Below are 57,480 nucleotides of genomic sequence, written 5' to 3' on the forward strand. Positions count from 1 at the left end.
CGAGCGCCGCCTGATACAGCCGCATGGAATCGACGCGTTCGGGCAACTCCACCCAGAGCACGTAGCCGCCTTGCGGCGTCGACATGCGCGTGCCCTCGGGGAAAAACCGCTGCACCATCGCCATCATGATGCTCGCCTGCTGCCGGTAGACCTTGCGCACGTGCCGCAGATGCCGGTCGTAGCCGTCCTGGCGCAAGTAGTCGGCGACCGCGACCTGCGGCACCGACGGCGTGGTCAGCGTATTGAGAAACTTCAGCTTCTCGACCTGCGCGCGATAGCGCCCCGGCAGCGCCCAGCCGATCCGGTACGACGCGGTCAGGCTCTTCGAAAACGACGCGCAATGCAGCACCAGCCCTTTGGTGTCGAAACTCTTCAAGGTCGAAGGCCGCGTTTCGCCGAAGTACAGCTCCTGATACACGTCGTTCTCGATCACGGGAATCTCGTGCGCGGCGAGCAGTTCCACCAGTTGCTGCTTGCGCGCGTCGGGCATGCAGAAGCCGAGCGGATTCTGGAAGTTCGGCATCACCATGCAGGCCGCGATCTTCTGTTCGGCGATCACCCGCGCGAGCGCCTCGACATCGATACCGTCGGCCGGATGCGTCGCCACCTCGATCGCGCGCATGCCCAGACGCTCGATGGCGTGCAGCATCGCGTAATAGGTGGGCGATTCGACGGCCACCGTGTCGCCGGGTTTGGCCACCGCCTGCAGGCTCAGGTTGATCGCCTCGGTCGCGCCGAGCGTGATGATGATTTCGCCGGGATCGACCGGCACGCCGTTCTCCGCGTAGCGCCGGGCGATCTGCCGGATCAGCTCGGGGTTGCCGGGCGGCAGGTCGTCGATCAGGTTCCAGCTTGCGTGGCGCCGCGCGATCGCGTTCGCGTACTGGTTGATGCGCCGCCACGGAAACAGCGAGGGATCCGGATACGGCGAGCCGAACGGCACGGCGTCGTGCGCGCGGATGCTGCGCAAGGTGGACAGCACGAGGCGGCTCACATCCACCGCGGCGGCCACCGGCTGCGTCGCGGGCGCGGGCAGGCGGCCCGGCCGCGGCTCTTCGAGCGCCACCGACCTCGCCGCGGCATCGCGCACGAAATAGCCCGACTGCGGGCGGGTTTCGACGATCCCACGGCTTTCCAGCAACGCATACGCGTGCAGCACCGTCTTGATACTGACGCCGTGCTGCTGGCTCGCCTGCCGCACGGACGGAATCCGCTCGCCGGCCGCGAACACGCCGCGCCGCACGGCTTGCGTTATTTCGTCGGCGAGTTTTTCGTACAGGTTCAAGGGCCTGGATCAAACAAAGGCGTGGGCTGGAACGCCAGTCTATGACAAAAATCAGGCAACTGTATCCCTCCCCTTTCCAATTTTCTGTATGCTGCGCTCTTTTTGGAACACAGTAGGCTTGCACCTGTCGGCTCAACAGCCTCGTCAAGCCCGATCGGCGGCAACATCATGAAGAAACCCGAAGCTCGCATCGAACCGTATACGCACCCCGCCGCCGGCTGGGGCGCGCTCAAGTACGTCGCCATCAACCTCATCAAGGAAAAGGTGACGGGCGGCGACTACCGCATGCTGCTCAAACAGAACCAGCCGGACGGCTTCGACTGCCCCGGCTGTGCATGGCCGGACCGCGAGCACGCGTCCACCTTCGAGTTCTGCGAGAACGGCGTAAAAGCCGTGGCCGCCGAGGCGACCAGCAAGCGCGTGACGCCGGCGTTCTTCGAGCAACACACGGTTGCCGAACTGATGACGCAATCGGACTTCGAACTGGAACAGCACGGCCGCCTGACCGATCCGCTCGTCTACGACACCTTGCGCGACCGTTACGTGCCGATCGGCTGGGACCAGGCATTCGACCTGATCGCCGCTCACCTGAAGCGTCTCGACGATCCGGACCGCGCCGCCTTCTACACCTCGGGGCGCGCGAGCAACGAAGCCGCGTTCCTGTACCAGCTGTTCGTGCGCATGTACGGCACCAACAATTTCCCCGACTGCTCGAACATGTGTCACGAGGCGACCAGCCGCGGCTTGCCGCATACGGTCGGCATCGGTAAAGGCACGGTCACGCTCGACGACTTCGAACACGCCGACACGCTGCTGATCTTCGGCCAGAACCCGGCCACCAACCATCCGCGGATGCTCGGTGAACTACGCGAGTGCGCGAAGCGCGGCGCGACCATCGTGTCGATCAATCCGCTGAAGGAGCGCGGCCTGGAGCGCTTTGCGAGCCCGCAGCACCCGGTGGAAATGCTGACGATGGGCAGCACGAAGATCAGCTCCGTGTTCATTCGCCCGAAGGTCGGCGGCGATTTCGCGCTGATCAAGGGCGTCGCCAAGCGCGTGATCGAACTCGACGACGAAGCATTGGCCTCGGGTCTCGAACGGGTGCTCGACGTCGCGTTCATCGCCGAACATACCGTGGGCTTCGACGCCTTCGCCGACGATCTGCGCGCCGAAAGCTGGGACACCATCGTCGCCGAAGCGGGCGTGCCGTTCGAAGACGTGCTGAAGCTCGCCGACATCTACGTGAAGGGACGCGCCGTGATTTCGACGTGGGGCATGGGCCTCACGCAGCACAAGAATTCGGTGCCGACGGTGCAGATCCTGTCGAACCTCATGATGATGCGCGGCAATATCGGCCGGCGCGGCGCGGGCCTCTGCCCGGTGCGTGGGCACTCGAACGTGCAGGGCGACCGCACGGTCGGCATCGAGGAAAGACCGACTCAGGCGTTTCTCGACAGGCTCGGCGAAGTCTACGATTTCGAGCCGCCGCGCGAGCATGGACTCGACGTCGTCAATACGATTCAGGCGATGCTCGACGGCAAGGTGAAGGTGTTCATCGGCCTGGGCGGCAATTTTTCGATTGCGACGCCGGACACGCCGCGCACGTGGGACGCGATGCGTTCGTGCGATCTCACTGTGCACATCACCACCAAGCTGAACCGCAGCCACCTCGTGCATGGCCGCGACGCGCTGATCCTGCCGACGCTCGGCCGCACCGAGATCGACTTGCAGAACGGCGTCGCGCAAGGCGTGAGCGTCGAGGACTCGATGAGCATGGTGCATATCTCGTACGGCATGAACAAGCCGGCTTCGGAGAATCTGCTCTCGGAGATCGCGATCGTCGCGCGCATGGCGCATGCCACGCTCGGCAGCGGGAAAGTGGATTGGCTCGCCCACGCGGCGGACTATTCGCTGATCCGCGACGGCATCGCCAGGGTGATCGAGGGGTTCACGGACTACAACGAGCGCCTGAAGAACCCTGGCGGCTTCCATCTGGGTGTGGCGTCGCGCGAACGGATCTGGAAAACGCCCAGCGGCAAGGCCCAGTTCCTCGTGCATGCGATCGATGTGGCCACACCGATTCACCAGGCGCGCAAAGCGCATGGCGAACGGCTGCTGACCTTGATGACGACGCGCTCGCACGATCAGTACAACACGACTATTTACGGCCTCGACGACCGCTATCGCGGCGTGTATGGGCAGCGTCGCGTGCTGTTCGCCAACAAGGACGATCTCGCGATGCTCGGCTTCGTCGCGGGGCAGCGCGTGGATATCACAAGCGTGTGGGCCGATGGCATCGAGCGTCACGCGGAAGGTTTTCTGCTCGTGGAGTACGACATTCCGCGCGGTTGTCTCGGTGCGTATTATCCGGAGACGAACCCGCTCGTGCCGCTCTCGTCGGTCGCCGACGGCGCGGGAACGCCGACCTCGAAGTCGATCCCGGTGTTGTTGACGGCTTCCGCGGTCGAGGCGGTTGCCGCCTGAGGCCCGAGACCTGACGCTGGATCGTCAGGTCTGTTTCTTCTCCAATTCGCGCTGCGTCAGGTAAAGACGCAGATCGAATTCGATCTGGTGGTAACCCGGTTGCATGAACTCACAGAGGCGATAGAAAGCCTTGTTGTGGTCGCTTTCCTTCAAATGAGCGAGTTCGTGCACCACGATCATTTTCAGAAATTCCGGCGCGGCCGATTTGAACAGCGACGCGATGCGGATTTCTTTCTTCGCCTTCAGCCTGCCGCCCTGCACGCGGGAAATGCTCGTGTGCAGGCCTAGCGCATGGCGCACCACGTCCAGTTTGCTGTCGTAGGTGACCTTGTCGATCTGCTCCGCGCTGCGCAAATGTTCGCGTTTAAGGTCGGCGCAATAGGCGTAAAGCGCCCGATCTGTCTGTACGTCATGCGTATTCGGATAGCGCGCGGCGAGATACGCGTCGAGCTGGTCTTCGGCGATCAGTTTCCTGACCTTCTCCTGTAGCGCGGCTGGGTAGCCGGTGAGGTATTTCAGATGGGACATGATCCGGGTCCACGCTCCGTCAAACGGCGCGGCGATTTTCTTCGCAATCGTCCCAATAGCGCAGCGGATCGCGATGGTCGGGATATTGCGCGTCCAGCCAGTCAGACAGGATCTTCCACTGCGGATGATTCGGACCGCTCCTCGTGTCCCAGAACGACTCCTTCAGAACGGCGTTGTTTCGGCCGCGATCCCGCACCACGATCCGGCAGTGATCGTTCGACTCGTGGAATTCCGCCTTCAGGTAGTAGCGCGGAAGGATCTGCAATGTCGCGCCCTCCACGATCCGGCCCTGCGCGCGAACCACGCCCGCGCATTCGATTCGCAGAACACCGTCCACCGACTTGTCCGCGCGCCACCCGACCGGCAGCCTGACCACACATTCGTCTTTGCCGACCTTGATCCAGTCCATACGCCAGGTGCGGGCGAGCGCATCGCGCATGGCCGCCGCATCTTCGTAGCCGGGCGGCAGTTCGAACTGCGCCGGGAGAATGACGAGTTCGTCTCCGGTCTGCACCGCGCCGGCCGGATGGTGGAACGGATCATTCTCGAAAGGGTTGGAAGGGCGGCTGGCCGCGGTGTTGCTGGTATTCGGCAAATCCCCGAAGAGGCTTTCAGCGGCACGGCGTGCGCGCTTCGATTTTTCACTGCCCATCGATTTCTCCGTTGGGGTTGGTTGGCGTAGGCCTGGTGGGGAATGCGGGTGGATTACGTCATGGCATCGCACGTTGTCGAGCGAGCAGGCGAGCGCAGTGCACCGGCTACAAGACAGGATTGTAGTCGCAGGATGCACAAGAGGGCTGACGCTCGTGGGGGGGAACCCGGCGGTGCCTCACACCGGGGTTGATGAATCGGTCCCGCTCGGGACTCACGAGGCGAGCGCTACCCGTGCCGGCGCGCCCGCGTTCTCGAACAGCCTCACTCCTTGTCCGTCCAGACGAGCGGGAAATGCTCGCACGCAAACGGCTCGCCGTCAGCCGGTGCGTCGTCGGGAAGAGGCGGAGACATTTTCCCGCTGCGGCGCCGGATACGCGCATCATCGCCCAGCCAGCGCGTCGACAGAACCCGCCGGGGCGTGTCGCGCAAGTTGCCTGGTGCGCCGTGAAGGGTCAGCCCGTGAAAGACCAGCACGTCACCCGGTTGAACGTCCCATCCCAGAATGGGCCATGCCGGGCGGTCCGCTTCAATGTCCGGAAGCAACGCCCAGCGCGGATCGTCGTCCACGCGCAGCGATCCGTCAATGAAGCGCTGCGGCCGATACCAGGTGCCGGATCGCTGCGAGCCTCCCACGAACTCCAGCACCGCCTCGCGCGGCACGGGATCGACCGGCATCCACATCGTGCAGAACTGCGATCCCTCGACCGGGCTATACGGTTGATCCTGATGCCACGGTGTCGGCTTCGTCGCACCCGCGTACTTCACCAATACATGGTCATGCAGAAAAGTCACCGTTCGGCTGGAAAACAGTTGAGCCGCAATCAGCCGCGCCGGCGATAAGCGCACGAAGGCTTCAAACTCTTCGATCCGTTGCCAGTTGTTGGAGTCCTGAAAGAAGCGCTTCTCGCTTCCATCGGCAAAGCTCGCTGCGGGTCCCGGCGCGGCCAGATTTCTTTCGATCCCTCGCCGCACGATATCCACCCACTCCGTTGAAAAGACACCGCGTAAGCAGACCGCTCCGTTGCATGCGAAATCTTCTATAACTGCCGCGTCAAGCGCCAATGCGTTCGCCTCCGCCGAAGGAGCGATATGGCCTTCATTCGCGTTCGATCGAGCATCGTTCATTTTCTCTCCCCGATGGAAGCTGTCGGTCAGATATCGAATAGCGTGTTGACAATGCCCGGCCTGGAACTCTCCAATGCCCAGTTTTTCATTGTCTCGATGTCGTCGGCGAGGTAGCGGTCTTTCGTATAAAAGGAAACGCGCGCGCGAATCTGCACATGCTGTTCCTCCAGCAGTTCGCTCGAACGCAGCGGACGATGAAAGTCCATGCCCTGCGCCGCGGCCATCCCTTCTATGCCCACGATAACGGCCGTGTTGTCGGCCATATCCTTGAGCCGTCTCGCAGCAAACGTGGCCATTGAAACGTGATCCTCCTGATTCGCCGACGTCGGCAAACTGTCCACGCTCGCGGGATGTGCAAGCGACTTGTTCTCCGAAGCCAGCGCGGCGCTCGTTACCTGCGCAATCATGAAGCCGGAATTGATTCCGCTTTCTTTCACGAGAAACGCCGGCAGGCCCGACATATGGCTATCAAGCAACAATGCCGTACGTCGTTCGGAAATAGCGCCAATCTCAGAGATAGCCACTGCTAGCGCGTCTGCTGCCAGCGCAACCGGTTCCGCATGGAAATTACCGCCAGACAGCACATCGCCATTGTCGAAAACGAGCGGATTGTCCGACGCAGCATTGGCCTCGATGGTCAGAATGCCCGCAACGTAGCGGATGTGGTCGAGGCACGCCCCCATGACCTGCGGCTGACAGCGAATCGAATACGGGTCCTGCACGCGAGTCCCGTTTCCATGCGACGCGATGATGCCGCTGCCATCGAGCAGTGCCGCGAGACGCCCCGCCACGTCGATTTGCCCGCGCTGGCCGCGCGCAACATGAATACGCGGATCGAAAGGCACGGTCGAGCCTTTCACCGCTTCGAGCGACAACGCACCGGTAACCATCGCCGAAGCGAACACGCGTTCCGCGGCGAAAAGCCCTGAGAGCGCGAGCGCAGTCGACGCCTGCGTTCCGTTGAGCAGCGCGAGCCCTTCCTTCGGACCTAGTTTAAGTGCTTCGAGTCCGGCGACGCTCAAGCCTTCAGCGGCCGGCACGCGCTTGCCGTCGATGCGCACGTGGCCCACGCCCAACATCGCGGCCGCCAGATGCGCGAGCGGCGCGAGATCGCCCGACGCGCCGACCGACCCCTTGCTGGGAATGCACGGATAGACGCCGGCATTGAGCATCGAGATGATGGCGAGCACAACTTGCGGACGCACGCCCGAGTGACCGCGCGCGAGACTGATCGCCTTGAGCGCCATGATCAGGCCGACGACCCGGTCTTCCATCAGTTCGCCCGTGCCCACGCTGTGCGAGAGCACGAGATTCTTTTGCAACTCCGCGATCCGCCCAGCGGGGATCGTCGTGTTTGCCAGCCGGCCGAAGCCCGTGTTCACGCCATAGACGATCTTGCCGTCCGCGACGATCCGGCTCACGATGTCCTTCGATTTTTCGACCCGCTCGAGCGACGCGCGCTCGATCTGCACCATCGGCCGCGCTTCAATGATGCGGCGCAACTGACCGAGCGTTACCTGGCCCGGCACGAGAGTCAGAACTTCATCTGGTTTGTTCATAGAGATACCATTTCACCTTGCTTGCGACGCGCGCCGCTCGAATATCGTTCAAACAGCCGTCAGGCCAGTTCGACCGTCATCCAGATCAACTGCTTGTTGTCAAAAGTCGAGTCCCAAACGGCGCGGCCGACCTGCTCCAGCTTGCCGGCATCCGCGGCATCGATTTCGCCGAGCACGGGCTGCGACAGGTCTTCCGTAGTCGGACCGTATTGCACGATAAATTTCTGCCCGGTCGACTGCGAGTAGCGCAGACGACCCACCGGTGCGTCGCAAATGCGCTCGCGCAAATGGATCGGCGCGGTGCTCAGTACCGGCGTCCATGCATACATCGACTCACCCGTCACGACCGCATGATCCTGAATGACCGTGAATGGCAGCGCCGCAACGACGTCCGCGCACAACTCGGGATTCTCTTCGCTTGCGAGCGTTGCATTGACCGTAATGCCAAGCGGTTCCCAACTGATGCGAATCCGCTGGCCGCACGTGATGCATGCGCGCGTCGCGCCGAGGTCGGCGACGGGCAACGGCGCATCCTGCAGGCGGGCCTCGTCATAGCGAAAGTGCTTGCCCAGTCCCCACGGGAAATAGTGAAACGACCACGCCTGCAAACGGTTCGTGTAGGCCGTGAACGCACGCAGCGCCGCGACGATGTCGGAACGCGACGTGCTGGCGCGAATCAGACCACGCAGTTCGACCGCAAGCTTGCCCATCCTGGGAAAGCCGCTGTATCGCAGGTAGTTGCTGTACGCCGGATCGAGCGCATCGACTGTTTTGGACAGGCTGGTCAGATCCATCTCCGCGTCTTCGGCCAACGCGGTGATGGGGTACAGCGTGTACATCGAGTAATCGCGCAGCATGCCGTGTGCGATATCCCACGTGCCGAAGTACTGGCCATAGCTTCCGGCCGTGTTCTCCATTTCCCCGCAACGCATGCTTGCGATTTCCTGCGGCTCTTCGGTCATCATCGCAGCGGTCATCGCTTCGACTTCCGCCGTGAATTCGCTCAGACTGCGTACTTGCTCCGACATCTTTCTCTCCATGAATTGATACCGGATCCCGACTTCCTTTCGGGATCCTTAATTTATCGATTGAAGCTACCCTTAGTATTCAAGGACGCTTACTCGGCGTCCGGCTTCCAGCGGCCCGGACGCTCCTGGCCGTCCTTGCTGCGGTTGTAGAACATGCCGAGATACCAGGGGAACATCTGATACGACCAGGCGCACAGGCGATTGCCATACTTGAGAAAGGCACGCAGAACCTGCTGGATCTCTTCTTTCGTTTCCGCCGTCGCCACGTATTCGCGCAGCTCACCCGCAAGCGCCTCGAGCTTCTTGAATCCAACGACCGACAGATAGCTGGAATAAGGCACGTCGAGTTCGTTCAGCACCTGACTCAGCGCCTTCGGCTCCAGCTTGCCGGCAAGCGTCAGGATCGGGTAGATCGTGTACATGATGTAGTCGCGCAGCATGCCGTTTGCGAAGTCCCAGGCACTGAAATACTGGCCATACGTACCCGCGTCTTCCACTTCGCCGAGCCGCAGCGCACGAATTTCTTCCGGCTCGACGAGCTGGATGCGCTCCGCTTCGTCGTACAGCTTTTGCGCAAGCGGCGCCAGGTTCATCGGCTTCGCCGGCTTGCCTGAATGGCCCTGGCCTTCGTGTGCCGACACTTCCAGGAAGATCACGTCCTTCTCGTAGAACAGGTTGTTCCACACGGCCTTGCCGACGCCCGGCAGCAGATGGCAATACTCCGGCAGCACCTGGCCCAGCACCGGCTGTGCGAGCGGCTCCTGACCCTTGCCGTATTGCACCGACATCTTGTTGCCGGTCGATTGCGAATAACGCAGACGGCCAATCGGGCATTCCGTGATCAGCTCGCGGTGATGCACAGGCGCGCTGCTGACCACCGGCGTCCATGCATACATCGACGCGCCGGAGACAACCGGATGCGCCTGCGTCACCTTGAACGGCAACTGTTGCCAGAACTCTTCGCACAGTTCCGGATTGCGCTCGTCATTCAGTTCGGCCACGACTTTCACGTTCAGTTGCGGCCATGCGATATCGATCAAACGTCCCATCAGAAATACCTCTTTAAAAAGACCACCTGGTTATACAGTGCACCGCCACGTGTCGTGGCGTTCACTTCGTCAATCGCGACGCTCGCGGCTTGCACCGCGCGTCACGAGTTGCCACTCGCCGCCCGGGCTCGCGGCGCCTTGGTTGCTTTCGCGGATTGCCGCTTGCCGTTGCGGCCGCCGCGCGAAAGCCACGACTCGAGCCCGTGCTGTATGAAAGTCCAGACGCCGGTCAGCATCAGGTAATAGACCGACACGCCCAGATACACCTCGAAGGTCATGAAGGTCGCGGCCTGCATCTGCTCGGCCACGCGAAACATCTCCGACACGCCGATCACGCTCAGCAGCGCCGTCGTCTTCAGCATGTTGTTGAACTGGTTGCCGAGCGCCGGCACGATGAGCGGCACCGCCTGCGGCAGCACGATGCGACGCATCGCCATTGCGGGCGTCATGCCGACGGCAAGCGCCGCTTCCATCTGGCCGGGATCGATCGAGCCAACGCTTGCACGCGTGATCTCGCTCATGTACGCGGCTTCATGCAACCCGAACGCGATCACACCGGCTACCAACGCGCCGCTGAGATGCAGCGGCCCGAGCGACATCACGGCGGGAAACAGATCGAAACCCACCAGATACGGCAGTCCGAAATAGATCAGCACCAGTTGAACCAGTACCGGCGTGCCGCGAAAGAACCAGATGTAGCCCTGATTCAGCACGCGCAGCGGGAGCGCGCGGTGCATGCCCGACAGCCCCAGCACAACGCCGATCACGGTGCCGAGCAGTTGCGCTATGGCCGCCCCAAGTACCGTGACGACCAGTCCCTGCAGTAGAGCCGGACGCGGATCGAACACGAAGTGCAGGAAAAACGGCATATCGAAGACAAGATGCGGAGCGTGTGGCACAGTAGGCCTCCATGCGTTGAGTCAGCGGTGAGCGGCGCGAATCAGCGAGGGGCGCGCCTTTATTCGCACGGGTGCGCCGTGCTGCACAAGGTCACACCGTCGTCGATGCCCCACGTCTTCACGACCTTCTGCATGTCGCCGTCTGCGTTCATCCGATCGATAGCGGCTTGCACGGCCTGTTTCAGTTCGACATTGCCCTTTGGAATCGCGATCGTCCAGGTCTTGGGCGGCACGGGCACACCGCCTACTTCGAAGCGGCCGTGGCTGCGTGAACGGTAATAGTTGATATTGACCGTGTCGCTCACGAACGCGTCGACCCGCCCCAGCGCCAGATCCTGATAGGCGGCGGCGTTCGTGTTCAGTTCCACTGTTTCGATGGGTGGCTTGCCTGCCACCTTGAGTTGATCGTTGATCTGATGAAGCACCGAAGCGTTGCGGCTGCCGAGCAGCACCGCGACGCGCGTGCCGCCGAGATCCTCGAACTTCGTCAGATGACGGGGATTACCGGCCGGCACCAGCAGTCCGGATGCGACACGCCAGTAATCGACGAGCTCATAGCGCTGCGCACGTTCCGGCGTCTTGCCGAGGCTTGCCATGACCATGTCGCATTTGCCGGTGTCGAGCGCCGCGAAGATGCCGGAGAACTGATAGTTATCGATGCGCGTCGGCACGCCCATCGCCTTGCCCACCTCTTTCATGATGTCGACTTCCGCGCCTTGTGGCGTCGATCCGTCGTCGGCCGTGCCGTCGGCGGGCGGATTCGACAGATCCGAACAGAACGCGAGGCCATGCTTCGCCACGATCGACGCGGGCGGCGCCACGGCTGCCGCGTTCGCGCTACAAGGCACGATGCCGGAATACACGACGGCACAGACAGCCGCGGACGGCAGCCAGTTTGCGATGCGAGAGATCATCTTCATTCCCCATTTACTTAGTACGCCGAATTGACAGGTAGCCGCAAGCCTGCCGTGACGACGTTGGCTTTGCGGGTCTGGCTAAAAAAATGCGTAATACGTTTTTCCGACTATTCGCGCCCTCGCCTGCGCGCAGACAACAGGATCAGGAAGGCGCGCCCATCACCAGATCAGGCAGCCACGTCGATAGCGAAGGAATCAGCGCCACGACGATCAGGACGACGAGCAGCGGAATCAGCAGAGGCAGCACTGCCATCGTGACGCGTTCCAGCGACACATTGGACACGCGCGTCACGACAAAGAGGCCTACACCCATTGGCGGATGCGCGATGCCGAGTGCGAGAGCGAGCGTCATCACCACGCCGAACTGCACGCGGTCGATGCCGAACTGGTCGATTACCGGCAGCAGCACCGGCACGAGAATCAGCTTGGCCGGCGCGCTTTCGATAAAGCAGCCGATGAAGAGCAGGAATGCGACGAGCAGCAGCATCAGGACCGTCGGCGATTGCGTGAGCGTCAGCACGAGCGCTGCCAGATGCTGCGGCGCCTGCTGGATGGCCAGCACCCAGCTCATGAAATGCGAGAACCCGATGATCACCATGATCAGGGCCGTGACAGAAACCGTGTCGTTGATCGCTTGCCAGACTTTCTTCAGGTTGATGGAGCGGTACGCGAAACCGAGCAGCATCGAATAGACCGAAGCGAGAATGCCCGCTTCGCCAACCGTCGTATAGCCGCCCATCGTGCCGATCAGAATGATCGCCGGTGCGCCGAGCGCGGGCAGGCCGGCGATGACGGTACGCACCGCGAGGTCGAACGGCATGGCTTCCTCTCGCGGATAACCCCGCCTGCCGGCAATGATGCGATTGCACACCATCAGTGAAATCGCCAGCAACGTGGCGGGCACGATGCCCGCCATGAACATGCGGGCCACCGACGCATTGGCCATTGACGCGTACACAATGAACGCAATCGACGGCGGCATGATCGGCGCCATGACCGACGACGCGACGGATACGGCAGCGGCGAATTCAGCAGGGTAGCCGCGCTCGCGCATGGCTTTCACTTCGATCGCCCCGAGTCCCGCGATGTCGGCGAGCGCCGAGCCCGAAATGCCGGAGAAGATGGCGGCCGCAATCACGCTGACCTGCGCAAGGCCGCCCCGAAAACGCCCCACGAGCACGAGAGCCAGCGAGAAGATCCGGTCGGTCACGCCCACCGCGTTCATCAGGTTGCCCGCGAGAATGAAAAACGGAATCGACATCATCGACGGGCTGTCGATGCCTTCGAGCATCTGTTGCGGCAACACATAAAGCGCATCGGTGAAGCCGCTCATCGCGAATACGGAGAGCGCCGACGCGCCGATCGCCATCGTCACCGGCACGCCGAGGGCCATCAGGCCGATGAAAAGCACGAACAGGAAGGCGGGCATTGCGTTCACTCCTGCCAGGCGATTGCCGCGCCCGGCGACAGGCGCCGCGCAGCGAGATGATAGAGATCGAGCGACGCATCGAGCGCGATCAGCCCGACGACAAGGAACAGCAGCAGCGCTTCGTCGTACTTTGGAATGCCGACCAGATCGATCACGCCCTGTTGCAACTCGACGATCTTCGGCGCCTGCCAGAGGATCGTCCCCGCCACGAGCAGCACCACGACATCCCTTATCAGGCGAACGAACATGCGCCCCGCACCACCGAGTTTGTTCACGAAGTACTCGATGCAGATATCGCGCCGCGTGCGATGAATGACATAGAAGCCCGCAAAGCACATCCACACGAAGAGCACTTCCGACCACCCCGTGAACGACGCGATTTCCTGATGATGGGTAATACGCAGTCCGAGATTGCACAGGCTCAGTGCAACGATGCCGAGCATCAGCAGGCCGGCGACCACCCGCAAGACACTGCAGAAAAAATCCAGCAGCCGGTCGATGTAACCCGTGAGCCTGTGCATATCATCCTTCTCCCACTAATCTTGACCGTGCTACTGACCTGACGCCGATGCCGTCGTCACGTTCGACTGCACCGACTGCACCGCAGCGAGAAAGCCCTTCGGCAAGGTGCCGGCTGTCGAGCGCGCGTCGTACAGCGTGCGCGCCTGCTGCACGATCGGCTTCGTGTCGAGCACGGTGAACTGCACGCCGCTCTTCTTCATCTTGTCGATGGCCGTTTCGGTGAAGCTCTTTTCCAGTTCCGCCGCGTACGCGCTGCTCTCGGCATAGGCGCGGTCCACAGCGCTCTTCTCGGCCGGCGAGAGCGCCGCATACGCCTTGTGGTTGACGAAGAACGCAACGCTCTGCCAGTACTCGTCGGTGCGTGCAACATACTTGGCCACCTCGGTCACCTTGATGCTTTCGAGCTGGGAAATCGGACTCGTCATCGCGTCGATCATGTGACGGTCGAGGCCGTCGTACACTGCGGACCAGTCCAGCACCTGCACACTCGCGCCGAGTCTCGTCCACACGTCGACGCTCAGCTTGTCCTTCGCAAGGCGCAGCTTCAGACCGCCGATGTCGGCGAGGCTGTGCACCGGCTTCGTCGACACGAGCACGCGATACGGGCCGCGCATGAATTGCGACGGATCGCCGAGAATATCCACGCCTGCCTTGTCATGAATCTGGCCCACCCATCCCTTCACGACGTCGGAGTGCATGAAGTTGACCCACTGTGCGCGGCTCTGGAACAGAAACGGCGAGCTGACGTACTGCACGTCGGGTACCCATTTCGACGCATCCGCAAGCGCGTCCGGAAACACCTGGATCAATCCGCCGCTGATCTGTTCGAGCATGGCACTCGCGCTGCCGAGTTGCGAGGCCGGAAAGATCGTTATCTTCAGCTGATCGTTCGAGTACTTCGCCACGAGATCGGCGAAACGCTGATACGCCTTGCCTTCGGGGCTATCGGCCTGCTGATCGGTAGCCATGCGCCACGTGTCCTGCGCGGACGCCGGCAACGCGGCAAGGGAGGACAGCACGAAAGCGATCGCTGCAACGCCGGTACGACAGGTTTTCTTCAGCATTTCTCTCTCACCCAAAACAGGTTGTCTCGCGGACCTGATGCAACTCTCGCGTCGCACGCAGCCCATCCCTTGGTTCAATGCAATACGTTCGGGCCCGACAGCTTCACGGCCTCCTCGTCGAGCACGCGTTCGAGCGTCCCGGGCGTCACGGTCCCGCCCGCAGTGGTCAGGCGCTGGCGCACGGCATCCACCAGCAGTTGCCGATGCGCCTGCGGACGATTCAATGCGGACGTGGCGAATTGCGCGCGTACGTGGTCAGGCCAGATGCCGTCGTACGCGTCGCGCTCCGGGCCCATCGTGAAGACAGGCGGCGACGTCGAAGAACGGCGCGCGGCGCGCAGCGTCTCGGTGCCGCTGCGATCGATCGAACCGTCCAGCGCGAAGGCCACGCCATAGTCGCGCGTCGCCGCTTCGGCCGACAGCATCTCGCGCCGCAGATCGCTTTCGATCGCCGCGAGGTCGCGCTCGAGCGGGTCGCCAAATCCGCCGCCCGCCGGTGTCACGAGCCGGATCACGTCGTCACGCTTGAGTTTGAGTACGGTCACGCGTTCAAGCACCTGTTCGCCCGGCGTGCCTGGATTGATCGTGACCTCGGCGAGCCGTCCCGGATGGCCGCCGGCAACGCCCCACGGCCGGAACGCAAAGCGGTTCATGCCGCGAATCGTCATCGTTGCTTCGGCGTCGGTGTTTTCCATTTCCATCACGAGCGCCGCGCCGCTGCGATAGCGGCCCGCCGAATAGCTGTCTTTCAGCAGACGATTGGCGCGCACGAACAGCATCGTTTCCACTTCGATGATTTCGGTCGGCACGCTGCGTAGATAACCGGAGCGCGAGTCGATTGCATCGACGCCATCGCATACCGAGCGTCCACCCCCGCCTCCGCAAAGCGGGTTGATCACGCTCACCTGCCGCTTGCCGGTACGCGGATCGCGCGCACTGAGCACGATCACCGCCGACATGCCGGGCCCCGCCGCCGAGAGACCGCCGGCGACCGCCTGTTGCAGGCAGCCAAGCATCGTGTCGTAGACGCGCGTGCTGGCCGCGACGCGCGAGCCGCCCGCCGCCGGAAACTCCGCATTGATGACGGTGCCGCGCGGCGCGTGCATGGCGATGGGCCGCAGCAGGCCCGCATTGCGCGGCGCGTCGGGTTCCACCGTCAACAGGTAATAAAGAAACGCCTGCACCGTGTAAGGATGCGTGCGCGCGCCGCTCACGTAGTTGTACGCGGCCGGAATCTGCGGATCGGTGCCGGTGAAATCGAAGCCGAGGCTATCGCCCTTCACCTTCATCGACGTACGGATATAGGTGTGCTGGCCGGGTTCGAGTCCCTCCAGATAGTCGCCGAACTCGTATACGCCGTCCGGTATCGACGCGATCACGCCGCGCGCCTTGGCCTCCGCGAAGTCCAGCACGTCCTGCATGCCCTCTTCGACGACGTCCGCGCCGTAGGCATCGCACAACTGCCTGAATCTGCGGTCCATACTTTGTAATGCGGACAGCATCGCTTTCAGGTCACCCCATAGATCATCCGGAATCCGGCTGTTGTCGAGAAAGAGAGTGCGCACGTCTTCATTGAGCACGCCCGCCTTGTAGAGCTTCACGGGGCGGATGCGCAGCCCTTCCTGAAACACTTCGGTGAAGGCCGGCGAAATACTGCCCGGCACGGCGCCGCCAATGTCGGATGCGTGAACGAAGCCCCACGCAAACGCCATTAGGCGCCCACCAAAAAAAATCGGGCGGAGCATCGTCACATCCATCATGTGGGTGACGAGTCCGTCAGTGGAGAACGGGTCGTTGGTGAGGAAACAGTCGCCCTCCTCGATCCCGATCTCCAGCAGCCGTTCGACGGTTGCCTGCAGCGGCAGGCCGATGAAAGAATTCACCCCGCTCTGACCCGGATACGCGAAGATCTCGCCGGCCGCCGTCGCGATCGCGCACTGGTAGTCCTGCACGAGTTTGACGAAGGTCGTGTGCGCCGTCCGGTACATGATCGCCGAAGCTTCCTCGACGATTGCCGTGAAACGGTTGTTCATTACTGCGGTACGGACCGCGTCCATCTCAAGACTCCTTCTCAAGCAGGATGTTGCCGTGGGCATCGACGGTCGCCCGGTAGTGTGGTGGCACCAGAATCGTCGTGTCGTGCTGTTCGATGATCGCGACGCCCACGAGCGTGTCGCCGGTGCGCAGTCGCTCGCGGGCATAGACGCCGCACGCGGCCTGCGTGGCGCCCGCTATATGCAACGTCCGTGCGCCGCTGCGGGCTCCGTCGGCGGCGCCTGCGACCGGTGCGCTTTGCTGCGTGCCGGATACGCCGGCAGACGGCATCGGCAGCTTGCCGCGAATACGCAGGCGCAATTCGGTCAATTCCACCGGCGCCGCCGGATCGGCGTGCGCATAGAGACGCTCGTGCTGGCGGTGGAATTCGTCTTCGATCGCCGCGACGTCGCCACGGGCGATGGCCACCGGCGGTACGTTCACTATCAGCTGGAATGACTGGCCGCGATATCGCGCTTCCGCGCGCTGCTCGATCTCGACCTCGCGCAGACTCACGCCGACGTCCTGGCTCGCGAGCCATTCACGCGCACTCTGTTCGAGGCCGGCGAATTCGCGCTGGATCAGGGCGCCGTCCACTGTCACGCCCTGCACGCTCTTCACGGCGTCGTGCGTGAGGCCGGCGACCAGGCCGCCATATGCGCAGAACACCGAAGGCATGCCCGGCACCAGCACGCGCCCGATGCCCAGTTCCGTCGCCAGCAGCGGGCCGTGCAGCGAGCCCGCGCCGCCGTAGACCACCAGCGTCACGTCGGCGGGATCGAGGCCATAGCGCGCCAGATACGGCAGCACGCTCGCCACCATGTTCGACGTCGCCACCGTGAGGCAGGCCTGCGCCGCGGACACGACGTCCATCTTCAATGCGTCGGCCACGGGCTGCATTGCGGCATGTGCGGCGTCGACGTCGAGCGTCATGCGTCCGCCGAGAAAATGCAGCGGATCGATGAAACCGCACAGCAGGTATGCGTCGGTCACCGTCGGCAGCGTGCCGCCGTGGCCGAAGCATGCCGGACCCGGACGCGCACCCGCGCTTTTCGGGCCGACCCGCAGCACTCCGCCGTCGATCCAGCAGACCGAGCCGCCGCCCGCGCCGATCGCTTCGATGCCGGTGACCGGCATCATCAGCGGGAAGTCGCCTACTTCGGCGTCGCCGGTGATCGACGGCTCGTTGTCCTGAATCAGCGAGAGATCGGTGCTCGTACCGCCCATGTCCATCGTCAACATGCAGCGCTCGTTCAGCGCGGCACCAAGGCTTTGCGCCGCCGTCACGCCGGAGGCCGGGCCCGACAGCAGCGTATGGACGGGCAATTCGCGCGCCTCGTCGGCAGAGAGTGCGCCGCCGTTCGACTGCATGATGAAGAGCTTCGCATTCGGCAGACGCGCGGCCAGCCAACGTTCGATCTCGCCGATGTAAGCGCTCATACGCGGCTTCACGTATGTGTTGAGCACCGCGACGATCGCCCGTTCGTACTCGCCGATCTTTGGCCAGATCTCGCTGGAGATCGACACGTTGCGCAAGCCCGTCGCTTCGATCACGGCCTTGCGTGCCGCGATTTCATGCGACGGATTGCGAAAGCTATGCAGGAAGGCAATCGCGATGCCTTCCACTCCCGCCTCTTTCGCTGCGTGCGCCGCATGCTTGACCGCGTCCAGGTCGAGCCGCGTGCGCATACGTCCATCCGATCCGCTCCGCTCCGGAATTTCAAACACGAGTTCGCGCGGAATCAGCGGGTCCACCCGGTTGCCGAACAGATCGATCGCGCGGCGCAAACGCAGTCGCTGCAATTCGAGGATGTCGCGAAAGCCCTCCGTCGTGAACAGTGCAATAGAGGGACCATTGCGCTCGATCACGGTGTTGGTGGCCACTGTCGTGCCGTGCACGACCACGATTTCCTCGTGCGTGTGCGGCTCCATCCGTTTCAGTATTTCATTGCAGCCCGACTTGAAGGCTTCGGCGAAATCCGGAGGTGTGGACGGCACTTTCAACGTTTCCACGCGCCCCTCGCCGCCTTCTCGCCAGGCCGCGAAATCGGTGAACGTACCGCCAATATCAACGCCAATCTTAAGCATTGCGACTCCGCCTCTCACCACCGCCTGGCTGCTGTTGCATGACAACTCCGAACGTGCATTGCATGTGGTATTTGCAAATGTGATGAACCCCGGCTCGTTCGCCGGTTAACCTGTTCGATAGCGACGGCGCGCACGTTGTCCGCTTTACGTCGGCAACGCGTGTCTACGCGTTGCCTTGCGCGGTACGTACACTCCGATTGTTAGCTGTCTTGTTCTTACGGCCCGCAAGCCTCAGGTCGCGCAGCGGGCACCCGACACAGCGGTAGCTGACAATCGAAGCGAAGCGTTATCGAATGAAAAACAGCTTATGTACATCAAAAAAAATGTACAATCGTTTTTTTGTTATTGAACATAAAGAAAATGATGACCCTCGAGACTCTTGTTGAACTCGTCACCGCCCGGACAATGCGAGGCATCGCGCTCGAAGTCGCGAACCTGATCCGCAACGGCACGATTCCAATCGGCTCGCAACTTCCGCCGGTCCGCGATCTGGCCGACGCGATGGGGGTGAGCCCCGCAACCATCTCCGGCGCATGGAAACAGTTGCGCACGTACCGGATGGTGAGCGGCAGCGGCCGCACGGGAACGTGGGTGCGCGGCGACCAGACCTCGCTACGTCCGGCGCGGTACGAGGACTTTGCGAACTACGGCGAGAACATCGTCGCGGACCTGCGTTTCGCGTCGCCCGATCCGCAGTTGCTGCCGGATATTCGCGAGGCCTTGTCGAAGGCACATCGTGTGAGTCATCTGAACAGCTATGTGCGCGACACCATTGCGCCGGAACTGGAAGAAGTGATAACGCAGGACTGGTCGTACGAAGGCTGCACGTTCACGGCCGTGAACGGCGGATACGACGGCCTGCACACCACGCTGCAAACCATCGTCGTGCCCGGCGCGACCGTCGCGATCGAGGATCCCACCGCGTTGCGGGTATTCGATATTCTGGAAAAGCTCGGCGCGCGCGTCGTGGGCGTAACGTGCGACGCAGAGGGACCGTTGCCTGAATCCCTCGCGGCCGCGCTGAATGAAAAACCGGCCGTGTTTCTTTTTCAGCCCGGCTCCCATGCACTCACCGGCGAACGCCTGAGCGCAAAGCGCCTCAAACAGCTCGGCGCATTGTTCAAGGACAACGACACGCTCATCATTGAACTGGACGGCCTTGCCGGTCTCGCGAGCCAACGGCCTCTGAGCCTCGGCAGTATGTACCCCGATCGCGTCGTGCATATCCGCACCATGTCGAAATCGCTGGGCACCGACTTCCGGCTTGCGGTGCTTTCGAGTTCAGGCAAATTCGCTGATCAGATTCAGGCATACCGCAACTTTCGCGAAGGCTGGACGAGCCGGATTCTGCAGGGCGCCGCTGCCCATCTGCTCACCACGCCCAAATCGTTGAAGGAGATCGAGCACGCGCGCAGCGTTTATGCACAACGCCGCGAAACGCTCGGGGCCGCGATGACCGAGCGTGGCCTGCCCGTTTCGGGCCGCGACGCGTTGTGCATCTGGCTGCCGGTGCCTGACGAGCAATTCGCCCTTATCACGCTCGCCGCGCGCGGGATCGCGGTGCAGCCGGGTTCCAGTTTTCAGGTCACACCGCGCCCCTTCATACGCGTGGCCACGAGCGCGAATATCACCGCGGACAACGCCGACGCGATCGCCGACGCGCTGGCTCACGCATCCCGCCGGGGCGAAGGCATGCTTTCGAGAGAATAGCCATGTCTGCATTGGACGGCTGCTTCTTCTCCAACGAAAACGCCGAGCCGTTGCGCGCGGCTCGGGGCTTTGTGGCGTGGGAATACCGAAGTTAGCCGCTTCAGAACTTGTGAGTGATGCCGAGGCGTGCGTCCATCTGCTTGTTGGTGAGCGACGGGTTCACGAACCATCCGAGTTCCGGATTGACCCCGGCAGATGCCTTGATATAGTCGCCGGACACATACACCGTGGTGCGTTTCGACAGATAGTACTGCACACCAGCCGACACCTGATTCCACGCATGACCCTGAAGTGCATCATGCTGGGCGCTTGCAATCAGCCCCCAGGCCGGCGTGGGGTTGTAGATCGCGCCCCCCTCGAATACATGCATGTATGAGGTCATGCCGTGGTAGCCCAACTCCGTGTTCGTGAAGTTGGCCATCACCGTCACCTTGCCGAACTTGTAACTTCCGCCGACTGCGAAGATGTTGTACTTGTTGAGCACGAAGGCGGTGTTCAGATCGGTTGCTTTCGTACTGGTGACCGTGGCGACTGCCTGCCCGAAGAATACCGGCGTGCCAAGCTGCCCATACGGATCGATCGATTTGCCCGGCAGCGAGGCCCAGGCCACCCCCAGGTGAAGCGGGCCGAAAATGTAGCTGCCACCCACTTCCCACGCACTGCCCGTGTGGAAGCTTCCAGGAACGTTGCTGAACGAGTACATGATGCCGCCCTTGAAGCCGCCAATTCTGGGCGATGTGTACTTGACGGCGTTAGGCAGGCGGTCGCACTCCATCCGGTCGATGTCGCCTTCGTGAATACCATATCCGCTCGCGTAGAAGCCGACGTTGTAATCGCACATGTAGTCCGAAATGATGTCGTACTGATCACCCGCAGTCACGGCGCCCCACTTCTGACTTTGCAGGCCAACCCACGCCTGGCGGCCGAAGATCGCGCCGCCGTTGCCTGTCGCACCCGTGTTGAGATTGAAGCCGCCTTCAAGGTCGAAGATCGCGGAAAGACCGCCGCCCAGGTCTTCCGTTCCCCTGAGCCCCCAGCGGTCTCCGTGCGCGATCCCGCTAGCCAAAGCGTTCGAGCTGTGCCCGCCAATGTTGGAAACGTACGTGTAGCCTTCGTCGATCAATCCATACAAAGCCACACTGCTCTGCGCGTGGGCGAGATCGGTTGCTGAAGCCAACCAGCCAAATGCGACGACTGCGCCAACCCAATTCTTCATTTCACGTTCCCCTGTAAATGTAGTATTCCTAACATATGAGTTTTGAGAAAAAACGCTTGTCACGTGCCTCGTCGCTACGGGAATCGACTCGTCGCCGCGCGGGAGCCGTGTATCGATTGAACGCAGCTTATGTTTTACAAAAAAAATGTACAATAATTTTTATGTTATTGAACATTAATCATGATTTGTGGCGCGGAACGCCTCTGCGAGGGTCCGCGCTTATCTGCGCAGCGGGTGTTGGCGCATGTCGCCAATCGTGGGAAGAAAGAGCGTGGTGCGCAGCCGCGGTGATGGATTGAGCAGGTCGGTTGCGGCGGCAAGCGTACGCACGCGGCAGTGCGTGGAGCCGACTGCCGCCTTTGTTCGTGGAATTTGTGGCAACCCCTAAACCTTACTGCCAGGAAAGGCGAGGAAAGGCGAGGAAAGGCGTGCGCCTCGTGCCGCGATCAGCCGGAAAAAACCTTACTGCGCAAGAAAGGGAGGGAGGGAGAAGAAGGAAATAAGCGGAAAGCTGGAGTGGTGCCGGGGACCGGACTTGAACCGGCAAGCTGTGAAGCGGCGGATTTTAAGTCCGCTATGTTTACCAATTTCATCACCCCGGCAGGGTCGGAACGCAGGTGGACGCGAATTCTACCATTTCACCGCGAGCGCTCCAACCCGGCGCGGCGCCGCCACGACATCCCGATCCCAGGCGCCGCACCGGCAAAAACCGAAGTCATCCGGGAGTCACAAACCTTCCTGATAATCCGCTCACGAAAACGTTTACGAGCCGAGCGGAAACTCATGACTCCGACGATCAAAGATGTCGCCGCCCACGCCGGATTCTCCATCGCCACGGTATCGCGCGCGATCAACGCGCCGCACACCGTCAACCCGGTCACGCTCGACAAAGTGCGTCAGTCCATCGACGCCCTGCACTTTCGCCCCAGCCCGCTCGGCCGCCAATTGCGCGGCGAACGCACGCGGCTGATCGGCGTCATCCTGCCGACGCTCGCCAATCCCGTATTCGCCGAATGCCTGCAAGGCATCGACGAACTCGCTTCGGCGCAAGGCTACCGGCTCATGCTGATGACCACGCAGTACGACGCCGAGCGCGAACGCCACGCTATCGAAACGCTGCGCGAACAGCGCGTGGAAGGCCTGATCCTGACGGTCGCCGACGCCGACACACATCCGCTGCTCGACGAACTCGACCGCGCAGGACTGCTGTACGTGCTGATGCATAACGACACGGTGCGCCGTCCATCGGTCGCGGTCGACAACCGTCTCGCCGCCTATGACGGCGTGCGCATGCTGATCGCCCACGGCCATCGCCACATTCTCATGCTCGCGGGCACGCTGGCCGCCTCCGACCGCGCGCGTCAGCGGCATCTCGGCTATTCGCAGGCAATGCAGCAAGCGGGCCTCATGCCGGCGCCCGCGCTCGAAGTCGATTTCAATGCGGAGGAACTCTCGCCCGCGGTGCTCGCCCATCTGACGAGCGGCCCGAATCGCCCCAGCGCGCTCTTCTGCAGCAACGACCTGCTGGCGATGGTGGTGATGCGCGGCCTGCGCCGCGCGCGTCTGCAGATTCCAAACGACATGTCGATTCTCGGTTTCGACGGCCTCGCAATGGGCGAACTGCTGTCGCCGCCGCTTGCCAGCATCTGCGCGCCGAATCGGGAAATCGGCTGCGCGGCCTGGCAGCGTTTGCTCGCGCGCGTGACCGGCAGTTACGAAGCGTTGAACGAAACGTCGCTCACGCTGACCTTGCCGCACAGCTTGCGCAAGGGCGCCACCATCGCGGCGATTTCGAACCGCAATGAGCCCTCGCGCGTGCTCGCCTGAACACGTTAGCTGCGCAATACGAATGACGCGCAAAATCAGGCAAAAAACCCGACGTTAAATAAAACGCCCTGATGACTGGCGCCCTGGCGTCCCGGCCGGACTATCGACCTTCAAATCTGCAGCATCCCGGGATTCCCTCGAAAAACATTCCACGACTGTTTAGCAGGACCGCAAACAGATAAGAGCAGCGCAGTCTTTGGAAGACCACGTCTTTTAGCGTTTCGATGCTCGACCCGAAGCACCCGTCCGTCTTCTTCATGACACTCTTTACACCCACGCCGTAACGGCAACGCACACGTCATAGCGTCGTCACATACGTTCCCGATAATCCGCTCGACGAAAACGTTTACATCCCGGACAGCACGGCATGCCCGCGCGGTCCGGAAGCCGCAAAACGTGACGTGCATTCCGTCCGTTCATTCGTACCCGACACAACCGCTGAAGCCACCTTGTCCATCTCTGGGAGATTGCAGTGACCCGTCGTTCCTCCACCGCTTTTGTTCGGGTGCGTCAGTTGGCGCGCGCCGCGTTTGCCGCATCGGCACTCGTATTGACTCTGGCCGCGCCGTCGCTCGCGCACGCCGACGAAACCGCGATCTGCTACAACTGCCCGCCCGAATGGGCCGACTGGGCAAGCCAGATCAAGGCGATCCAGCAGAAGACCGGCATTCGCGTGCCGTTCGACAACAAGAACTCCGGCCAGTCGATCGCCCAACTCATGGCCGAGCAGAAAAGCCCGGTCGCCGACGTGGTGTATCTCGGCGTTTCGTCGGCATTCCAGGCGAAGGACAAGGGCGTGATCCAGCCGTACAAGCCCGCGCATTGGGATGACATTCCCGCCAACATGAAAGACCCGCAGGGCTACTGGTTCTCGATTCATTCGGGCACGCTGGGCTTTTTCGTCAACAAGGACGCGCTCGAAGGCAAGCCCGTGCCGCGCTCGTGGGCCGACCTGCTTAGGCCCGAGTACAAAGGCATGATCGGCTACCTCGATCCGTCGAGCGCGTTCGCCGGCTATGCGGGCGCGGTCGCGGTGAATCAGGCGCTCGGCGGCACGCTCGACAACTTCGAGCCGGGCCTCGACTGGTTCCGCAAGCTCAAGGCCAATGCGCCGATCGTGCCGAAGCAGACCGCGTATGCCCGCGTGATGTCCGGTGAAATTCCGATCCTGCTCGACTACGATTTCGACGCCTATCGCGCGAAGTACAAGGATCACGCGAACGTCGAATTCGTGATTCCCAAGGAAGGCACGATCTCGGTGCCGTACGTAATGAGCCTCGTGAAGGGCGCGCCGCATGAAGCGAACGGCAAGAAGGTGCTAGATTTCGTGCTCTCCGACGAAGGCCAGAAGCTGTGGGCCGACGCCTATCTGCGTCCGGTCCGCGCGAATGCGATGACGCCGGAAACCGCCGCGAAATTCCTGCCCGCGAGCGACTACGCGCGTGCCAAACCGGTGGACTTCGGCAAGATGGCGGAGAAGCAGTCGAGCTTCGGCGAGCGTTATCTGCAGGTGATGCATTGACCGACGTCACGTTCCCGCTGCGCTGGCGCATCGCATTGATCGCGCCCGCGCTGGCGGTGTTCATCGCCTTCTGGCTGTTGCCGATGGGCGTGCTCGCGCAACTGAGTGGCGACGGCCACCCATTCGCCACCTATCGCGCGATGCTGACCAATCCGCGCTACATGTCGAGCCTCGGCGCGACGGTTCTGCTGTCCGCGGCAGTCACGGCGGCGACGCTGGTGCTCTCGGTGATCGCGGGTCTGCTGCTGGCGCGCCGCGAGTTTGCGTTGAAACGCACGCTGCTCGCCCTGCTCACGTTTCCGCTGGCATTTCCCGGCGTGGTGGTCGGTTTCATGGTCATCATGCTGGCGGGACGCCAGGGACTGATCGGCGCGCTCTCGCTGAAACTCACGGGCGACCGCTGGGTGTTCGCGTATTCGATGAGCGGGCTCTTTCTCGGCTATCTGTACTTCTCGATTCCGCGCGTGATCGTCACCGTGATGGCGTCGGCGACCAAGCTCGACGCGTCGCTCGAAGAAGCCGCGCGCTCGCTCGGCGCGTCGCCGTGGCGGATCATGCGCGACGTCGTGCTGCCCGCGCTCTCGCCGGGTCTGATCGCAGCGGGCGCCGTGTGCTTCGCCACCGCGATGGGCGCATTCGGCACCGCCTTCACACTTGCCACGGACATCGACGTGCTGCCGATGACCATCTACACCGAGTTCACCCTCAACGCGAACATGGTGACGGCCGCCGGGCTCTCGATCGTGCTCGGCCTGGTGACGTGGGCGGTCCTGGCGTTGGCGCGCAGCGTGAGCGGCTCGGCCGTGGCGGCAAGCGCATGAACCGCATGCCCGGAACCGGCGCTGACAGACCTGCTGAGAAGCCCGCTGGCAGCCCCGCTCCCGGCACTTCTGCCAAACCTGCGGCCAGCCCGGAAAACAGGACCTCAATGAACTCCATCGCCACGCCTTTACAGGCCGCCACGAAGCCGCGCTCGTGGCCGCGCCTGCCTTCCGCCAGAACGTGGCTCGCCACCGGCCAATGGCTCGTCACGCTGCTGCTGTGCGCGTTCCTGATCGTGCCTGTCGTCATGTCGATCATGGCGGGGCTGACGGTCAACTACTTCAAGGGCGTGTCGAGCGGACTCACGCTGCGCTGGCTCGCGGAAGTGTGGACGCAATATCACGGCTCGGTGTTTCTCTCGCTCGAAGTGGCGGCGGCGACCCTGGTCGTCACGCTGCTGACCGGCGTGCCCGCGGGTTACGTGCTCGCGCGCAGCAAGACGCGTCTTTCGCGCATCGTCGAAGAGTTTCTGGTGCTGCCGATCGCGCTGCCCGGTCTCGCGTCAGCGCTCGCGCTGCTGGTGGTCTACGGCGGCTTCACGATGTTCCGCATGAGCGCGGCGTTTATCGTGGTCGGCCATGTGGTGTTCACGCTGCCCTTCATGGTGCGCGCGGTCGCCGCCGTGTGCGCGAGCAGCGATCTGCGCACGCTCGAAGAAGGCGCGGCGAGTCTCGGCGCGAGCTTCCCGCAGCGCTTCCTGACGATCGTGCTGCCGAACGCGCGGCCCGGCATCGTGGCCGGCGCGCTGGCGGTGCTGACGCTCTCGATCGGCGAATTCAACCTCACGTGGATGCTGCACACGCCCGATACCAAAACGCTGCCGGTAGGTCTCGCCGACACCTACGCGTCGCTGCGCATCGAGATCGGCAGCGCCTACACGATTCTGTTTTTCATCATGACGATGCCCCTGCTCGTCGCGATGCAGTGGCTCGGCGTCGATGCGACCGGCCAGCGCAGCGCGGCGAAAAAGCGTGCTGCCGCCTCCCCTTCGAAGTCCACCCAGCCATGAAACTCGCTTCCGTTCCCGCTGCTGTACCCATTGCGCTGACGCAATGCGCGAAAACGTTTCGCGGCACGCGCGTGCTCGAACCGCTCGACCTGCATATCGGCGCCGGTGAAACGCTGGTGCTGCTCGGGCCGTCCGGCTGCGGCAAGACCACGACACTGCGCATGATCGCCGGGCTCGAAACACCGGACGCGGGCGGCCGCATCGCGTTCGGCGACGACGACGTCACCGCCCTGCCGATCGAAAAGCGCCAGGTCGGCATGGTGTTCCAGAGCTACGCGCTGTTTCCGAACCTGACGGTGCGCGGCAACATCGGCTATGGCCTGAAAATCAAACGTGTGCCGGCCGAAACCGTGCGCCAGCGCGTCGACGAATTGCTCGGCATGATGCGTCTGACCGCTCACGCGGACAAACCGATCGATCAGCTCTCGGGCGGCCAGCGCCAGCGTGTCGCGCTCGCTCGCGCGCTCGCGGTGCAGCCGCGCGTGCTGCTGCTGGACGAACCGCTCACGGCGCTCGACGCGCGTTTGCGCGACGCTTTGCGCAGCGAGATGAACACGCTGCTGCGCGAGCTGGGCATCACGACCGTGTACGTCACGCACGATCAGGCCGAAGCGATGGAACTGGGCGACCGCATCGTCGTGATGAGCGCGGGGCGCATCGAGCAGATCGGTTCGCCGCGCGAGATCTATTACCGCCCCGCCAACCGCACGGTCGCGCAGTTCGTCGGCACGATCAACCGGCTCGCGGGCGAGCGGCGCGACGGCATGCTGACGACCACCGGCGGCGCCGTGCCGCTGCCCGCAGGCTCTACCCACGCGAGCCAGGCACACGAAATTTTCTTCCGTCCCGAAGACGCTTATCTTGCCGACCCGGCTCATGCGCAATTGCGTGGCCATATCGAAAGCACCGCGTTTCTCGGCGAACGGACACGGCTGACGGTCGGCGGCGCCGCACCGGACGCGCTGCTGATCGACGTAGCCGGCCGGGTGGAATTGGCGCGCGGCACGCCGGTCGGCATTTCAATCGCGCAGGACGCGTTGATTGCGCTATCGTAATGAAGCCGCGCTGTTGTCATGGCGCGCTATAAAAAGGACATCCCCATGCTGCTGGCTCAAATTAGCGACCTGCATATCAAACGGCCCGGCGCGCTCGCTTACCGCCGCGTCGATACCGGCGCCTATCTCGCACGCTGCGTCGCCGCCCTGAATGCGCTCGAACCGCGTCCTGACGCGGTGATCATGACCGGCGACCTCGTCGATCAGGGCGATCCCGAACAGTACGAGCACCTGAAGACACTGCTTGCGCCGCTGGAAATTCCCTACTTCATGCTGGTCGGCAATCACGACGAACGCGCTGCGTTGCGCGCCGCGTTTCCCGATCGCAAGGAACTGGCGAGCGGTGGTGAGTTCGTGCAATACGCGGTCGATCTCGGAGCGCTGCGACTCATCGCGCTCGATTCAATGGTGCCGGGCCAAAGCGCGGGCGATCTATGCGACGCGCGGCTCGCCTGGCTCGCCGCTCAGCTCGATGCGGCCCAAGGCAAGCCGACCATCGTCGCGCTGCATCATCCGCCGTTCGTGTGCGGCATTGGGCATATGGACGAACTGCGGCTCGATCCCGCCGCCGCCGGCAGACTCGCGGCGTTGATCGCGCGCTATCCGAACGTGGAGCGGGTGATCTGCGGGCACGTGCACCGGCCCATGTTCGTGCGCTTTGGCGGCACGATCGCCTCCGCGGTGCCGGCGCCCGCGCATCAGGTCGCGCTCGATCTGCGCGAAGATGCGCCGTCCGCGTTCATGATGGAGCCGCCCGCCTATGCGCTGCATCACTACGATCCGGCAACCGGTATCGTCACGCATCATGCGTATGTGGATGCCGCCGATGGGCCGTATCCTTTTTACGAGCCCGAGGGCGATCTGATCGATTGACGCTCGCAGCTCACGCGCCGATGAAAGTCTCATGCACGCGCCGGGACGACCTGAAATACGGAATCCCGAGCGCGGCCGCAACGACCGCCTGCATGACGCCGTCGTACGGAACGGCAATGTCGATGCCAATGGCGTGCGTCATGTAATCGCCGAGCAGATATGCGCCGGTACGCATCACGACAATGGCGACGAGCCATGCTTGCACCTGCGCCACAAAGCGCGCCGATCTGCGCCACGCGAGCAGCGCCAGCCAACCCGCGCCAGCAACGATGAACGCGCCCGTCACCACGTCGCAGCCGACCATCGCGATCACGGCGCGATACCAGCCGTGCGTTTCGCGTCGTACGAATACGGCCAGCAGTTCCCATTCGAGCATCAGCTTGAGCGGATCGCGCATCGTAAGCGCCGTATGGAGCACCCAGGCGGCAAGGCAGGTCAAGGCGAGCAGCAGCCAGCCGCGGATGCGCAGAGATTCATGGCGAGTGGTCGAGGGCATGGAGTCGTTCTGATAGTCGTGTGGGTCGGATAGCCGGATAACCGGATAACGCGCGCCGATTCTACGAACGAAAACCGAACGACCATCTCATTTTGTTCGCGCGGCGTTTTCAAGCGGCGCTTTTGCAGTGACCCTGTTCATGCGAGCCGTATGCGGCGCTTTCTCGGCGCTCGCGGCCGTCAGCACGATCCGCCTCGCTCCGGTATGATCGGCACGCTTGAGGACCGCGCATGGGCCGGTCCGTCGACCGCCCTCTCTCATGTCCACTTCCAACGCGTCCACCCCCGCTTCCGCCGACCGGTCGCTGCGCGGCCTGCTGCTTCTGCTCGCCACCATCGCCGGCGTCGCGGTCGCGAACATCTATTACAACCAGCCGCTGCTCGACGACTTCCGCCAGTCGTTTCCGCATAGCGCGTCGTGGGTCGGCGCGGTGCCGGCCGTCACGCAACTCGGCTACGCGGCCGGCATGCTGCTGCTGGCGCCGCTCGGCGACCGCTTCGACCGGCGCCGTCTGATCCTGCTGCAGATCGTGGGAATCTGCGTCGCGCTGGTGGTGGCGACCGCGGCGCCGACGCTGTCCGTGCTGATCGTCGCGAGTCTCGCGATCGGGGTGCTGGCCACCATCGCGCAGCAAGCCGTGCCGTTCGCGGCGGAACTCGCGCCGCCGGCGGAACGCGGTCACGCGGTCGGCACGGTGATGAGCGGTTTGCTGCTGGGAATCCTGCTGGCGCGAACGGCCTCGGGTGTGATCGCCGAATATTTCGGCTGGCGCGCGGTATTCGGCGCGTCCGTGGTCGCGTTGCTGGTGCTGGCGGTCGTCATCATTCTGCGTCTGCCGAAGAGCCAGCCCACTTCGACGCTGCCCTACGGCAAGCTGCTGGTGTCGATGTGGCATCTGCTGGTCGAGCATCGCGCGCTGCGCGAAGCGTCGCTCACCGGCGCGGCCCTGTTCGCGGCGTTCAGCATTTTCTGGTCGGTGCTGGCTTTGCTGCTGGCCGGCGCGCCGTTTCATCTCGGGCCGCAGGCGGCCGGGTTGTTCGGTATCGTCGGCGCAGCAGGCGCGATGGCCGCGCCGCTCGCCGGCAAGTTCGCCGACAGGCGCGGACCGCGCGCCATCATCACCGTGTCGATCGTGCTGGTGGCGATTTCGTTTGTCGTATTCGGCGCATCGGCGAAAAGCATTGCGGGCCTGGTGGTCGGCGTGATCATTCTCGATATCGGCGTGCAGGCCGCGCAGATCTCCAATCAGTCGCGCATTTACGCACTCAAGCCGGACGCGCGCAGCCGCGTGAATACGGTGTACATGGTGGCGTATTTCATTGGCGGAGCGATCGGCTCCGGCGTGGGCGCGGCCGTGTGGCCGGCTTTCGGATGGCTCGGCGTGAGCGCTGCCGGGCTCGTGTTCGCCGGGCTGGCGGCGTGGAATCATCTGGCGCTTCCCGCTCGCGCCGCGAAGGTTTAGTCAGTCGTCCCTTGACTGCGCAGGGCGCTCATTTGCCGTTCCGCGCGTGCGCATAGTCGTGCAGCGCGTCGATCACCCGGTCGAACTCGAACGACTTGTCGTAAAAGTGGCGCACGCCATACTGCTCGCAGCGCTCGCGGTAGGCAGGCAGCGCATGATTGGTCAGGACCGCGGCGAACACCGTGTCGATCAACCCTTCCCGTTGCAGGTAGGCCAGTACCGGCACACCCGAACCCTGCTTCAACTGCAGGTCGACGATCACTGCGTCGAACGACTCGTCGCTCAACAGGGCGATCGCCTCGTCCGCCGAATCCGCATAGGCCGCCACCTTGAGCAGACCGGAGGCGTCGATCGCTTCCACCAGGCTTCGGCGAATCAGCGGCGAATCCTCGATCAGCAACACGCGCAATGGCGTGCGGCTGGCCGGCTCGGCAACAGGGTTGGATTCGCTGTTCATCGGCATATCTCGATCGTCCATTATTCGATCAGGCCGTTCTTGATCGCGTAATAAGTCAGATCGGCATTATTCGCCAACCGCATTTTCTCCAGCACACGGGCCCGATAGGTACTGACCGTCTTCACGGACAAATGCAGTTCCTCCGCAATCTCCGTGGGAATCTGCCCCGCCGCGAGCTTGCAGAAGATCTGGAACTCGCGCTCGGAGAGCGCTTCATGCGGCCGCCCGACAGCCGGTTTGTCGAGGTTGTCGGCGAGCGTATCGGCGACCGCCTCGGAGAGATAACGGTGCCCGCGCGCTACCGCGCGAATTGCCCGCACGATCTCGTCGGGCTCGCAATCCTTGTTCAGATAACCGTTGGCACCCGCGCGCAGCAGGTTGATCGCGTACTGGCTCTCCGGGTAGCCCGATAAAATCAGCACGCCCTGCTCCGGGCGCACCTGCTTGATCACGCGCAAGGTGTCGATGCCGTTCTTGTCCGGCATCGCGATGTCGAGCAGCACCACGTCGAACGCCTGCTCGCGCACGAGGCTGATGGTTTCGTCGCCGGTGGCCGCTTCAGCCGCGACGCACATATCCGGCTCGTCAGCGACGAACTGCCTGAAGCCACCTCGGACGATCGCATGGTCGTCAGCTATCAACACTCGAATCATCGGTTTGGGTGTCCGTGCAATGGAGTCGCTCCAAAGCAGACATTGTAATGACCTCCGGTCTGGCTTCTGCCGGAATCGCAAAACCCGGCGGCGCATGGCGGCGCGGGAAACCCGCCCGATCCACCCGCGCCCGTTGCGCCGCCCCCGCTTACTCGCGGCCTTCGAGCAGATCCGCCATGTCGTCTGCGTGCTCTTCTTCGACTGCCAGAATGTCTTCGAACATACGGCGGGTCGTCACGTCCTTATCGCCGAGATAGCGGATGATCTCGCGATACGTGTCGATCGCAATGCGCTCGGCGATCAGGTTCTCCTTGATCATGTCCGTGAGGTTGCTGCCCTCCTTGTATTCCGAATGCGAACGCGTTTTCAAACCGTCCGGCGCGAAATCCGGCTCGCCGCCCAGTTGCACGATGCGCTCGGCAATGCTGTCGGCATGTTCCTGCTCTTCCGCTGCATGTTCGGCGAACTCCGCGGCCACCGCCTCGGAGTTGATGCCCTTGGCCATGAAGTGATGCCGCTTGTAACGCAGCACACAGACGATTTCGGTGGCGAGTGCGTCGTTGCACAGCTTCAGCACCGTCTCGCGATCCGCGCCGTAGCTTTGCGTGACCGAGCCGTCCGACATGTGCTTGCGCGCGTCTTCGCGGATCTTTTTCAGGTCTATCACGAACGGATCACTGGATTGAGTGGCCGCGCCCTGGGCGCCAGGTAGCTTCGACATTGAATTTCTCCTTTATCCGGTATGGGGGAATTGCGCATCACGCACGAATCGCGCCTGATGCGCCGGCGCAAGGAATACAAGGAATGGCTGCTGGCAATGCCCGTCTACGTTCGGAATACGCCGAGCAGCAGCGTGACCACGAACACGACGAGGAAAATGTAGAACAGGATCTTTGCAATTTCGGCTGCTCCTGCCGCGATTCCGGTAAAACCGAACACGGCGGCAATGATCGCGATCACGAAAAAGACAATGGCATAGTGAAGCATGGCGACTCTCCTTCCTGTTGGTATCTGTGTGGCAGCGGCACAGGCCGTTGACCGGTGAACCGTCCGCCGCGCTCAAAAGCATGGTTTGCGAAGGCTTCGTTGAGCAGCGCTAATCGACGATCTTTTTCGTCACCACGAAGCCCAGCACGAGGAACACCACGCACAGAATCACGAATACGATAAACAGGAACTTGGCAATCGCGGCCGCGCCTGCCGCTACGCCGGTAAAGCCAAGAACCCCGGCGATCACCGCGACGACGGCGAAGAACAACGCCCATTTCAGCATGATGGCTTCCTCCCGAAACATTGATTGAACGATCAGGTCCATCCTAACGATCAGTGACGCCGGGCGCATTCCGACGCACGCCGGTTTTCGTGTGAGAATCCGCTGACATTGGATTACGGCCGCGTTACGGCGTGCTGCATTGCAGGAGCGGTCGCGCGGGCGCCGCAAGCGGCGGACGTTACACTGATGCCCCATCAGAGGAGCCGAATGTGCCAAATGTGCAGAACGTGTCGAACCCGGTCGATGCTGGAACCGCTGCCCGGTTGAGCGACTGGATGCGCAACCGCAGCTGGGCGATCGCCATGACGGTGGCGATCGTCATTACCGTGGGCGGCCTCGTGATTCTCGAAACCGCGCGCGAGCGCATTGCCGCCGAGTACGAGACCGCGCTCGAAGCACGCGACGTCACCGTACAGCTGAGCACGCTCGCGAGCCAGCTATCGCATCTGAGCGCGCAGCAAAGCGATTTTCTTCTGACAAGACAGGACGCCTCCGCGCGCGAATTCTGCGCTACCGCTGTGCGCATCCGTCAGAGCGAGCAGCAGTTGAACCGCTTCTACCGCAGCGGCAAGGCGGACAGCGCCGAACTCGCGAGCTTCACGCAGATTCTCGCGCTGATCGAGGCGCGTATCGGCGCGGGCGCGTCCGCGCTGCAGCGCGCGGCGCCGCATCCGCTCGACCTGGCCGCGTGCGGCGGCGCGAGCGAGGCCAATCCGGCCGACGCATCTCTCGTGGACAGCACGCTCACGCTGCTGCGCGACAACGAGGAGCGCCGCGCGCAACACGCGCTCGCCGCGAGCCGCGGCGATCAGCGCATTTCCACACTATGCGCAGCCGGTCTGTCGGCGCTGAATATCGTGCTGTTCATCCTGCTGTTTCGCAATCTCGGCATTCAGATCGATCGTCAGGCGCGCGTGCAGCGTCAATTGATCACACAACAGGAAGGACTCGACCAGCTCGTCAATGAACGCACCCGTCAGCTGGAGGCGCTCGGCTGGCACCTGCAGGCCGTCAGCGAAAACGAAAAAACCCAGCTCGCGCGCGAACTGCACGACGAGCTCGGCGCGATTCTGACCGCGAGCAAGATGGACGTGGCATGGGCCAACCGCAAGCTGAAGGACAGCGAGCCGGACATCTCGGAGAAACTCAGGCGGGCGCTCGCGAATCTCGACCAGGGCATCGCGCTCAAGCGGCGCATCATCGAAGACATGCGGCCCACCGTGCTGGCGAACTTCGGGCTCGTCACCGCGTTGCGCACGCTCGCCGACGAAGCCGCGCAGCGCAACAACTGGACGCTCGACCTGCACCTGCCCGCCGACGACATCCAGCTCGACGAGCAGACCGAAATCGCACTGTTCCGCGTCGCGCAGGAGTCGCTCACCAATGCGGCCAAATACGCGCGCGCGTCGAAGGTCTCGATCGCCTTGCAGGTCGGCGACGGCCAGGTGGCCCTGCATATCGCCGACAACGGCGTCGGCATCATGCCGGCCGATCTGAAGCGCACCCACACTCACGGGCTGCTCGGCATGCGCCAGCGCGTCGCGGCGCACGGCGGGCGCTTCGAGATCCGGCGCGGCGTGCCCAACGGCACCGACATCCACGTGGAGATGCCGAGCGTCAGCACCGCGACGCCTTCGGTCGATCTGCCGCCGGCCACGCCCACGCGAACGCCCGTCTAGCAAAGGCTCACGCAGCGCGCCGGGGAGGCTTGTAGGAGTGCGCCGACGCAAACACCGGAGCACGCCTACATGAAAATCGCAGCGCAGCCGACAGCGCCGGCTTCGCCCTTTTTTTACCATGCAATCAGACCGGATCGACTGGCGTAAGCCCCGGTCGGACGACAGCTAGCTCAGCTAGCACGTGCCGTACAACATGGGCACGTCAACCGATGCATTCTCGACAAGGAGAACTTTCATGAATCGACTGATCGCTTTGCTTCTCATTGCAGGGACAGCTGCGCTCGCCGGTTGCAACACGATGGCGGGGGCCGGGCAGGATATTTCGAAGGGTGGCAACGCTATCACCAACTCGGCCGATCAGGCCAAGTGAACGGCTCATAAGAAGCACACGGCCGGCGCTTTGCAGCGCCTGGCATGAGGGATAGGGAGAGCCCGCCGCGGGGAAGAACCGCGGCGGGTTTTTTTGCGGCTGGACGGTGGTACGCGTCGTACTTCGCTGGACGGGTGGTACGCGTCGTACTTCATGAACGCCTCATGACACGCGTACTTATACGTCACGCGCGCTTCATGCTCGCATCGGTCCCCGCTGTCGCTGCCGCGCGTGATCGACGCCGCAAACAAAACGGCGGTCCACTCGCGTGGACCGCCGCTCCGTCCTCCCCAGGACTTGTCGTTCTTGCCTGCGCCTGCCTCGTTCGGGCTTCGATACAGGCGGATTGCAGACGTTTGCAGCGTGCTTATTGGCCCGTCAGCGTGTTCGTCAATTCGACGCTCGGCGTCTGCGTATTGCCGTTCTGTGCCACCAGCAAATGAATCTGGCCCGGCACGAGCTGGCTCAGCGCACCGGCGATCGGCACCGACGTCACCAGCCAGTCGGCATTGTTCGACAGCGTGAACGCCGTCGACTGGAAGATCGGCGTCTTGCTGCCGGCCGCGGTCGCGATCAGCACGTACGTGCCGCCGGACACATAGATCGAATCCTGGCCGCTCGCCGGCACCGCGTTCTTGAAGGCCACACCGGCCATGGTCGGCGCGACGTTGGTAATGTCCGTGGAGGTGGACTGGACCAGATACAGGTCGAGATTGGTCGCGTTCGCCGACGCATTGAAGCCGCGCAAACGCGCGCTATTCGAGAGCAGGCCCTTGTCGAACGGATCGTCGATCAGGCCGATGTCCGGCGTGGCGAGACCCGGCAAGGCGAGCACAGTGTATTCGTGGCCCTTCGCGACATCCGGAAAGCTGCCGCTCGCGAGCGCGGTCGTCGTGCCGGTCGCCGAGTAAGCGACGGTGGTCGCACCCGTGTTGATATTGGTGAAGTTCGTCACGCCTTTATAGTTGATGTTCGTCTGTCCCGAAGGCGCAGTGCCGTTCACGAGAAAGTCGACTGCCGGGCCACTGGGAATGGCATGGATGAAATGGATCTCCGGATTGGTCAGGCCGAGTTCCTTGCCCGCGTCGTCGGAACCGCCGCCGCACGCGCTCAGAGTGGATGCCACCGCCGCCATTGCCACCACGCTTCGGATCAGTTTCATTATGTTCACCTATCGATGTTATCGGGCTCTCTGCCCATTGATTTGTGGACGTCCCGCTTCGGACAACATGCCGGCTGAAACCTCGTTCGCTGGTCGTTGGAACGGTGTCAGTCCGGCTCTCCGAAACGGAGCACCCCCTCCTATCCCTGCCGCACATCGCGCCTTTTCCGAACGGCGCGGTCCGTGTCGATGGACGCTCGCTTCGAGCAATGCGCGTGCCGCGGGCTCCGATATGGCTGGTGGCGGCTGAAGAATGTCTTACGGAGCAACGGGTTGCGAGGATTAGAATTTTTCCTCGGAGGGTTGGCACGCAACGCGGTGTATTGTTCGTGCGCATCCAATACTTACACGGTCCTCCGCATGCCTTACCCACACTTACTCGCCGAACTCGACCTGGGCTTCACCCGTTTGCGCAACCGCGTGGTGATGGGTTCGATGCATACGGGCATGGAAGACCGCTTCTGGAATTACCCGAAGCTGGCCGCGTATTTCCGCGAGCGCGCGAAAGGCGGCGTCGGTCTGATCGTCACGGGCGGCATCTCGCCGAATCGCCAGGGTTGGCTGCTGCCGTTCGGCGGCACGCTGAATTCCGTGTTCGATCTGCGCAATCACCGGCAGTTGACGGAGTCCGTCCATGCCGAAGGCAGCAAGATCGCGCTGCAGATCCTGCATGCGGGCCGCTATGGCTATCAACCGTTCGTCGTTTCCGCGTCGGCGCTCAAATCGCCGATCTCGAAGTTCAAGCCGCGCGCGCTGAGCATCGCCGGCATTGCGAAGACCGTGCGCGACTATGCGCGCTGCGCGCGTCTTGCTCAACGCGCGGGTTACGACGGCGTCGAGATCATGGGCAGCGAAGGCTATCTGCTCAACCAGTTCCTGTGTCCACGCACCAATCGGCGCACCGACGCCTATGGCGGCAGCATCGAGAACCGTATGCGGCTTGCGCGCGAGATCGTCGAGCGGGTGCGCGCGGAGTGCGGCGAGCGCTTTATCGTCATGTACCGGATCTCGCTGATCGATCTGGTGGAAGGCGGCAACACGTGGGACGAAACCGTGCAGGTCGCCCGCGCGCTCGAAGCCGCCGGCGTGACGATGTTCAACACTGGTATCGGCTGGCACGAAGCGCGCGTGCCGACCATCGTGACCTCGGTGCCGCGCGCCGCTTTCGCCGCGCTGAGCGCGCGCCTGAGGGCCGCCGTCAAGGTGCCGGTGATCGTGTCGAACCGCATCAATACGCCCGACGTCGCCGAAGAACTGCTCGCACAGGGAGCGGGCGATCTGGTTTCGATGGCGCGGCCGCTATTGGCCGATCCCGAATTCGTGGTGAAGACCGCCGAAGGACGCACACACGAAATCAACACCTGTATCGCCTGCAATCAGGCCTGCCTCGATCACACCTTCAGGAACCAGCGCGCGACGTGCCTCGTCAATCCGCGCGCGGGACGCGAAACCGAGTTGATCTACCGGCCCGTCGCCGGTCCGCAGGCCGCGCGGTCGGTCGCGGTGGTCGGCGCGGGTCCGGCGGGATTGTCGGCGGCGACGGTGGCGGCCTCGCGCGGGCATCGCGTGACGCTGTTCGATGCGAGCGCAACGATCGGCGGCCAGTTCAATCTGGCCATGCGCGTGCCCGGCAAGGAAGAGTTCAGCGAAACGATCCGCTATTTTCAGAGCCAGTTGCAGCGCCACCGCGTCGACGTGCGACTCGACACGCGCGTCGATCCGGCGCTGCTCGCCGCGGGCGCGTATGACGACGTGATCGTCGCCACCGGCATCGTGCCGCGGCGGCCGGCGATTGCCGGCATCGATGGCGCGAACGTGCTGTCATATGTGGACGTGCTGCGAGGTGCGCCGGTCGGACAGCGCGTCGCCGTGATCGGCGCGGGCGGCATCGGCTTCGACGTCAGCGAATTTCTGCTGCATCGCGCGGGCGACCCGCTGCCCATGCCGCGCGACGCGTGGCTCGACGAATGGGGTGTGGATCTTGCCGTGCAGGAGCGCGGCGGCCTGAAACCGCCCGCGCCGGCGCAGCCACCGCGGCAGATATGGCTATTGCAGCGCAAGGCCGGCAAGCTCGGCATGGGGCTCGGCAAGACCTCCGGCTGGGTGCATCGAGCGACGCTGGCGAGGAACGGCGTGAAAATGCTTGGCGGCGTGTCGTATCTGGAGATCAGCGCGCGCGGGTTGAAGATCGCGCGCGAAGACGTCGAGGAATGGCTCGAAGTGGATACGATCGTGGTATGCGCGGGGCAGGAATCGCTGCGCGATCTGCATTCGCAGCCGGAGGCAGGACAAGCGCATCGGGCCGGGGGGCCGCGCTATCACCTGATCGGCGGGGCGAAGGTCGCGACCGAACTGGACGCGAAACGCGCGATTCGCGAAGGCGCGGAAGTGGCGGCGGCGCTGTGAAGGCAGCGGTCCGCCGACCGGGTCAAGGCCATATTCAAGGCAAATTCAAGGCAAATTCATCGCCGAGCCAAAACCAAACCAGCCCCCACGTGAACCTCAGGCGAGCCCCTTCTTCCGGTAGTCGAACCAGAAAGACAGCCCCACGCTCGCCAGAATCACAATAGTCGCGACCACCGTGGAGCGCGTTACCGGCTCGCCGAGCAGCAGCGCACCGAGCGCCACGGCCACCACCGGGTTCACGTACATGCAGCTGCTGGCAATGATCGGGCTGGTGTGCCGGATCAGAAAACCGTACGCGACATAGGCGGCCATCGTACCGATCAGCATCAGGTAGATGAACGCCAGCAGCGGCAGCCAATGCAGCTCGAGCATCCGTTCGCCCGAGACCCATGCGACCAGCGTGGACATCGCGCCGCCCAGACCGATTTGCAGCGACGTCGAAAGAAACAGGTCCGAAGGCAGCTTCAGCCGACCGGCCAGATGCGCGCCGCCCGCCCAGAAAAGCGCGCCGCACAGAATCGCCAGGCTGCCGCCCGCCGAGCCCGGCGCGCTGTCGCCGTGGCTGAGAATCGCAATGCCGGCCAGACCGAGGCCGACCGCGAACCACTCGCCCCGGCCGATCTTGCGCCCCGCCACCGCCGCGATCACGGTCGCGAACAGCGGCACGGTGGCGACCATCACCGCCGCCGTGCCGGTGCCGACCGTGCGCATCCCATAGGCAAGCATGCCGCTCGACAGACCGACCAGCATGGTGCCGACCAGCCCGGCATTGCGGATTTCGGCCGCGCCCGGCCAGACCGGGTTGCGCCGCGCCGCGAAAACGAAGAGCCCTACGCCGGCGAACAGATTGCGCAGCCCCGAGAGCAGCAGCGGCGGAAACGACCCCAGCGCGACGTGCACGGCAAGATAGGTCGACCCCCACACGAGATAGACGACGGCGAGCGCGAGCACGAGCTGGCCGTTGCGCGACTGCGGCAAACGGAGCGGGAAACCACGCGGAAAACGGCTTGGGGTTTGCAGCGACATGCGTTCAACCCGCCCATGCCGCTCGAGGTGCTGCGCCCCCGCTGAAGACCCTGAGGCGGGACGGCGGACACCGCATCGGCGATACGGTCTGACGGGCGAGGCTGACGGACATGTTGGTGGAACGGAAGGACGATAGATGGCCAAGGGAGCCACAACGCCGCGGCGGCCGAAACGGAGCGGGCCACGGCGAACACGCGCCGAATGGTCGGCGCGCATCGCATTATGCAGTAAGCGCCCACCGCGTCGCTTGAAAGAATCGTAACTATTTGGCTTACTGCAACAAAGTTGGCCTTGGGGTAGATCGCCGGCCGGGCTGTTCATGATTCGGCATCCGTAATGTTCGGGCGGATGGGTTCGGGCGGATGGGTTCGGGCGGATGGGTTCGGGCGGATGGGTTCGGGCGGATGGGTTCGGGCGGATGGCGGCCGGCTTGAACACGGGGCACGGGGCATGCAATTTCTCCGGCGGTTGGCATCGCGTGGCAAACGGGCGGTGCCTGCCGCTGCGACACTGGCGCGTCCGCCCTGTGCAAAAGTCGGACAGCAGCGACCCCGTGCTAACATTCACCTTTCGATCGCGCCCGTACGACTGCATTGCGGCGCCCGCCTCATCCCCTTTCGCTATCCACCGGCTATCTCGATGCGCCTTCCGACTTCCCGTGCCTTCTCCCGCTTGCGCCCGCCCCGCGCAACCGGTTGCGCGCGCGTGGAGTTCATGCCGCGCCGTACTGGCGAGCCGTCCCGAACGCTCCCGCTCCACGCCGCCCGGCGCCCGATCTAACGCTGCCCGCTCCATTGCCTGGGCCGCGTTGTCGGGCTCCGGGCCGATCTCATCCGCACGCTGTTCCCCTACATGCAGATCGAATTGGAGTACCCATCGTGAAAAAGACGAAAACCTGTTACCTGACCGAGCTCGACGTCGCCCGTCTCGAGAAGCACGCGGCCGCGCCGGGAGCCGACGCGCGTTTGCAGGACATGCTCGACGACGTCCTGGAGCGCGCCGTGATCGTCGATTCGCACGAGATCCCGGCCAATGTCGTCACGATGAATTCGCAAGCCACGCTCGTCGACGAAACCAGCGGCGAGCACATGACCTGGACGGTGGTCTATCCGCCCAACGCGGACTTCGCGCACGGTCGCCTGAACGTGTTCTCGCCGGCCGGCCTCGCCTTGCTCGGCGCGAAGCGCGGCGAGCGCATCCGCTTCACGCCGCCGAGCGGCACGGAGAAAGTGCTGAAGCTGGAAAAAATCCTGTTTCAACCCGAAGCCGCCGACGATTTCACGCTGTAAGCACAGCGCCACGCCGTAGCAAAAGCATCGCGCCGCATCGGGACGCCGGCCGCTCCGACACGCAGCCTGCGCGTGGCCGACCGCTGCGCTATCCGCCATCCGGCGTTTCCGGACGGGTTGCCAAGCAGCGGGCGGCCGGTGTATCGTGTGCGCTGCTAACGCGGGGGTCCTGCGTCGCACGGAGGTTGGAGGTCCGTGTTGCGTGGGTGAGAAATACCCTTTGAACCTGATCTGGATAATGCCAGCGCAGGGAAGCGTACGGATTTCGCACTCCAGCCTGATCGCCTCACCTCTCGCGATTTCCGACCACTTCCGTCTCGTCTCCTGCTTAGCCGCCCCACATAGCTTTGCAATGGAGATACGCATGAACGCCAACCCGAAGTTCCTTTCCGCCGACGCGCATGTCGACGAAGCCGCCGTCGCGCCGCTGCCGAATTCCCGCAAGGTCTACGTGACCGGCTCGCGTCCCGACATCCGCGTGCCGATGCGCGAAATCTCGCAGGCCGACACGCCCGACAGCTTCGGTGGCGAGAAGAATCCGCCGGTCTTTGTCTACGACACGTCAGGCCCCTACTCCGATCCGGAAGCCAGAATCGACATCCGCGCCGGTTTGCCGGCCCTGCGTCAGGCATGGATCGAAGAGCGCGGCGACACCGAAGCGCTGACCGGCCTGTCGAGCGACTTCGGCCGCGAACGCGCCGCCGACACGGCAACCGCCGACCTGCGCTTCCAGGGCCTGCACCGCACGCCGCGCCGCGCAATCGCCGGCAAGAACGTCTCGCAAATGCACTACGCGCGTAAAGGCATCATCACGCCGGAAATGGAGTACATCGCGATTCGCGAGAACCAGCGCCGCGCCGAGTATCTGGAAAGCCTCAAGACGAGCGGCCCGAACGGCGAAAAGCTCGCGGCGATGATGGGCCGCCAGCATCCGGGCCAGGCGTTCGGCGCGAGCGCGTTCGGTCCGAACGGCCTCACCGAAATCACGCCGGAGTTCGTGCGCGAAGAGGTGGCGCGCGGCCGCGCGATCATCCCGAACAATATCAATCATCCGGAAAGCGAGCCGATGATCATCGGCCGCAACTTCCTCGTGAAGGTGAATGCGAACATCGGCAACTCGGCGGTGACGTCTTCCATCGGCGAGGAAGTCGACAAGATGACGTGGGCGATCCGCTGGGGCGGCGACACGGTGATGGATCTCTCGACCGGCAAACACATTCACGAAACGCGCGAATGGATCATCCGCAACAGCCCGGTGCCGATCGGCACGGTGCCGATCTACCAGGCGCTGGAAAAGGTCAACGGCAAGGCCGAAGACCTGACGTGGGAAATCTTCCGCGACACGCTGATCGAACAGGCTGAGCAGGGCGTCGACTACTTCACGATTCATGCGGGCGTGCGTCTGCAATATGTGCCGCTGACGGCGAAGCGCATGACGGGCATCGTCTCGCGCGGCGGCTCGATCATGGCGAAGTGGTGTCTCGCTCACCACAAGGAAAGCTTCCTGTACGAGCATTTCGAAGACATCTGCGAAATCATGAAGGCGTATGACGTGGCCTTTTCGCTCGGCGACGGCCTGCGTCCCGGCTCGATCTACGACGCCAACGACGAAGCACAGCTCGGCGAACTGAAGACGCTCGGCGAACTCACGCAGATCGCGTGGAAGCACGACGTGCAGACCATGATCGAAGGCCCGGGCCACGTGCCGATGCAGCTCATCAAGGAGAACATGGACCTGCAACTGGAATGGTGCGACGAAGCGCCGTTCTACACGCTGGGACCGTTGACCACCGACATCGCGCCGGGCTACGACCACATCACCTCGGGCATCGGCGCGGCGATGATCGGCTGGTTCGGCACGGCCATGCTGTGCTACGTCACGCCGAAGGAGCACCTCGGCTTGCCGAACAAGGACGACGTCAAGACCGGCATCATCACCTACAAGCTCGCCGCGCACGCCGCCGATCTGGCGAAGGGCCATCCGGGCGCGCAGGTGCGTGACAATGCGCTTTCGAAAGCGCGCTTCGAATTCCGTTGGGAAGACCAGTTCAACCTCGGTCTCGACCCGGACAAGGCGCGCGAATTCCACGACGAAACACTGCCGAAGGATTCGGCCAAGGTCGCGCATTTCTGTTCGATGTGCGGGCCGCACTTCTGCTCGATGAAAATCACGCAGGACGTACGCGAGTTCGCCGCGCAACAAGGCGTCACCGACGACGAAGCGCTGAAGAAAGGCATGGAAGTGAAGTCGATCGAGTTCATGAAGAAAGGCGCTGAAATTTATCAGCGGCAGTAAGGTTCGGACGCGGATGGAGCGTTAGCGCTGCGCGGTTCCATCCGCCATCCGGTCCGCCACACCTCTGCATTGCAGTATCGAAGCCCGCCACCGGCGGGCTTTTGCGTTTCCAGCGGCCGGGCACACCGCGTGCTACAGGAAGGGAAACATTTGATTACGAAACCGTCAGTTCGTTGACAGGTGCACACATCCGGATACGGGCTGCGGCGATAACATCAAATGGAAGAAGGGTGACTACTTCCAATCACAACTACCGGAGTCAGCATCATGAAATCGATTCGTCAAATCAGTACGCTCGCGGCCATCGTCGCAGTGGCGGTCAGTCTTTCCGCGTGTGAAGGCATGAGCCGGCAAGGCCGCGATACGGCCATCGGCGCGGGCCTGGGCGGTGCGGCGGGCGCGGCGGTCGGCGGCAATGCGCTGTCGACGATCGGCGGCGCGGCGGCGGGCGGCGTCATCGGGCATGAGGTGGGCAAATGAGGTGGGCCAGCAAGCGGACGCCGGCATCTCGCGAGCGACTCTGCAACGAGGTGAAATAAGCCGTTACGGATTTGCAATCCGGCTGGCGTCGCGGCAGCGTAAGCTGGTGCCGTGACGCCCCAACGGCGGCGTTCGATTCAACCAGGAGCGCCTCATGAAGTCCCGCCTCATCAATAAGGTGTGTGCGATCGGCCAGCAGTTGCCGGGGTCCTTTTCCGGTGGTTCCTTTACCCGTCTTTCGCGTCTTTCGCGTCTTTCACACACGGGCCTTGCGCTTGGCGGCGTGGTGTGCGCTCTCACGCTCTCCGGCTGCTATTACCCGTACGGCTACTATCCGGCGGGCTACTACCCGCCGTACTACGCGACGGTGCCGGCCACCGCCACGCAGCAACAGGTGCCCGTGGGGCAAGTCGACTCATCCGCAGATCAACAGCAACAGCAGCAACAGGCGCAAGCTCAAGCGGCCCAGCAAAGCCCGCCGCCCGCGTACGCTGTCGCGCCGCCGCCGGTTTATGTCGCGCCGGCTTATCCCGTCTACTATCCGCCGCCGGTCTACCCGGCCTATTATGGCTATCCGGGCTGGTATGCACCGTCGGTCTCGATCGGCTTCGGGTTCGGTGGATACTGGGGCGGTCATGGTGGCGGCTGGGGCGGTCACGGTCACGGGCATGGGCATTGAAAGCCGCCTTACGATTCCCCCTCGTTTGATGTTTCGGCCGATGCGCCTCCCGCACGGACTCGCGCATTGGTCGCCGTCTTGTGCGCCGTGCGGCCACGCGTGGGCGCAAGACGCGCTCCCAGCTCCACACCGCTTCGCCCGTAGTTTCCCTTCTTGACGCAGCCGGGCGGCGCTCTATGCTTCGGTAAGCCGCACGCAGTACCCGCTTAATAAGGCGCCCAGGCCGTTCCGCACGTGCCGCCGGCGCCCATCCGTCATGCCAGAGCGACGCGCCCCTTCATGCGCAGTGGCGCGTCGAGTTCGAACAACAACGAAGGAGACGTGATGTTCCACCAGCTACTCACCCCTGTCGGCAATTCGCTATTGCCCTCGTTCCTCGTCGCGGCCCTGCCGATCATCGTCGTGCTGCTTCTGCTGGGCTGGGCGCGCCGGCCGGCCTGGCAGGCGTCGCTCGCGGGCTTGATCGTCGGCCTGATCGTGGCGGTCTTTGTCTGGCAGTTTCCGGTGGGACTCGCGGTCAATTCCGTGGTCGCCGGCGCGGTGTTCGCCTGCTGGCCGGTCATGTGGATCGTCTTCACGGCGATCCTGCTTTACAACATCTCGCAGCGCTCGGGCCGCTTCGCGGCCTTTCGCATGTGGATGATCGACAACCTGCCGAACGACCGGCGCGTCGTGCTGGTGGTGATCGGGTTTTCGTTCGGCGCGCTGCTCGAAGGCATTTCCGGCTTCGGCACGCCGGTCGCCATCACCAGTTCGTTGCTGATTCTGCTCGGCTTTCCCACGCTCGAAGCGCTCACCTTCACGCTGATCTTCAATACCGCGCCGGTCGCCTTCGGCGCGCTCGGCGTGCCGATCACCGTGCTCGGCGCGGTCACGCACCTGCCGGCCGATTCGCTCGCCAAAATGGTCGGCCGCCAGTTGCCGTTCTTCGCCTTCCTGCTGCCCTTCTATGTGATCAGCGTCTATGCGGGCTTTCGCAACATGCTGAAGGTGTGGCCGGTGCTGCTGGTATCTGGCGCGAGCTTCGCGCTGACCCAGTTCGTCGCCTCGAACTTCGTGAACTACAGCCTGACCGACGTGCTGTCGTCGATGGTCTCGCTCATCCTGACGATTGCGTTCCTGCGCGTCTGGCGCCCCGCGGCGGATCCGGAATTCGCGGTCAACATCGACCGGGTCGGCGAGGTGCGCGGCAAGATCGGCGGCGGCCAGGGCTGGTATCCGTGGATCATCGTGTCGGTGGTGGTGATCGTCTGGACCGTGGCGAAGATCTTCCTGATTGGCGACGTCAAGGTGCCGTGGCCCGGCCTCGACAAGGCCGTGTTCATCACGCTGTACAACACGCCGTATGGCGCGGTGTGGGACTTCCAGCCGCTCGCGACCGGCACCGCCATTCTCGTCGCCGCGCTGATCACCGCGTTCGTCGTCAAACTGAGCCCGCGCGAGTTCGGCGCGGCGATCGCGGACACGTGGGTGCAGACGCGCATCGCCATCCTCACAGTGGCGACCATCGTCGGGCTCGCGTATCTGATGAACTACTCGGGGCTCACGTACACGCTCGGGTTGGGCGTCGCTTCGGTCGGACCATTTTTCCCGCTGGTGTCGGCGTTCCTCGGCTGGGTCGCGGTGTTCCTGTCCGGCAGCGATACGTCGGGCAACGCGCTGTTCGGCAACCTGCAGGTGGTGGCGGCCAACCAGTTGAATCTCAATCCGATCCTGATGGCGGCGACCAACTCCTCGGGCGGCGTGATGGGCAAGATGATCTCGCCGCAAAACATCTCGACCGGAGTGGCGACCACAGAACTCAAAGGCAAGGAAGGCGTGGTGTTCGCCAAAACGTTCAAGCATTCGATGCTGTTGACGGTGCTACTCGGCGTGCTGGTCTGGGTGCAGCAGAATTTCCTGCAGTGGATGATTCCGCACTGAGCGGAGCGCAATGAGGCGAGGCGAGGCGGGTCGGAGCGAAGCGGATTGGGCCGAGTGGGGCCGGGGCGGGCCGGATCGGGGCGGGTCGGGGCGGGTCGCGCGGGTTGGGGGCGGCCCGCTCGGCCCATTTGTCCGCTCACGCATTTCAGGGCCGCCCGGCCAGACAGCTGACGCAAAATAATTCACGAACGTCGAGCGAATGCCCGTTCCCGCCTGACTGCTCTGTTGCAGCACACCATCCTGATCGTAGTTTTTCTCACATCAGCGTGAGAATTGCTCGTTTTGCGCATGCCGCCGCTGCCCTTACGATCACAACCATCAGACGCCTTTCATCTCCCGGATCTTGCCGTTTCATTCCAGCCTGAAACGTTTCGCACGATCGCGCTGTTACGATGCGCTGGCGTCTCGACTCAACCGCGCGCGGCGCCACCCTCATGAATGCCAAGAACCTGCTGCAGTTGCTGATCCTCGCCGCCCTGTGGGGCGCCTCGTTCCTGTTTATCCGCGTCGGCGTAACCGACTTCGGCGTGGCACCGCTGATGGCGCTGCGCGTCGGCATCGGCGCGGCCTTTCTCGCCGTCGTGCTGGTCGCGCGACGCCCGCTGCGCCAATCAGCGGCCATCCTGCGCACGCGAGCCTTTCCACTGCTGGTGGTCGGCATCCTGAATTCGGCGGCGCCCTTCTGCCTGTTCGCCTATGCCGAGCTGACGCTGTCGGCGGGCGTGACCTCCGTGATCAATGCGAGCACGCCGCTGTGGGGCGCGCTGGTGGGCTTTCTCTGGCTGCGCGACCGGCTGAGCGCGCTACGCACGCTCGGGCTGGTGATCGGCTTTCTGGGCGTATTGATGCTGGTGTGGGATCAGATTGCCGCGCCGAACGGCACGCCCGCAACGCCGCTCACCACGGCGCTCGCGGCCGCTGCCGCGCTGTGCGCCACGCTGCTGTACGGCGTTGCCGCCAATTACACCAAGCGCCATCTGACGGGTGTCGACGCGCTGACCGTCGCGACCGGCACCATGACCGGCGCCACGCTCGTGCTGTTGCCGCTCGCCGTGATCTACTGGCCGGCGGCGCCGGTCTCGCTGCACGCATGGGGCGCGGTGATCGCGCTCGGCGTCGCGTGTACCGGCGTGGCGTATATGCTGTTCTTCCATCTGATCGCGGTGGCCGGACCGGCGCGCGCCATTACCGTGACCTTCGTCATTCCGATCTTCGGCATTCTGTGGGGCGCGCTGTTTCTCGGCGAGAGCGTGTCGCCCGGCATGCTGGAAGGTTGCGGCGTGATCCTGGTCGGCACCGCGCTGGCCACCGGCGTCGTCAAACGCCTGCCGTGGATCGGAACGCGCCGCGCGGATACCTGAAAACCGCTTCGTTCGCGCGACGCTTCCCGGCGTCGCCGGTATTGCCGTTCTTCCCGCCGTTGCGCAGGCCGCACCGCGGCAACTCCCAGGCACAAAAAATAGCCCGCACTCCACAGGAGTGCGGGCGAAACCGTCGCCCTACGAGGATAGGCGACGGGGCCACCGAGGCCATGCGCTGCACGCGCGGGCCATCATCGGGCTGAGCAGCGGTTCGTTGGCCGATGCTGGAATGGTCTGGAGCCGTTGACCGGATCGTCGAACCGACGGCTCGCCGCAAACCCACGCGGGGCAAGCCGTCCCGGCTCCACGAGCTGACAGAAGCAGCTTGTGTGCCAGTTTGCCAAACGACTGGAGCCGTAGAGGGCAAGCGGTTGATTCTTATTGGGTTTTCTTACAGGAGAAAACGGTGGCAGCGGCCGGGAGGCAGGCTTTGAAGGTTACGTCACCGGGGTAACGTCACGTTACATGCGGCCGCACGAGGTGGCCGCACGAGGTGGCCGCACGAAGTGGCCGCATCGAGTGGCAATGGGCCGGTTGCCATTGCGGATATGGCACCCGGACCCGGAACAGTGGCAAGGACCGCTCAAGGCATCGGCCACTTCGTTCGACGCGCCGCCGTGTGGCGCATCCGCAAGCCGGTTGGCCGCCGCGAGTCACGCGGGCTCAAGGCTGCGCCGCACACCAGCGCCAGGACGAGCAAGCTCGCGGCCCACATCCAGTAAGGAATCACGTCGAACATGGCCAGCTCCCATTGAATGCCGGTTCGTACCGGTATTCCGGGAGCGAAGCAAAACACATGCGCACGCGGGCGATCTCTTTCCGGCCGCGCGTGGCTTCATATCCGGCGATAGACATGCGTGCATAAAAAAACCCGCCCGAAGTTCAATCCCGGGCGGGTTCAGACATTCAGACAGCGTTCGAGCCGGCTGCGCCTCAGTGCAGCTGGTCGACCATCAGACTCATGATCTGCTTGGCCTGCGGGCTTTCGTCGATTGCGCCCTTATCGTTGACGACGGCCACGCGCGTCTGGTCAGGCGTTATCGCGCGCACGTTCACGAGATACTGCTTGGCCACTTTTTCCTTCTTGCCGTGGAACACCTGGCTCCAGAAGCCCTGTTCCGCCGACGTCATATCCTTCGGATCGACGTAGCGCACGAAGTACAGGCCACGAGTCAGGTCGCGGTCGTCGACGGTGAAGTTGCTGCGGTCGAGCGCGAGGCCCACGCGCAGCCAGGCGCGGTCGTAGGGCTCGCCGAGCGTAAGTTCGGTGGAAGAGAACTGCGCCGAAGTATTGTTCGCCGCATCCGCGTCCGGCATGGGCTGCTGCGCGGACAGCGCGACATTCTGCGCCGCCGTGGCCGCAGCCGCCGACTTCGCGCCCGCCGTTGCCGCGTTAGGCGCCGTTTGCGCACCGGCCGGCGAGAGCTCGGCGCTTTGCGTGCCGCCCGGCTTCGCGCGCGAATCGGCCAGCGCCAGCGCTGCCTGCAGCCGCTTCAGATATTCCTGTTCGAGGCCCGGATCGTTCGGCTTCGGCACCCAGGTGCTCGAATCGTTGTTCGTGCCGGTCAGCGCCTCGCGCATGCCCTTCTGGCTGATGAACACGTAGGTGCCGCCATTCGGCGCCGCTTCGAGACGCGTGCGGTACTTGTTGCGCTCCGAGGTCACATAGCTGTTGCCCATTGCCTTGGAGAGCGTGTTGCGGATCAGGCCGTCGTTGATCTGCGCGTGCGTTTCGTTCCAGTCGGTTTCCATCACGCCCTTGTCGCGCTGGTCGACCACCAGCAGGAAACCCTGCTCCTGCCAGAAACGGCGAATCTGCGCCCACGCCTGGTCGGGCGTCCTGTTGTCGATGACCAGCCAGCTTTCCGTGCCGTCGCGCTGGATATGCATGCCGGCGACCTGCGGCACCACCACCACGGAGTTGGCCGACGGCGCCTGCGCCTGGACCTGCTGGAGCGTGGACAACGAGGTTTCGCCGCCCTGCGGGGGCAACGAACGCTGATCGGCCGTCTCATCAATCATGTTCGGCGGGACGGCGAGTGACACCTGCTTCGATTTCGAGTCGCTCTTGTAGTCGATTTTGGTCGGCGACGACGTGCCGCAGCCGGCGACCAGACCGCCTGCCATCAGCATTACTGCAAACCGCTTGGTAAGACGAAGATCAGTCATGTTCGGGGAATCCTTCCGCTACGCCACGGCAAGTTTCCGTGGATCAACCCAACATTTTACCGATCCCGGCGACCTGTGTGCAAAAACCCGGGTTTGCCTGTGAAATAAGCCGTGTGAGCCGCCGCGAAACGGCCCCGGATCGACGCACGCGAACGTTCCGCAAACGCCTCGGCGAGGCAACCCATTCGTGGGTTTTCAGGGACTCGCGTTCGCGCCCGGAACGCGCCTGCCACGCGGCAGATTTAACAATTGCCCACATTTCCCAAGCATCTGTCAGATACGCCCTACCCACTCGTCAGAGCATTGATTCAACGGTCTTTTACGGGACCTTGGTTCTGGCAATTTTGAGATCTCAAAATAATCGAATTCCGCTTCTGGTAACGGTCAGAGAACCCTAGTGATATCTTGAAATGGAAATTTCAAGAAGCCTTCGAAGGCCCGGACCGAGAGACGACCGTCATGCCACTGCCCATCTTCCCGCCGATTTTCGCCGCCTGTGCAATCGCCGTTGCCGTGTCGTGCGTCAGTACCGAGGCACGCGCGCAACTGGGCGGAGCCATGCCGGTTCAGGCGGATTCGAACGCGACCGCGCCGCGCAGCCTGCTGAACGGTGCGCTGCGCATGCGCACGCTGACCGACGCGGGCAACACGACCATCAACGAGTACGCCACGAACACCGGCCAGATCATCGCCTACACGTGGCAAGGGCCAACCATGCCGGACCTGCGCGCCCTGCTCGGAACCTACGCCGACTCGTATCGCGCGGGCGCCGAAGCAGCGGGCGCCGACGGCAATCTGCATGTCTCGCGCGTGGCGCGGCCGGACGTGGTCGTGGAATCCGGCGGCCCGATGCGCGGCTACGTGGGCCGCGCATGGTTGCCCACGGCGCTGCCCGCCGGCGTCACGGCCGACGATTTCCAGTGACGCGCACAGCCTCGCGACTCCGCCTCCCCCCTGCTCACGACGCCATGAAACCCACCCTTCGCCTTCACGCCCTGCTCCTCGTCTGCGCCGCCTTCGCGGGGTGCGGCGGCGGTGGCGGCAGCACCCCGGCCGCCACCTCCCAGACCACCCCGGCCAGCCCGGCCACTCCGGCCAGCAGCCCGGCTGCGGCGAGCGCGCCGCCCGCCGCGTCGAACGGCTCCGTACCGCAGTCGACTACGCCCAATGTCCAGCCGATCATGGTCACTGCCGCGCCGGGCCTGACGCGCAACATGCTGACGACCAGCGTCACCGTCTGTCAGCCCGGCACCGGCAACTGCGCGACGATCGACAACGTACAGGTCGACACCGGCTCGCACGGCCTGCGGATTCTCGCGTCCGCGCTGCCGGCGAGCCTCCCGCTCGCGGCAATCGCGTCGGGCGGCGGCATGGCGGGCGAGTGCGCGGTGTTCGGCGGCGGCTACACGTGGGGCGCGGTGCGCAGCGCGGACGTGCGCATGGCCGGCCAGCTGGCCGCGTCGATCCCGATCCAGACCATCGCCGACCCGGCGGTGCCCACCGTGCCCGCCGACTGCGCGGGCTCCGGCCGCGCCATGCAGACGGTGGCGGGCCTGCGCTCGAACGGCATTCTCGGCGTCGGCCTGTTCGCGGCCGACTGCGGCAGCGGCTGCGTCAATAGCGCGCTGCCGCGCTGGTACTACAGTTGCGACGCGAGCGGCGCCTGCCAGGCAAGCACGCAGGCGCTCGCGCAACAGGTGACCAATCCGGTCAGCCGCTTCGCGCTCGACAACAACGGCGTGGTGATCGACCTGCCGGCCATCGCCGACGCCGGCGCGGCGAGCGTATCGGGCTCGATGATCTTCGGCATCGGCACCCAGGCGAACAACACGCTCGGCGGCGCCAGCGTCCTCAAGGCGAATTCGGTGACGGGCTACGTCGTCACCACGAGCGGCGGCCAGACGTATTCGCAAAGCTACCTCGACAGCGGCTCGAACGGGCTCTTCTTCAGCAATAGCCAGTTGCCGCAGTGCGGCTTCTGGTACTGCCCGCCCTCGGTGCAGGCCGCGAGCGCCGCGATCACGGGCACGGACGGCGCGTCGAGCATGGTGTCGTTTGCGATCGGCAATTCGAGCGCGCTGTTCGCGTCGGCGAACAACGCGTTCAATAACCTTGCCGGCGTGGCCAGCAGCGGCTTCGGCTGGGGCCTGCCGTTCTTCTTCGGACGACGCGTCTATACGGCGATCGCCTCGCGCGAGACGTCGGCAGGCCCAGGTCCTTACTACGCGTTCTGAGCGCGCGGCTTCTTTCGTCGCTGAAAATTCCCAAACTCGCCGAACGCACAGATTTGATATCGACCGACTGCGATAATTTCCGCTTTCCGGCTAACTGCCTTCCAGTTAGTTAGTCATGCAAATTCTGGAATTGTCGGCAGATGGAAGAACCCACTTTTTCGCTCGATCACTTCGAGCAGCTCGTTTATACGCAACAGCACGTCAAGGCTTCCATCCAGTTCATTGCCGCGCTCGCGCTTCTGCAGCAGAAGCGCGGCAAGCTGGACGGCAGCTTTCTTGCGTCGGGCATCGCCGATCTGCCGCCTGAAGAGCAACGCCAGCGCTTCTGCACACGTCTCGCGAGCGCGGCTTCGACCCTGTTCGCCGACCCGGCGTTCAGGCTGCCGCCCGAGTGCTTCAGGCTGCTGCTGACCCTGCACGAATGGGCCGGCCTGGTGTTCTCGTGCACGGCGTTCGGCAATGCGGACCATGTCGCCCGCAACCTGAATCCGCGTGGCCAGGATAACGCCCAGTTTCTGCCGGGCGACAGCTTCGTCGAGAAACTCTGCGTTCTCTACTCCACCGAATCGGAACTCGAACTCGATTTCGCGGCGCTGTGGGCGTACAACAAATCCCTCGCCGCCTGTCTCGCGCTGGTATTGCTGGCGCCGGTCTTCAAGGGCTCGGCGAGTGCGCACATCAAGCGCGAGGCGCTGATGGAATGGCTTCCCGGCAAACTGCAGCAGATCGCCGACCTCGACGACCTGCCCACGGCCTTGCTGCACAACGCGTATATGTTTTGCAGCTATGCGGACACGCCGCGGCGGCACGAGATCAAACGCGACATCAACGCACTGGTGCGCCGCAAGCTGGACCAGCTCGGGCTGACCGACCTTCCCGCATCGCAGCCGTCGCGCGCGAAGAGCCGCAAGCAGCGCGGTAAAAAGCCGCTCATGCTGGTCGTGCTCGAATGGTTCGGCGGCGCGCACTCCATCTACCGCACGCACTCGCGTACGCTCGAAGCCGCGCGCGAGCATTTCGAGGTGGTGGCCTTCAGCTTCGGCTACGCTATCGACGATATCGGGCGCGCGGTGTTCGACCGCTTCATCGAACTGGAGGAGCCGGAATACCTCGGCGAATGTCTGAAAACGATCCGCGACTTTGCCGAGGCGGAGCGGCCCGACGTGCTCTATATGCCGAGTGTCGGCATGTTCGCGCTGACGGTGTTCATGTCGAACCTGCGCGTTGCGCCGCTGCAGATCGCCGGGCTCGGCCATCCGGCCACCACTCACTCCGACAAGATCGACTACGTGAGCGTCGAGGAAGACTACGTCGGCGACCCGGCCTGCTTCAGCGAACGTCTGCTGAAGCTGCCGAAAGACGGTCAGCCGTACCGGCCGTCGGTGGCGCTGCCGGATATCGTCGCGGAAGTGCCGCCTTCGCGTGAAACGCTGGAGGTGGTCATCACGGCGAGCGCAATGAAGCTCAATCCCGGTTTTCTCGAAGCGTGCCGCGAGATCGGCGCGCGCGCTGCAACGCCGGTCGAGTTTCACTTCATGAGCGGCGTGCCTTACGGTTTGCCGCTCGATCGCATGCGCGAAGTCATTCGCCAGGCGCTGCCGCGCGCGGTCGTGCACGGCTTTCACGATTACGCGGATTATCTGGCGCGGGTCAATCGCTCCGACCTCTTTCTCAGCCCGTTTCCGTTCGGCAATACCAACGGTATCGTCGACGCGCTCACGCTGGGGTTGCCCGGCGTCTGCAAGCGCGGGCCGGAAGTGTTCGAACGGATCGACGGCGCGCTGTTCGAGCGCGTGGGCATGCCGTCGTGGACAACGGCGGAGAGCGTGGAGGATTACATTGCCGCAGCCGTGCGAATGATCGACGCGCACGGTGAGCGCATGGCCTTGCGGCTGCGTTTGATCGACACGCAGGCGGTGGAGCGCTGCTTTGAAGGGCGGCCGCAGGCGTTTGGTGAAAGCGTGCTGCGACTGGTGCGGGACAAGCAGCGCCAACGCGAGGAGGCGGTGGTTTGAGGGGGGCGCTGCTTGAGGGTCGTCACTGCTTGAGGGTCGTCACTGCTTGAGGGTCGTCACGGCTTGAGGGTCGTCACGGCTTGAAGGCTGTCATGGTTTTCCTCGTCACGGCTCGCTTTTGCACCGTAACTTGCCTTGTGACGCCACTTGCCACTCGACTTGCCGTGGCGCGTGGCGCGATGCGCTATTCCGTCGCGTTCGCGGGCGGGGCTACAAGATTTTCCGGCGCGAGCCAGTTGAATGCGCTCAGTGTCGGCCCGTGGAACGTGCACTCGGCGGCGGCTGGCGTGGCGGTCTTTTGCGGTTTGGCGGGTTTGAGCGAGAGTGCTTCGGTCGCCGAAGCACCTGATGCACCGGATGCACCGGATGCACCAACGGACACCGCCGAAGCCGGCAACACCGCAGACGCCACCTGTGCGGCCGAAGCGGCCACCGGCGCTTTCGCCACTGAAGCCACTGAAGCCGCCGAATCCATCACCACCACATGCTCGATCGATCCCTCGACCACCACCCGCGAGCCGTCGATACCTGCGCCCGCATGAGCGATCTTCAGCGTATCCGCCGACGTATCCGCCAGCCTGCTTCGCATCAACTGCTCACACGCGTCCGTGTTCTTATAGACAGCCGTACAGCCGGCCAACAACGCAGCAGCCGTGACGCAAGCGATAGAGAGAATCCGAATCTTCATTGACGTTCCGTTTTTCAAGCCGTCGGCAATTGTAGCTTACGGGCCGCTTGACCTGCACCCGCTCGGCGCGCCGGTTGCGTGCCCCTTCAATGCCAGAAGCAACGTACGGGCCGCATATGGCAACGGACACCTTCACGGCCTATCCGGGCGCGAGTGACACAGTGACCGCTTGACCGCAGCGGCTTGCACCGGCATCGTGTTGACCGGCCGCCGTCCTTCCAGCGCGCCGCAGGCTTCCCGACCCGGCCTCGCGATCAACAGCGCTTCGCCCTCTCAATCTTCTCAACGTGTGCCGACCAGTTCTCCCGCATGTTCAGCCTTGCCCTGCTTGCCATCGCGGGTTACACCGCCACCAACATCGACAACCTGTTCGTGCTGCTCGCCTTCCTCGCGGAAGCGGGCGGCGAGCGGCGTCGCGTGATCGCCGGCCAGTGTGCGGGTTCGCTGACCTTGATCGTGGGGTCGATGTTGCTCGCCGCATTGCTCAAGCATCTGCCGGCGGGCTATGTCGGATTGCTCGGCATCCTGCCGATCGGCGTCGGACTCGCCAAGGCATGGGAGCGCTTTGGCCCGCGCAACGCGCAACAGGAGGAAGCGCGGCGGACCGCCGGCGAGCCGTCCGCGGCGCGCGCCTCATCCTGGTGGGTGGTGGCCTGCGTCGCCATCGCCAACGGTTCCGACAATCTCGCTGTTTATGTGCCGCTGTACGCGAGCCATTCACACAGCGAGGGCGCATTCATCTCGCTCGTCTTTTTCGTGATGATCGGACTCTGGTGCGCGGGCGCCGCGTGGCTCGTCAAACATCCACGGCTCGGCGCGCCGATCCGGCGCTACGGCACCGCGCTGCTACCGCTGATCCTGGTGGTGATCGGCGTCTCGGTGATCGTGCAGAACGATACGCCGCGAATCGTATTCGGGCTCTGAGCAACACTCGTGGAGTGACGACGAGCGGCAGATCAGCAAGAGAATCGATGAAAAAAACGGCACGGTCCGTGCAAAGATGCGCAGTTGTCCAGCGCGCGATGCCGCACGACCGCCAGGCGCGCGACCGCTCAGTTCGACGGCGTTTGCGGTTGCACGTAGGTCCGTACGCCGGCGAGCGGTGACCCATAGCCGCCGGAATTCGTGTGGTTCGGCAAGCCGTTGACCAGTTGCGCGCGCGGATCGGTCGGATTCAGGTTCATTTCCCCTGCCTGCTGGTTGCCGTGCGTCGGATATTCGCTGCCTCGCGCTGCGTTCGGCATCAAACGCGTGCTGTTTTGCGGCGCGTTCATGTCGTCCTGCGGACTCAGGCCTTGCGCGCCCGCCTGCGCGGCAATCGCGCACGCGGCCACGCACAGTAACGCCTGCCCTGTCCGCCACATCCTCGATGTTCGTTTCATACCTGCCTCCGGCAAAATGAAATGAAAAGAATCAGGTTGCGCTCGACACACGCCAGGCCCGCGCGCGACGGCAAGCGCCGATCAAACCCTGATCACTATTTATACGCGCCATCTGACGGTTCGGATTCGCCTGGCGTGGCGCGAACTCCGGCAAACAGGAAAACTGGCGGCGCGGGTCATTTATTCCTCGCGTTCCCGGCCGCGGCGGCGGCCACGCAGCAAATCCGGCAAGCGCCTATCCTTATGCCGATTGCCGATTTCCCTCCAGGCCGATCGAACCCGATAATGGATCCCATGAACCCTCGACCCCATCTCCAGACTCGCGCGTTGCGCACCACGCTCGCCGCGTTGAGTGCGGCGCTGCTTCTCGCGGCCTGCGCCGGCCCGTCAGCCTCGACTTCCGCTTCTGCATCCATCGATCCGGCGCTGCTCGACGCGGCCATTGCCGGACCGCAGCGCGGCGACAAAGCCCGCGCGCGCGATATCTACCGTCATCCCAAAGAGACGCTGCAATTCTTCGAACTCGCGCCGTCACAAAGCGTGCTGGAGATCGAACCGGGCGGCGGCTGGTACACGGAGATCCTCGCGCCGTATCTGCACGGCCGCGGCAAGCTCTACGAGGCGCAGTACGACGGCCCGCAAGGCGTGCCATCGGCGGAAGCACAGGCCAGCCGGGCTGCGTTCGCGCGCAAGCTGGCGGCCACGCCCGCCGTCTACGGCAAGGTCGTGGTCGGCACGCTGCATGCGGGCCAGTTCAGCGGTTTTCCGGCCGATGCCAGCGTCGACGAGGTGCTGACCTTTCGCAATATCCACAACTGGATCAAGGACGGCCAGATCGACGCGAACCTGCGCGCCTTCTATGCGGCGCTCAAGCCCGGCGGCGTGCTCGGTGTCGAGGAACATCGCGCGGCGCCGGGCACCTCGCTGCAACAGACCATCGATACCGGCTACGTGACCGAAGACTACGTGATCGAACACGCGCGCGCCGCCGGCTTCGAACTGGCCGGCAAGAGCGAGGTGAACAGCAACCCGCGCGATACGAAAAACTATCCCCACGGCGTCTGGTCGTTGCCGCCGACCTTCGAAGGCGGCGACGTCGACCGGGCGAAATACGCGGCCATCGGCGAATCGGACCGCATGACCTTGCGCTTCGTGAAACCGGCGCACTGATCGCGCACGGACGGGACGGCGCTTGACGCCGTCCCAATAATATGTTCCTATTGCGCCCTATGTACCGCGCCCAGACCACCCTATCGCTACTACTAGCCCGCTCCACCGGGC

General features: G+C 63.6%; 50 protein-coding genes, 1 tRNA gene and 1 riboswitch (1 of these 52 running past the window's edge). Of the genes, 24 read left to right on the forward strand and 27 right to left on the reverse strand.

All coding sequences use genetic code 11. The features are described from left to right. Positions 1-1,285: the 5' portion of a PLP-dependent aminotransferase family protein gene (locus BXE_RS14535; protein WP_011489040.1), read on the reverse strand. It extends 149 nt beyond the left edge of the window; only the first 1,285 of its 1,434 coding nucleotides appear in the window; its start codon is at positions 1,283-1,285; its stop codon lies beyond the left edge, outside the window. A gap of 168 nt (positions 1,286-1,453) precedes the next feature. Between BXE_RS14535 and BXE_RS14540 the strand changes: the two genes are divergently transcribed. Continuing rightward, positions 1,454-3,769: an FdhF/YdeP family oxidoreductase gene (locus tag BXE_RS14540; protein ID WP_011489041.1), complete on the forward strand. Its 2,316-nt coding sequence runs from the start codon at positions 1,454-1,456 to the stop codon at positions 3,767-3,769. Positions 3,770-3,793: 24 nt separating this feature from the next. Here the strand turns inward: BXE_RS14540 and BXE_RS14545 are convergent, their stop codons facing one another. The 13 genes from BXE_RS14545 to BXE_RS14605 form a co-directional block, all read right to left on the reverse strand. Then, complete coding sequence (locus BXE_RS14545; RefSeq protein ID WP_011489042.1) at positions 3,794-4,297, reverse strand: M48 metallopeptidase family protein; 504 nt, start codon at positions 4,295-4,297, stop codon at positions 3,794-3,796. Between the two features lie 19 nt (positions 4,298-4,316). Next, complete coding sequence (locus tag BXE_RS14550; protein ID WP_011489043.1) at positions 4,317-4,949, reverse strand: hypothetical protein; 633 nt, start codon at positions 4,947-4,949, stop codon at positions 4,317-4,319. 263 nt (positions 4,950-5,212) lie between these two features. Beyond that, positions 5,213-6,076 carry a phytanoyl-CoA dioxygenase family protein gene (locus BXE_RS14555; protein ID WP_011489044.1) on the reverse strand — a complete coding sequence of 288 codons (864 nt, stop codon included), beginning with the start codon at positions 6,074-6,076 and terminating at the stop codon, positions 5,213-5,215. 26 nt (positions 6,077-6,102) lie between these two features. Further along, positions 6,103-7,635, reverse strand: coding sequence for a histidine ammonia-lyase (gene hutH / locus BXE_RS14560; RefSeq protein WP_011489045.1), 1,533 nt, complete (start codon positions 7,633-7,635; stop codon positions 6,103-6,105). Between the two features lie 59 nt (positions 7,636-7,694). Continuing rightward, the gene (locus BXE_RS14565) at positions 7,695-8,663 is read right to left on the reverse strand and encodes a hypothetical protein (protein WP_011489046.1); all 969 of its coding nucleotides are present in this window, start codon (positions 8,661-8,663) and stop codon (positions 7,695-7,697) included. A gap of 89 nt (positions 8,664-8,752) precedes the next feature. Beyond that, entirely contained in the window at positions 8,753-9,712 is a 960-nt protein-coding gene (locus BXE_RS14570) for a DUF3830 family protein (protein WP_011489047.1), read from the reverse strand. Between the two features lie 101 nt (positions 9,713-9,813). Beyond that, positions 9,814-10,611 carry an amino acid ABC transporter permease gene (locus BXE_RS14575; protein WP_011489048.1) on the reverse strand — a complete coding sequence of 266 codons (798 nt, stop codon included), beginning with the start codon at positions 10,609-10,611 and terminating at the stop codon, positions 9,814-9,816. 59 nt (positions 10,612-10,670) lie between these two features. Then, entirely contained in the window at positions 10,671-11,531 is an 861-nt protein-coding gene (locus BXE_RS14580) for an ABC transporter substrate-binding protein (RefSeq protein ID WP_233518774.1), read from the reverse strand. Between the two features lie 139 nt (positions 11,532-11,670). Continuing rightward, a complete protein-coding gene (locus tag BXE_RS14585) occupies positions 11,671-12,957 on the reverse strand; it encodes a TRAP transporter large permease (RefSeq protein WP_011489050.1) in 1,287 nt (428 codons plus the stop codon). A 5-nt stretch (positions 12,958-12,962) separates the two neighbouring features. Continuing rightward, positions 12,963-13,478, reverse strand: a complete 516-nt coding sequence (locus BXE_RS14590; protein ID WP_011489051.1) for a TRAP transporter small permease — start codon at positions 13,476-13,478, stop codon at positions 12,963-12,965. A 30-nt stretch (positions 13,479-13,508) separates the two neighbouring features. Further along, positions 13,509-14,543: a TRAP transporter substrate-binding protein gene (locus BXE_RS14595; RefSeq protein ID WP_011489052.1), complete on the reverse strand. Its 1,035-nt coding sequence runs from the start codon at positions 14,541-14,543 to the stop codon at positions 13,509-13,511. 74 nt (positions 14,544-14,617) lie between these two features. After that, positions 14,618-16,600, reverse strand: a complete 1,983-nt coding sequence (locus BXE_RS14600; RefSeq protein ID WP_011489053.1) for a hydantoinase B/oxoprolinase family protein — start codon at positions 16,598-16,600, stop codon at positions 14,618-14,620. 1 nt (position 16,601) lies between these two features. After that, a complete protein-coding gene (locus tag BXE_RS14605) occupies positions 16,602-18,665 on the reverse strand; it encodes a hydantoinase/oxoprolinase family protein (RefSeq protein ID WP_011489054.1) in 2,064 nt (687 codons plus the stop codon). 360 nt (positions 18,666-19,025) lie between these two features. On the opposite strand from BXE_RS14605, the gene BXE_RS14610 reads away from it, so the two are divergent. After that, entirely contained in the window at positions 19,026-20,375 is a 1,350-nt protein-coding gene (locus BXE_RS14610) for a PLP-dependent aminotransferase family protein (RefSeq protein ID WP_011489055.1), read from the forward strand. Positions 20,376-20,475: 100 nt separating this feature from the next. On the opposite strand, the gene BXE_RS14615 is transcribed toward BXE_RS14610, so the two are convergent. Together BXE_RS14615 and BXE_RS14620 are read right to left on the reverse strand one after the other, a co-directional pair. Beyond that, positions 20,476-21,591 carry a porin gene (locus tag BXE_RS14615; RefSeq protein ID WP_011489056.1) on the reverse strand — a complete coding sequence of 372 codons (1,116 nt, stop codon included), beginning with the start codon at positions 21,589-21,591 and terminating at the stop codon, positions 20,476-20,478. A gap of 517 nt (positions 21,592-22,108) precedes the next feature. Further along, positions 22,109-22,193, reverse strand: a tRNA-Leu gene (locus tag BXE_RS14620). 181 nt (positions 22,194-22,374) lie between these two features. On the opposite strand from BXE_RS14620, the gene BXE_RS14625 reads away from it, so the two are divergent. The 6 genes from BXE_RS14625 (at position 22,375) to BXE_RS14650 (ending at position 28,699) form a co-directional block, all read left to right on the forward strand. After that, positions 22,375-23,418: a LacI family DNA-binding transcriptional regulator gene (locus BXE_RS14625; RefSeq protein WP_011489058.1), complete on the forward strand. Its 1,044-nt coding sequence runs from the start codon at positions 22,375-22,377 to the stop codon at positions 23,416-23,418. 472 nt (positions 23,419-23,890) lie between these two features. Continuing rightward, a complete protein-coding gene (locus BXE_RS14630; protein ID WP_011489059.1) occupies positions 23,891-24,940 on the forward strand; it encodes an ABC transporter substrate-binding protein in 1,050 nt (349 codons plus the stop codon). Beyond that, entirely contained in the window at positions 24,937-25,761 is an 825-nt protein-coding gene (locus tag BXE_RS14635) for an ABC transporter permease (protein WP_011489060.1), read from the forward strand. Before BXE_RS14630 ends, BXE_RS14635 begins: the two co-directional genes overlap by 4 nt. A gap of 107 nt (positions 25,762-25,868) precedes the next feature. Then, on the forward strand, positions 25,869-26,771 hold the full coding sequence (locus BXE_RS14640) for an ABC transporter permease (RefSeq protein ID WP_011489061.1): 903 nt from the start codon (positions 25,869-25,871) through the stop codon (positions 26,769-26,771). After that, positions 26,768-27,826, forward strand: coding sequence for an ABC transporter ATP-binding protein (locus BXE_RS14645; protein WP_011489062.1), 1,059 nt, complete (start codon positions 26,768-26,770; stop codon positions 27,824-27,826). The genes BXE_RS14640 and BXE_RS14645 overlap by 4 nt, the downstream gene beginning before the upstream one ends. A 45-nt stretch (positions 27,827-27,871) precedes the next feature. Next, the gene (locus BXE_RS14650; RefSeq protein ID WP_011489063.1) at positions 27,872-28,699 is read left to right on the forward strand and encodes a phosphodiesterase; all 828 of its coding nucleotides are present in this window, start codon (positions 27,872-27,874) and stop codon (positions 28,697-28,699) included. Positions 28,700-28,709: 10 nt separating this feature from the next. On the opposite strand, the gene BXE_RS14655 is transcribed toward BXE_RS14650, so the two are convergent. After that, on the reverse strand, positions 28,710-29,195 hold the full coding sequence (locus BXE_RS14655) for a DUF2569 domain-containing protein (RefSeq protein ID WP_011489064.1): 486 nt from the start codon (positions 29,193-29,195) through the stop codon (positions 28,710-28,712). A gap of 259 nt (positions 29,196-29,454) precedes the next feature. Between BXE_RS14655 and BXE_RS14660 the strand changes: the two genes are divergently transcribed. Beyond that, the gene (locus tag BXE_RS14660; protein WP_011489065.1) at positions 29,455-30,657 is read left to right on the forward strand and encodes an MFS transporter; all 1,203 of its coding nucleotides are present in this window, start codon (positions 29,455-29,457) and stop codon (positions 30,655-30,657) included. A 28-nt stretch (positions 30,658-30,685) separates the two neighbouring features. Here BXE_RS14660 and BXE_RS14665 read toward each other — a convergent pair whose 3' ends face one another. From BXE_RS14665 to BXE_RS14685, 5 genes are all read right to left on the reverse strand, one after another. Beyond that, positions 30,686-31,114: a response regulator gene (locus BXE_RS14665; protein WP_038458683.1), complete on the reverse strand. Its 429-nt coding sequence runs from the start codon at positions 31,112-31,114 to the stop codon at positions 30,686-30,688. A gap of 20 nt (positions 31,115-31,134) precedes the next feature. Beyond that, positions 31,135-31,767, reverse strand: coding sequence for a response regulator (locus tag BXE_RS14670; protein WP_011489067.1), 633 nt, complete (start codon positions 31,765-31,767; stop codon positions 31,135-31,137). 148 nt (positions 31,768-31,915) lie between these two features. Continuing rightward, positions 31,916-32,488 carry a ferritin-like domain-containing protein gene (locus tag BXE_RS14675; RefSeq protein WP_011489068.1) on the reverse strand — a complete coding sequence of 191 codons (573 nt, stop codon included), beginning with the start codon at positions 32,486-32,488 and terminating at the stop codon, positions 31,916-31,918. A gap of 104 nt (positions 32,489-32,592) precedes the next feature. Next, on the reverse strand, positions 32,593-32,754 hold the full coding sequence (locus BXE_RS44295) for a DUF1328 domain-containing protein (protein ID WP_006052455.1): 162 nt from the start codon (positions 32,752-32,754) through the stop codon (positions 32,593-32,595). Between the two features lie 109 nt (positions 32,755-32,863). Then, the gene (locus BXE_RS14685; protein WP_007181191.1) at positions 32,864-33,040 is read right to left on the reverse strand and encodes a DUF1328 domain-containing protein; all 177 of its coding nucleotides are present in this window, start codon (positions 33,038-33,040) and stop codon (positions 32,864-32,866) included. A gap of 209 nt (positions 33,041-33,249) precedes the next feature. Between BXE_RS14685 and BXE_RS14690 the strand changes: the two genes are divergently transcribed. Together BXE_RS14690 and BXE_RS14695 are read left to right on the forward strand one after the other, a co-directional pair. Beyond that, positions 33,250-34,719, forward strand: coding sequence for a sensor histidine kinase (locus tag BXE_RS14690; RefSeq protein ID WP_011489070.1), 1,470 nt, complete (start codon positions 33,250-33,252; stop codon positions 34,717-34,719). A 235-nt stretch (positions 34,720-34,954) separates the two neighbouring features. Continuing rightward, positions 34,955-35,089, forward strand: a complete 135-nt coding sequence (locus tag BXE_RS14695; protein ID WP_007181189.1) for an entericidin A/B family lipoprotein — start codon at positions 34,955-34,957, stop codon at positions 35,087-35,089. A 367-nt stretch (positions 35,090-35,456) separates the two neighbouring features. Here BXE_RS14695 and BXE_RS14700 read toward each other — a convergent pair whose 3' ends face one another. Then, positions 35,457-36,251 (reverse strand): DUF4397 domain-containing protein, encoded by a 795-nt coding sequence (locus BXE_RS14700; protein WP_011489073.1) that lies wholly within the window; start codon positions 36,249-36,251, stop codon positions 35,457-35,459. 360 nt (positions 36,252-36,611) lie between these two features. Here BXE_RS14700 and BXE_RS14705 point away from each other — a divergent pair, with 360 nt between their 5' ends. Next, a complete protein-coding gene (locus tag BXE_RS14705) occupies positions 36,612-38,657 on the forward strand; it encodes an NADPH-dependent 2,4-dienoyl-CoA reductase (RefSeq protein WP_011489074.1) in 2,046 nt (681 codons plus the stop codon). 96 nt (positions 38,658-38,753) lie between these two features. On the opposite strand, the gene BXE_RS14710 is transcribed toward BXE_RS14705, so the two are convergent. After that, entirely contained in the window at positions 38,754-39,683 is a 930-nt protein-coding gene (locus BXE_RS14710) for an EamA family transporter (protein ID WP_011489075.1), read from the reverse strand. An 878-nt stretch (positions 39,684-40,561) separates the two neighbouring features. Between BXE_RS14710 and BXE_RS14715 the strand changes: the two genes are divergently transcribed. The 7 genes from BXE_RS14715 (at position 40,562) to BXE_RS46540 (ending at position 48,433) form a co-directional block, all read left to right on the forward strand. Next, positions 40,562-40,972: a GreA/GreB family elongation factor gene (locus tag BXE_RS14715; RefSeq protein WP_011489076.1), complete on the forward strand. Its 411-nt coding sequence runs from the start codon at positions 40,562-40,564 to the stop codon at positions 40,970-40,972. Between the two features lie 152 nt (positions 40,973-41,124). Beyond that, positions 41,125-41,243, forward strand: a riboswitch (TPP riboswitch). Between the two features lie 93 nt (positions 41,244-41,336). Then, complete coding sequence (thiC, locus tag BXE_RS14720) at positions 41,337-43,268, forward strand: phosphomethylpyrimidine synthase ThiC (protein WP_011489077.1); 1,932 nt, start codon at positions 41,337-41,339, stop codon at positions 43,266-43,268. Between the two features lie 267 nt (positions 43,269-43,535). Then, a complete protein-coding gene (locus tag BXE_RS14725) occupies positions 43,536-43,748 on the forward strand; it encodes a glycine zipper 2TM domain-containing protein (protein WP_011489078.1) in 213 nt (70 codons plus the stop codon). Between the two features lie 154 nt (positions 43,749-43,902). Further along, positions 43,903-44,427 carry a hypothetical protein gene (locus BXE_RS14730; protein WP_011489079.1) on the forward strand — a complete coding sequence of 175 codons (525 nt, stop codon included), beginning with the start codon at positions 43,903-43,905 and terminating at the stop codon, positions 44,425-44,427. Between the two features lie 324 nt (positions 44,428-44,751). Next, complete coding sequence (locus BXE_RS14735) at positions 44,752-46,350, forward strand: L-lactate permease (RefSeq protein WP_011489080.1); 1,599 nt, start codon at positions 44,752-44,754, stop codon at positions 46,348-46,350. A gap of 434 nt (positions 46,351-46,784) precedes the next feature. Next, positions 46,785-47,711 (forward strand): DMT family transporter, encoded by a 927-nt coding sequence (locus BXE_RS14740; RefSeq protein ID WP_038458679.1) that lies wholly within the window; start codon positions 46,785-46,787, stop codon positions 47,709-47,711. Between the two features lie 569 nt (positions 47,712-48,280). After that, entirely contained in the window at positions 48,281-48,433 is a 153-nt protein-coding gene (locus BXE_RS46540) for a hypothetical protein (protein WP_167540867.1), read from the forward strand. Between the two features lie 211 nt (positions 48,434-48,644). Here BXE_RS46540 and bamC read toward each other — a convergent pair whose 3' ends face one another. Further along, positions 48,645-49,880, reverse strand: a complete 1,236-nt coding sequence (gene bamC, locus BXE_RS14745; protein ID WP_011489082.1) for an outer membrane protein assembly factor BamC — start codon at positions 49,878-49,880, stop codon at positions 48,645-48,647. A gap of 459 nt (positions 49,881-50,339) precedes the next feature. On the opposite strand from bamC, the gene BXE_RS14750 reads away from it, so the two are divergent. From BXE_RS14750 to BXE_RS14760, 3 genes are all read left to right on the forward strand, one after another. Then, positions 50,340-50,804: a DUF2844 domain-containing protein gene (locus BXE_RS14750; protein ID WP_011489084.1), complete on the forward strand. Its 465-nt coding sequence runs from the start codon at positions 50,340-50,342 to the stop codon at positions 50,802-50,804. A 44-nt stretch (positions 50,805-50,848) separates the two neighbouring features. After that, entirely contained in the window at positions 50,849-52,114 is a 1,266-nt protein-coding gene (locus BXE_RS14755; protein ID WP_038457661.1) for a DUF3443 domain-containing protein, read from the forward strand. A 140-nt stretch (positions 52,115-52,254) separates the two neighbouring features. Beyond that, complete coding sequence (locus tag BXE_RS14760) at positions 52,255-54,129, forward strand: glycosyl transferase family 1 (protein ID WP_011489086.1); 1,875 nt, start codon at positions 52,255-52,257, stop codon at positions 54,127-54,129. Positions 54,130-54,313: 184 nt separating this feature from the next. On the opposite strand, the gene BXE_RS14765 is transcribed toward BXE_RS14760, so the two are convergent. After that, positions 54,314-54,817 carry a hypothetical protein gene (locus tag BXE_RS14765; RefSeq protein WP_038457659.1) on the reverse strand — a complete coding sequence of 168 codons (504 nt, stop codon included), beginning with the start codon at positions 54,815-54,817 and terminating at the stop codon, positions 54,314-54,316. 309 nt (positions 54,818-55,126) lie between these two features. On the opposite strand from BXE_RS14765, the gene BXE_RS14770 reads away from it, so the two are divergent. Continuing rightward, positions 55,127-55,741 (forward strand): cadmium resistance transporter, encoded by a 615-nt coding sequence (locus BXE_RS14770; protein ID WP_011489088.1) that lies wholly within the window; start codon positions 55,127-55,129, stop codon positions 55,739-55,741. Positions 55,742-55,869: 128 nt separating this feature from the next. Here BXE_RS14770 and BXE_RS14775 read toward each other — a convergent pair whose 3' ends face one another. Continuing rightward, on the reverse strand, positions 55,870-56,199 hold the full coding sequence (locus BXE_RS14775; RefSeq protein WP_011489089.1) for a hypothetical protein: 330 nt from the start codon (positions 56,197-56,199) through the stop codon (positions 55,870-55,872). A 285-nt stretch (positions 56,200-56,484) separates the two neighbouring features. On the opposite strand from BXE_RS14775, the gene BXE_RS14780 reads away from it, so the two are divergent. Continuing rightward, positions 56,485-57,369: a class I SAM-dependent methyltransferase gene (locus tag BXE_RS14780; RefSeq protein WP_011489090.1), complete on the forward strand. Its 885-nt coding sequence runs from the start codon at positions 56,485-56,487 to the stop codon at positions 57,367-57,369. The last annotated feature ends 111 nt before the right edge of the window (positions 57,370-57,480 follow it).

Origin of the sequence: Paraburkholderia xenovorans LB400 (assembly GCF_000013645.1) — a bacterium.
Taxonomy (GTDB): domain Bacteria; phylum Pseudomonadota; class Gammaproteobacteria; order Burkholderiales; family Burkholderiaceae; genus Paraburkholderia; species Paraburkholderia xenovorans.

What these genes read in the sequence shown, in the direction of transcription:
- BXE_RS14540 (WP_011489041.1), top strand. Translation starts at nt 1,454, where the DNA reads ATGAAGAAACCCGAAGCTCGCATCGAACCGTATACGCACCCCGCCGCC.
- BXE_RS14545 (WP_011489042.1), bottom strand. Translation starts at nt 4,297, where the DNA reads ATGTCCCATCTGAAATACCTCACCGGCTACCCAGCCGCGCTACAGGAG.
- BXE_RS14550 (WP_011489043.1), bottom strand. Translation starts at nt 4,949, where the DNA reads ATGGGCAGTGAAAAATCGAAGCGCGCACGCCGTGCCGCTGAAAGCCTC.
- BXE_RS14555 (WP_011489044.1), bottom strand. Translation starts at nt 6,076, where the DNA reads ATGAACGATGCTCGATCGAACGCGAATGAAGGCCATATCGCTCCTTCG.
- hutH (WP_011489045.1), bottom strand. Translation starts at nt 7,635, where the DNA reads ATGAACAAACCAGATGAAGTTCTGACTCTCGTGCCGGGCCAGGTAACG.
- BXE_RS14565 (WP_011489046.1), bottom strand. Translation starts at nt 8,663, where the DNA reads ATGTCGGAGCAAGTACGCAGTCTGAGCGAATTCACGGCGGAAGTCGAA.
- BXE_RS14570 (WP_011489047.1), bottom strand. Translation starts at nt 9,712, where the DNA reads ATGGGACGTTTGATCGATATCGCATGGCCGCAACTGAACGTGAAAGTC.
- BXE_RS14580 (WP_233518774.1), bottom strand. Translation starts at nt 11,531, where the DNA reads ATGAAGATGATCTCTCGCATCGCAAACTGGCTGCCGTCCGCGGCTGTC.
- BXE_RS14585 (WP_011489050.1), bottom strand. Translation starts at nt 12,957, where the DNA reads ATGCCCGCCTTCCTGTTCGTGCTTTTCATCGGCCTGATGGCCCTCGGC.
- BXE_RS14590 (WP_011489051.1), bottom strand. Translation starts at nt 13,478, where the DNA reads ATGCACAGGCTCACGGGTTACATCGACCGGCTGCTGGATTTTTTCTGC.
- BXE_RS14595 (WP_011489052.1), bottom strand. Translation starts at nt 14,543, where the DNA reads ATGCTGAAGAAAACCTGTCGTACCGGCGTTGCAGCGATCGCTTTCGTG.
- BXE_RS14600 (WP_011489053.1), bottom strand. Translation starts at nt 16,600, where the DNA reads ATGGACGCGGTCCGTACCGCAGTAATGAACAACCGTTTCACGGCAATC.
- BXE_RS14605 (WP_011489054.1), bottom strand. Translation starts at nt 18,665, where the DNA reads ATGCTTAAGATTGGCGTTGATATTGGCGGTACGTTCACCGATTTCGCG.
- BXE_RS14610 (WP_011489055.1), top strand. Translation starts at nt 19,026, where the DNA reads ATGATGACCCTCGAGACTCTTGTTGAACTCGTCACCGCCCGGACAATG.
- BXE_RS14615 (WP_011489056.1), bottom strand. Translation starts at nt 21,591, where the DNA reads ATGAAGAATTGGGTTGGCGCAGTCGTCGCATTTGGCTGGTTGGCTTCA.
- BXE_RS14625 (WP_011489058.1), top strand. Translation starts at nt 22,375, where the DNA reads ATGACTCCGACGATCAAAGATGTCGCCGCCCACGCCGGATTCTCCATC.
- BXE_RS14640 (WP_011489061.1), top strand. Translation starts at nt 25,869, where the DNA reads ATGAACTCCATCGCCACGCCTTTACAGGCCGCCACGAAGCCGCGCTCG.
- BXE_RS14645 (WP_011489062.1), top strand. Translation starts at nt 26,768, where the DNA reads ATGAAACTCGCTTCCGTTCCCGCTGCTGTACCCATTGCGCTGACGCAA.
- BXE_RS14650 (WP_011489063.1), top strand. Translation starts at nt 27,872, where the DNA reads ATGCTGCTGGCTCAAATTAGCGACCTGCATATCAAACGGCCCGGCGCG.
- BXE_RS14655 (WP_011489064.1), bottom strand. Translation starts at nt 29,195, where the DNA reads ATGCCCTCGACCACTCGCCATGAATCTCTGCGCATCCGCGGCTGGCTG.
- BXE_RS14660 (WP_011489065.1), top strand. Translation starts at nt 29,455, where the DNA reads ATGTCCACTTCCAACGCGTCCACCCCCGCTTCCGCCGACCGGTCGCTG.
- BXE_RS14665 (WP_038458683.1), bottom strand. Translation starts at nt 31,114, where the DNA reads ATGAACAGCGAATCCAACCCTGTTGCCGAGCCGGCCAGCCGCACGCCA.
- BXE_RS14670 (WP_011489067.1), bottom strand. Translation starts at nt 31,767, where the DNA reads ATGATTCGAGTGTTGATAGCTGACGACCATGCGATCGTCCGAGGTGGC.
- BXE_RS14675 (WP_011489068.1), bottom strand. Translation starts at nt 32,488, where the DNA reads ATGTCGAAGCTACCTGGCGCCCAGGGCGCGGCCACTCAATCCAGTGAT.
- BXE_RS44295 (WP_006052455.1), bottom strand. Translation starts at nt 32,754, where the DNA reads ATGCTTCACTATGCCATTGTCTTTTTCGTGATCGCGATCATTGCCGCC.
- BXE_RS14685 (WP_007181191.1), bottom strand. Translation starts at nt 33,040, where the DNA reads ATGCTGAAATGGGCGTTGTTCTTCGCCGTCGTCGCGGTGATCGCCGGG.
- BXE_RS14695 (WP_007181189.1), top strand. Translation starts at nt 34,955, where the DNA reads ATGAATCGACTGATCGCTTTGCTTCTCATTGCAGGGACAGCTGCGCTC.
- BXE_RS14700 (WP_011489073.1), bottom strand. Translation starts at nt 36,251, where the DNA reads ATGAAACTGATCCGAAGCGTGGTGGCAATGGCGGCGGTGGCATCCACT.
- BXE_RS14705 (WP_011489074.1), top strand. Translation starts at nt 36,612, where the DNA reads ATGCCTTACCCACACTTACTCGCCGAACTCGACCTGGGCTTCACCCGT.
- BXE_RS14710 (WP_011489075.1), bottom strand. Translation starts at nt 39,683, where the DNA reads ATGTCGCTGCAAACCCCAAGCCGTTTTCCGCGTGGTTTCCCGCTCCGT.
- thiC (WP_011489077.1), top strand. Translation starts at nt 41,337, where the DNA reads ATGAACGCCAACCCGAAGTTCCTTTCCGCCGACGCGCATGTCGACGAA.
- BXE_RS14725 (WP_011489078.1), top strand. Translation starts at nt 43,536, where the DNA reads ATGAAATCGATTCGTCAAATCAGTACGCTCGCGGCCATCGTCGCAGTG.
- BXE_RS14730 (WP_011489079.1), top strand. Translation starts at nt 43,903, where the DNA reads ATGAAGTCCCGCCTCATCAATAAGGTGTGTGCGATCGGCCAGCAGTTG.
- BXE_RS14735 (WP_011489080.1), top strand. Translation starts at nt 44,752, where the DNA reads ATGTTCCACCAGCTACTCACCCCTGTCGGCAATTCGCTATTGCCCTCG.
- BXE_RS14740 (WP_038458679.1), top strand. Translation starts at nt 46,785, where the DNA reads ATGAATGCCAAGAACCTGCTGCAGTTGCTGATCCTCGCCGCCCTGTGG.
- bamC (WP_011489082.1), bottom strand. Translation starts at nt 49,880, where the DNA reads ATGACTGATCTTCGTCTTACCAAGCGGTTTGCAGTAATGCTGATGGCA.
- BXE_RS14750 (WP_011489084.1), top strand. Translation starts at nt 50,340, where the DNA reads ATGCCACTGCCCATCTTCCCGCCGATTTTCGCCGCCTGTGCAATCGCC.
- BXE_RS14755 (WP_038457661.1), top strand. Translation starts at nt 50,849, where the DNA reads ATGAAACCCACCCTTCGCCTTCACGCCCTGCTCCTCGTCTGCGCCGCC.
- BXE_RS14760 (WP_011489086.1), top strand. Translation starts at nt 52,255, where the DNA reads ATGGAAGAACCCACTTTTTCGCTCGATCACTTCGAGCAGCTCGTTTAT.
- BXE_RS14765 (WP_038457659.1), bottom strand. Translation starts at nt 54,817, where the DNA reads ATGAAGATTCGGATTCTCTCTATCGCTTGCGTCACGGCTGCTGCGTTG.
- BXE_RS14770 (WP_011489088.1), top strand. Translation starts at nt 55,127, where the DNA reads ATGTTCAGCCTTGCCCTGCTTGCCATCGCGGGTTACACCGCCACCAAC.
- BXE_RS14775 (WP_011489089.1), bottom strand. Translation starts at nt 56,199, where the DNA reads ATGAAACGAACATCGAGGATGTGGCGGACAGGGCAGGCGTTACTGTGC.
- BXE_RS14780 (WP_011489090.1), top strand. Translation starts at nt 56,485, where the DNA reads ATGGATCCCATGAACCCTCGACCCCATCTCCAGACTCGCGCGTTGCGC.